57 protein-coding genes, 1 pseudogene, 1 riboswitch and 1 other annotated feature (1 of these 60 only partly in view) are annotated in these 56,799 nt (G+C 51.2%); of the genes and pseudogenes, 43 read left to right on the forward strand and 15 right to left on the reverse strand.

The genetic code is table 11. The features are described from left to right. Together ACL02P_RS06125 and ACL02P_RS06130 are read left to right on the forward strand one after the other, a co-directional pair. On the forward strand, window positions 1-194 hold the 3' portion of the coding sequence (locus ACL02P_RS06125; RefSeq protein ID WP_412836955.1) for a glutamate synthase subunit beta. It extends 1,294 nt beyond the left edge of the window; only the last 194 of its 1,488 coding nucleotides appear in the window; its start codon lies beyond the left edge, outside the window; the stop codon is at window positions 192-194. Window positions 195-329: 135 nt separating this feature from the next. Then, window positions 330-2,606, forward strand: coding sequence for a DNA topoisomerase 3 (locus ACL02P_RS06130; RefSeq protein WP_412836956.1), 2,277 nt, complete (start codon window positions 330-332; stop codon window positions 2,604-2,606). 22 nt (window positions 2,607-2,628) lie between these two features. Here ACL02P_RS06130 and ACL02P_RS06135 read toward each other — a convergent pair whose 3' ends face one another. Together ACL02P_RS06135 and ACL02P_RS06140 are read right to left on the reverse strand one after the other, a co-directional pair. Continuing rightward, window positions 2,629-3,396: an HAD family hydrolase gene (locus ACL02P_RS06135; RefSeq protein WP_412836957.1), complete on the reverse strand. Its 768-nt coding sequence runs from the start codon at window positions 3,394-3,396 to the stop codon at window positions 2,629-2,631. Window positions 3,397-3,505: 109 nt separating this feature from the next. After that, window positions 3,506-4,423: an ArsR family transcriptional regulator gene (locus tag ACL02P_RS06140; protein ID WP_412836958.1), complete on the reverse strand. Its 918-nt coding sequence runs from the start codon at window positions 4,421-4,423 to the stop codon at window positions 3,506-3,508. A 74-nt stretch (window positions 4,424-4,497) separates the two neighbouring features. On the opposite strand from ACL02P_RS06140, the gene ACL02P_RS06145 reads away from it, so the two are divergent. The 6 genes from ACL02P_RS06145 (at window position 4,498) to ACL02P_RS06170 (ending at window position 10,675) form a co-directional block, all read left to right on the forward strand. Beyond that, entirely contained in the window at window positions 4,498-5,787 is a 1,290-nt protein-coding gene (locus ACL02P_RS06145) for an MFS transporter (protein ID WP_009226169.1), read from the forward strand. 124 nt (window positions 5,788-5,911) lie between these two features. Next, on the forward strand, window positions 5,912-6,646 hold the full coding sequence (locus ACL02P_RS06150; protein ID WP_009226168.1) for a phosphonate ABC transporter ATP-binding protein: 735 nt from the start codon (window positions 5,912-5,914) through the stop codon (window positions 6,644-6,646). A 14-nt stretch (window positions 6,647-6,660) separates the two neighbouring features. Continuing rightward, entirely contained in the window at window positions 6,661-7,917 is a 1,257-nt protein-coding gene (locus tag ACL02P_RS06155; protein WP_260070299.1) for a hypothetical protein, read from the forward strand. 29 nt (window positions 7,918-7,946) lie between these two features. Continuing rightward, the gene (locus ACL02P_RS06160) at window positions 7,947-8,645 is read left to right on the forward strand and encodes a response regulator transcription factor (RefSeq protein WP_009226166.1); all 699 of its coding nucleotides are present in this window, start codon (window positions 7,947-7,949) and stop codon (window positions 8,643-8,645) included. Continuing rightward, entirely contained in the window at window positions 8,642-10,090 is a 1,449-nt protein-coding gene (locus tag ACL02P_RS06165; RefSeq protein ID WP_323076574.1) for a HAMP domain-containing sensor histidine kinase, read from the forward strand. The genes ACL02P_RS06160 and ACL02P_RS06165 overlap by 4 nt, the downstream gene beginning before the upstream one ends. 42 nt (window positions 10,091-10,132) lie before the next feature. Beyond that, window positions 10,133-10,675: a GNAT family N-acetyltransferase gene (locus tag ACL02P_RS06170; protein ID WP_412836959.1), complete on the forward strand. Its 543-nt coding sequence runs from the start codon at window positions 10,133-10,135 to the stop codon at window positions 10,673-10,675. 83 nt (window positions 10,676-10,758) lie between these two features. Here ACL02P_RS06170 and ACL02P_RS06175 read toward each other — a convergent pair whose 3' ends face one another. Continuing rightward, window positions 10,759-11,979 carry a glucose-1-phosphate adenylyltransferase gene (locus tag ACL02P_RS06175; protein ID WP_412836960.1) on the reverse strand — a complete coding sequence of 407 codons (1,221 nt, stop codon included), beginning with the start codon at window positions 11,977-11,979 and terminating at the stop codon, window positions 10,759-10,761. 179 nt (window positions 11,980-12,158) lie between these two features. On the opposite strand from ACL02P_RS06175, the gene glgB reads away from it, so the two are divergent. Then, window positions 12,159-14,087 carry a 1,4-alpha-glucan branching protein GlgB gene (glgB, locus tag ACL02P_RS06180; RefSeq protein ID WP_412836961.1) on the forward strand — a complete coding sequence of 643 codons (1,929 nt, stop codon included), beginning with the start codon at window positions 12,159-12,161 and terminating at the stop codon, window positions 14,085-14,087. A gap of 152 nt (window positions 14,088-14,239) precedes the next feature. Here glgB and ACL02P_RS06185 read toward each other — a convergent pair whose 3' ends face one another. Then, window positions 14,240-15,484 (reverse strand): IS110 family transposase, encoded by a 1,245-nt coding sequence (locus ACL02P_RS06185; RefSeq protein WP_090728280.1) that lies wholly within the window; start codon window positions 15,482-15,484, stop codon window positions 14,240-14,242. Window positions 15,485-15,895: 411 nt separating this feature from the next. Here ACL02P_RS06185 and glgA point away from each other — a divergent pair, with 411 nt between their 5' ends. Then, entirely contained in the window at window positions 15,896-17,326 is a 1,431-nt protein-coding gene (gene glgA / locus ACL02P_RS06190) for a glycogen synthase GlgA (protein WP_412836962.1), read from the forward strand. A 30-nt stretch (window positions 17,327-17,356) separates the two neighbouring features. Here the strand turns inward: glgA and ACL02P_RS06195 are convergent, their stop codons facing one another. After that, window positions 17,357-19,105, reverse strand: coding sequence for an alpha-glycosidase (locus tag ACL02P_RS06195; protein WP_412836963.1), 1,749 nt, complete (start codon window positions 19,103-19,105; stop codon window positions 17,357-17,359). 273 nt (window positions 19,106-19,378) lie between these two features. On the opposite strand from ACL02P_RS06195, the gene ACL02P_RS06200 reads away from it, so the two are divergent. From ACL02P_RS06200 to ACL02P_RS06215, 4 genes are all read left to right on the forward strand, one after another. After that, window positions 19,379-20,230 (forward strand): transporter substrate-binding domain-containing protein, encoded by an 852-nt coding sequence (locus tag ACL02P_RS06200; protein WP_009226159.1) that lies wholly within the window; start codon window positions 19,379-19,381, stop codon window positions 20,228-20,230. Between the two features lie 94 nt (window positions 20,231-20,324). Beyond that, window positions 20,325-20,987 carry an amino acid ABC transporter permease gene (locus tag ACL02P_RS06205; RefSeq protein ID WP_009226158.1) on the forward strand — a complete coding sequence of 221 codons (663 nt, stop codon included), beginning with the start codon at window positions 20,325-20,327 and terminating at the stop codon, window positions 20,985-20,987. Next, a complete protein-coding gene (locus ACL02P_RS06210; RefSeq protein ID WP_009226157.1) occupies window positions 20,974-21,696 on the forward strand; it encodes an amino acid ABC transporter ATP-binding protein in 723 nt (240 codons plus the stop codon). The genes ACL02P_RS06205 and ACL02P_RS06210 overlap by 14 nt, the downstream gene beginning before the upstream one ends. 174 nt (window positions 21,697-21,870) lie before the next feature. Beyond that, a riboswitch (cyclic di-AMP (ydaO/yuaA leader) is annotated at window positions 21,871-22,039 on the forward strand. A gap of 8 nt (window positions 22,040-22,047) precedes the next feature. Next, complete coding sequence (locus tag ACL02P_RS06215) at window positions 22,048-22,740, forward strand: 3D domain-containing protein (RefSeq protein WP_412836964.1); 693 nt, start codon at window positions 22,048-22,050, stop codon at window positions 22,738-22,740. A gap of 93 nt (window positions 22,741-22,833) precedes the next feature. Here ACL02P_RS06215 and ACL02P_RS06220 read toward each other — a convergent pair whose 3' ends face one another. Then, on the reverse strand, window positions 22,834-23,700 hold the full coding sequence (locus tag ACL02P_RS06220; protein WP_412836965.1) for a polysaccharide deacetylase family protein: 867 nt from the start codon (window positions 23,698-23,700) through the stop codon (window positions 22,834-22,836). Window positions 23,701-23,855: 155 nt separating this feature from the next. On the opposite strand from ACL02P_RS06220, the gene ACL02P_RS06225 reads away from it, so the two are divergent. The 5 genes from ACL02P_RS06225 to mobB are packed head-to-tail and all read left to right on the forward strand — an operon-like array spanning window position 23,856 to window position 27,655. After that, a complete protein-coding gene (locus ACL02P_RS06225) occupies window positions 23,856-24,551 on the forward strand; it encodes a dihydroorotate dehydrogenase electron transfer subunit (protein ID WP_260070291.1) in 696 nt (231 codons plus the stop codon). Further along, window positions 24,548-25,480 (forward strand): dihydroorotate dehydrogenase, encoded by a 933-nt coding sequence (locus ACL02P_RS06230; protein ID WP_009226153.1) that lies wholly within the window; start codon window positions 24,548-24,550, stop codon window positions 25,478-25,480. Before ACL02P_RS06225 ends, ACL02P_RS06230 begins: the two co-directional genes overlap by 4 nt. Window positions 25,481-25,517: 37 nt before the next feature. Further along, a complete protein-coding gene (locus ACL02P_RS06235) occupies window positions 25,518-25,862 on the forward strand; it encodes a hypothetical protein (protein WP_009226152.1) in 345 nt (114 codons plus the stop codon). After that, window positions 25,859-27,127, forward strand: a complete 1,269-nt coding sequence (glp, locus tag ACL02P_RS06240) for a gephyrin-like molybdotransferase Glp (protein WP_412836966.1) — start codon at window positions 25,859-25,861, stop codon at window positions 27,125-27,127. Before ACL02P_RS06235 ends, glp begins: the two co-directional genes overlap by 4 nt. Window positions 27,128-27,166: 39 nt before the next feature. Beyond that, entirely contained in the window at window positions 27,167-27,655 is a 489-nt protein-coding gene (gene mobB, locus ACL02P_RS06245) for a molybdopterin-guanine dinucleotide biosynthesis protein B (RefSeq protein ID WP_260070289.1), read from the forward strand. A 61-nt stretch (window positions 27,656-27,716) separates the two neighbouring features. Here the strand turns inward: mobB and xerS are convergent, their stop codons facing one another. The 3 genes from xerS to ACL02P_RS06260 all read right to left on the reverse strand — a co-directional run bounded on the left by xerS (window position 27,717) and on the right by ACL02P_RS06260 (window position 29,787). Then, window positions 27,717-28,799, reverse strand: a complete 1,083-nt coding sequence (gene xerS / locus ACL02P_RS06250; RefSeq protein ID WP_412836967.1) for a tyrosine recombinase XerS — start codon at window positions 28,797-28,799, stop codon at window positions 27,717-27,719. Between the two features lie 23 nt (window positions 28,800-28,822). Next, window positions 28,823-29,491: a spermine/spermidine synthase gene (locus tag ACL02P_RS06255; RefSeq protein WP_036646029.1), complete on the reverse strand. Its 669-nt coding sequence runs from the start codon at window positions 29,489-29,491 to the stop codon at window positions 28,823-28,825. 86 nt (window positions 29,492-29,577) lie between these two features. Continuing rightward, window positions 29,578-29,787, reverse strand: coding sequence for a hypothetical protein (locus ACL02P_RS06260; RefSeq protein WP_009226147.1), 210 nt, complete (start codon window positions 29,785-29,787; stop codon window positions 29,578-29,580). A 153-nt stretch (window positions 29,788-29,940) separates the two neighbouring features. Between ACL02P_RS06260 and ACL02P_RS06265 the strand changes: the two genes are divergently transcribed. Then, a complete protein-coding gene (locus ACL02P_RS06265; protein ID WP_009226146.1) occupies window positions 29,941-30,396 on the forward strand; it encodes a CBS domain-containing protein in 456 nt (151 codons plus the stop codon). A gap of 279 nt (window positions 30,397-30,675) precedes the next feature. On the opposite strand, the gene ACL02P_RS06270 is transcribed toward ACL02P_RS06265, so the two are convergent. Further along, on the reverse strand, window positions 30,676-31,602 hold the full coding sequence (locus tag ACL02P_RS06270) for an L-lactate dehydrogenase (protein WP_260070287.1): 927 nt from the start codon (window positions 31,600-31,602) through the stop codon (window positions 30,676-30,678). Window positions 31,603-32,032: 430 nt separating this feature from the next. Between ACL02P_RS06270 and ACL02P_RS06275 the strand changes: the two genes are divergently transcribed. From ACL02P_RS06275 to ACL02P_RS06290, 4 genes are all read left to right on the forward strand, one after another. After that, window positions 32,033-33,118, forward strand: coding sequence for a polysaccharide deacetylase family protein (locus tag ACL02P_RS06275; RefSeq protein WP_412837323.1), 1,086 nt, complete (start codon window positions 32,033-32,035; stop codon window positions 33,116-33,118). Between the two features lie 64 nt (window positions 33,119-33,182). Then, the gene (locus ACL02P_RS06280; protein WP_412836968.1) at window positions 33,183-34,469 is read left to right on the forward strand and encodes a WD40/YVTN/BNR-like repeat-containing protein; all 1,287 of its coding nucleotides are present in this window, start codon (window positions 33,183-33,185) and stop codon (window positions 34,467-34,469) included. Window positions 34,470-34,668: 199 nt separating this feature from the next. Then, entirely contained in the window at window positions 34,669-34,863 is a 195-nt protein-coding gene (locus ACL02P_RS06285; RefSeq protein WP_009226142.1) for a hypothetical protein, read from the forward strand. A gap of 203 nt (window positions 34,864-35,066) precedes the next feature. Continuing rightward, entirely contained in the window at window positions 35,067-35,486 is a 420-nt protein-coding gene (locus tag ACL02P_RS06290) for a DUF2500 domain-containing protein (RefSeq protein ID WP_009226141.1), read from the forward strand. Window positions 35,487-35,628: 142 nt separating this feature from the next. Here ACL02P_RS06290 and ACL02P_RS06295 read toward each other — a convergent pair whose 3' ends face one another. After that, window positions 35,629-36,951 (reverse strand): phytoene desaturase family protein, encoded by a 1,323-nt coding sequence (locus ACL02P_RS06295; protein WP_009226140.1) that lies wholly within the window; start codon window positions 36,949-36,951, stop codon window positions 35,629-35,631. A 266-nt stretch (window positions 36,952-37,217) separates the two neighbouring features. Here ACL02P_RS06295 and ACL02P_RS06300 point away from each other — a divergent pair, with 266 nt between their 5' ends. The 3 genes from ACL02P_RS06300 (at window position 37,218) to ACL02P_RS06310 (ending at window position 39,730) form a co-directional block, all read left to right on the forward strand. Beyond that, window positions 37,218-37,640 (forward strand): cell wall hydrolase, encoded by a 423-nt coding sequence (locus ACL02P_RS06300; RefSeq protein WP_009226139.1) that lies wholly within the window; start codon window positions 37,218-37,220, stop codon window positions 37,638-37,640. Window positions 37,641-37,682: 42 nt separating this feature from the next. Then, on the forward strand, window positions 37,683-38,126 hold the full coding sequence (gerQ, locus tag ACL02P_RS06305; protein ID WP_009226138.1) for a spore coat protein GerQ: 444 nt from the start codon (window positions 37,683-37,685) through the stop codon (window positions 38,124-38,126). 323 nt (window positions 38,127-38,449) lie between these two features. Continuing rightward, window positions 38,450-39,730 carry a hemolysin family protein gene (locus ACL02P_RS06310; RefSeq protein ID WP_198136229.1) on the forward strand — a complete coding sequence of 427 codons (1,281 nt, stop codon included), beginning with the start codon at window positions 38,450-38,452 and terminating at the stop codon, window positions 39,728-39,730. Between the two features lie 56 nt (window positions 39,731-39,786). Here the strand turns inward: ACL02P_RS06310 and ACL02P_RS06315 are convergent, their stop codons facing one another. Continuing rightward, window positions 39,787-41,019, reverse strand: coding sequence for an aminopeptidase (locus tag ACL02P_RS06315; RefSeq protein WP_260070285.1), 1,233 nt, complete (start codon window positions 41,017-41,019; stop codon window positions 39,787-39,789). Window positions 41,020-41,188: 169 nt separating this feature from the next. Between ACL02P_RS06315 and ACL02P_RS06320 the strand changes: the two genes are divergently transcribed. The 8 genes and pseudogenes from ACL02P_RS06320 (at window position 41,189) to ACL02P_RS06355 (ending at window position 46,467) form a co-directional block, all read left to right on the forward strand. Then, window positions 41,189-41,464, forward strand: coding sequence for a hypothetical protein (locus ACL02P_RS06320; protein ID WP_009226135.1), 276 nt, complete (start codon window positions 41,189-41,191; stop codon window positions 41,462-41,464). A gap of 49 nt (window positions 41,465-41,513) precedes the next feature. Next, window positions 41,514-42,608, forward strand: a complete 1,095-nt coding sequence (locus ACL02P_RS06325; RefSeq protein ID WP_009226134.1) for an AI-2E family transporter — start codon at window positions 41,514-41,516, stop codon at window positions 42,606-42,608. A 95-nt stretch (window positions 42,609-42,703) separates the two neighbouring features. Next, on the forward strand, window positions 42,704-43,171 hold the full coding sequence (locus ACL02P_RS06330) for a hypothetical protein (protein WP_036646024.1): 468 nt from the start codon (window positions 42,704-42,706) through the stop codon (window positions 43,169-43,171). Between the two features lie 177 nt (window positions 43,172-43,348). Continuing rightward, complete coding sequence (locus ACL02P_RS06335) at window positions 43,349-43,837, forward strand: cysteine hydrolase family protein (protein ID WP_412836969.1); 489 nt, start codon at window positions 43,349-43,351, stop codon at window positions 43,835-43,837. Window positions 43,838-43,866: 29 nt separating this feature from the next. Further along, a pseudogene (locus ACL02P_RS06340) lies at window positions 43,867-44,168 on the forward strand (AIM24 family protein); the annotation flags it as partial. Window positions 44,169-44,303: 135 nt separating this feature from the next. Then, window positions 44,304-44,738, forward strand: coding sequence for an Rrf2 family transcriptional regulator (locus ACL02P_RS06345; protein WP_260070282.1), 435 nt, complete (start codon window positions 44,304-44,306; stop codon window positions 44,736-44,738). Window positions 44,739-44,925: 187 nt separating this feature from the next. Further along, entirely contained in the window at window positions 44,926-45,792 is an 867-nt protein-coding gene (locus ACL02P_RS06350; protein WP_260070281.1) for a VOC family protein, read from the forward strand. A gap of 105 nt (window positions 45,793-45,897) precedes the next feature. Then, the gene (locus tag ACL02P_RS06355; protein WP_016312123.1) at window positions 45,898-46,467 is read left to right on the forward strand and encodes a GNAT family N-acetyltransferase; all 570 of its coding nucleotides are present in this window, start codon (window positions 45,898-45,900) and stop codon (window positions 46,465-46,467) included. 130 nt (window positions 46,468-46,597) lie between these two features. On the opposite strand, the gene ACL02P_RS06360 is transcribed toward ACL02P_RS06355, so the two are convergent. After that, entirely contained in the window at window positions 46,598-46,798 is a 201-nt protein-coding gene (locus ACL02P_RS06360) for a hypothetical protein (protein WP_412836970.1), read from the reverse strand. A gap of 124 nt (window positions 46,799-46,922) precedes the next feature. Here ACL02P_RS06360 and ACL02P_RS06365 point away from each other — a divergent pair, with 124 nt between their 5' ends. The 6 genes from ACL02P_RS06365 to ACL02P_RS06390 all read left to right on the forward strand — a co-directional run bounded on the left by ACL02P_RS06365 (window position 46,923) and on the right by ACL02P_RS06390 (window position 53,317). Continuing rightward, window positions 46,923-47,075 carry a hypothetical protein gene (locus ACL02P_RS06365; RefSeq protein WP_412836971.1) on the forward strand — a complete coding sequence of 51 codons (153 nt, stop codon included), beginning with the start codon at window positions 46,923-46,925 and terminating at the stop codon, window positions 47,073-47,075. 86 nt (window positions 47,076-47,161) lie between these two features. Then, window positions 47,162-47,431, forward strand: coding sequence for an ACT domain-containing protein (locus ACL02P_RS06370; RefSeq protein ID WP_260070279.1), 270 nt, complete (start codon window positions 47,162-47,164; stop codon window positions 47,429-47,431). A gap of 17 nt (window positions 47,432-47,448) precedes the next feature. Then, window positions 47,449-48,807, forward strand: coding sequence for a PFL family protein (locus ACL02P_RS06375; protein WP_397376591.1), 1,359 nt, complete (start codon window positions 47,449-47,451; stop codon window positions 48,805-48,807). Window positions 48,808-48,825: 18 nt separating this feature from the next. Continuing rightward, a complete protein-coding gene (locus tag ACL02P_RS06380) occupies window positions 48,826-50,784 on the forward strand; it encodes a GTP-binding protein (protein WP_412836972.1) in 1,959 nt (652 codons plus the stop codon). A 108-nt stretch (window positions 50,785-50,892) separates the two neighbouring features. After that, the gene (locus tag ACL02P_RS06385; protein ID WP_412836973.1) at window positions 50,893-51,360 is read left to right on the forward strand and encodes a hypothetical protein; all 468 of its coding nucleotides are present in this window, start codon (window positions 50,893-50,895) and stop codon (window positions 51,358-51,360) included. Window positions 51,361-51,427: 67 nt separating this feature from the next. Further along, window positions 51,428-51,659: a binding site (T-box leader), on the forward strand. Between the two features lie 98 nt (window positions 51,660-51,757). After that, on the forward strand, window positions 51,758-53,317 hold the full coding sequence (locus ACL02P_RS06390) for a 2-isopropylmalate synthase (protein ID WP_412836974.1): 1,560 nt from the start codon (window positions 51,758-51,760) through the stop codon (window positions 53,315-53,317). Window positions 53,318-53,384: 67 nt separating this feature from the next. On the opposite strand, the gene ACL02P_RS06395 is transcribed toward ACL02P_RS06390, so the two are convergent. Then, window positions 53,385-53,564, reverse strand: a complete 180-nt coding sequence (locus ACL02P_RS06395; RefSeq protein ID WP_036646017.1) for a small acid-soluble spore protein H — start codon at window positions 53,562-53,564, stop codon at window positions 53,385-53,387. Between the two features lie 208 nt (window positions 53,565-53,772). On the opposite strand from ACL02P_RS06395, the gene ACL02P_RS06400 reads away from it, so the two are divergent. Continuing rightward, window positions 53,773-55,935, forward strand: a complete 2,163-nt coding sequence (locus tag ACL02P_RS06400) for a 5'-nucleotidase C-terminal domain-containing protein (protein ID WP_412836975.1) — start codon at window positions 53,773-53,775, stop codon at window positions 55,933-55,935. A 74-nt stretch (window positions 55,936-56,009) separates the two neighbouring features. On the opposite strand, the gene ACL02P_RS06405 is transcribed toward ACL02P_RS06400, so the two are convergent. Beyond that, window positions 56,010-56,141 carry a DUF6254 family protein gene (locus tag ACL02P_RS06405; RefSeq protein ID WP_232282204.1) on the reverse strand — a complete coding sequence of 44 codons (132 nt, stop codon included), beginning with the start codon at window positions 56,139-56,141 and terminating at the stop codon, window positions 56,010-56,012. Window positions 56,142-56,325: 184 nt separating this feature from the next. Between ACL02P_RS06405 and ACL02P_RS06410 the strand changes: the two genes are divergently transcribed. Continuing rightward, on the forward strand, window positions 56,326-56,781 hold the full coding sequence (locus tag ACL02P_RS06410) for a class I SAM-dependent methyltransferase (RefSeq protein WP_050769667.1): 456 nt from the start codon (window positions 56,326-56,328) through the stop codon (window positions 56,779-56,781). Window positions 56,782-56,799: the final 18 nt, after the last annotated feature.

Below are 56,799 nucleotides of genomic sequence, written 5' to 3' on the forward strand. Positions count from 1 at the left end.
AGCTGGGACTCGAGAGAGATCGCCGTACGAACGTGAAGGCGAAATACGGTCAATTCAAAACCAATGTCGAGAAAGTGTTTGCGGCTGGCGATATGCGCCGAGGCCAAAGCTTGGTCGTTTGGGCGATCAACGAAGGCAGAGCGGCGGCACGTGAAGTGGATAAATATCTGATGGGTTCGACGGTGCTGGTATAATTCCGCTTACGAACCACAACATTTTGACAGGACGATCCTGGGTCAATATGCTATAATAGGTACTAGCTTACTAGAGCTGCGCGTAGCGCGGCTCTTTTTTAGATTTAAGAGACAGAGGAAGAGGGGCCCTTAAGCATGAAAACGCTCGTAATAGCCGAAAAACCGGATATGGGACGGACGATCGCCGCCGTGATTGAGCCGAAGGCGAAAAACAACCGATCCTACCTGGAGGGAGAGCGATACATCATTACTTGGGCGATAGGCCATTTGTTAGGATTGGCCGAACCGGATGCCTATGATGAAAAATACAAACGCTGGAATTTCAACGACCTGCCGATTCTGCCGGATCGGTTCAAGATTGTGCCGAATCCGCGCACGAAGGATCAGTTGAAAACCATCGGCGAGCTCGCGAAACGCTGCAATATGATCGTTAATGCGTGCGATGCCGCCCGCGAAGGACAGTACATATTTGCGTTGATCCAGCAGCAGTTAAAGTTAACCCAGCCCGTCAAGCGGTTATGGATTTCTGACTTGACCAATGAGAGTATCGCCAAAGGGTTTGCCGAGCTGCATGATGCGTCCGAGTTCGAGAACCTAACGCAGGCCGCGCGGGCGCGCAGCGAAGCAGATTGGCTGATCGGGATGAACGCGACGCGTGCGTTTACGACCAAACATCGGGAGCTGCTGTCCGTTGGACGGGTACAAACTCCGGTGCTGGCGCTGATTTACGACCGGCAGAAGGAAATCGAGAACTTTGATTCCCTGACCTACTATGAAATCAAAGCGGAATTTGAGCAGGATACCCGGAAGTATACCGGCAGCTGGCAGGGGGACCGGTTGACGGATAAGGAGAAGGCTGAGGCCATTGCCACGAAGGTTCGCGGGAAGGAAGGGCGGATCACCGAATACGAAGTGAAAGAAACGAAGGAGTATCCGTATAAGCTGTACGATTTGACGTTGCTGCAGCGGGAAGCGAATGCCAAGTTCGGCTATTCCGCCAAGAAGACGCTGGATATCGCCCAGGCGCTTTATGAACGCCATAAGGTGATCTCCTATCCGCGGACAAGCTCCAACTATGTGACCGAGCAAAATATCGACGGGATGCATAAGGTGCTGCACATGCTGAAATCGTCGAGCTACAAGGAACTGGCGGAAGGCGGTCGTCCGAATCTGGTGCATGTCGGCAACAAGGCCGTGTGCAATCCGTCTCGGGTGGAGGACCACCATGCAATCCTGCCGACGCTTCGGCGTCCAGGCACGTTAAGCAAAGAGGAGCAGAACATCTACGATCTCGTGATCCGTCGCTTCCTGTCCCATTTCTATCCGGCGGCGGAGTATAAGCAACATACCGTGTTGACTGAAGTGGAAGGCGAAACGTTTAAAACCAACGTGAAGGAGCTGCTGTCGCTGGGGTGGAAGGTATGTCTTCCTGGCGATGACGGAGCCAAAGCCGGAAAAGGACGCGGCAAGAAGAAGGACGAGGAGGACGAAACCGAAGAGCTGATCAGCGAGCCGTTCGAGATCGACCGTAACCGTCCGGTGCAATGCACAGGCGCTGAAGCGAAGGAGAAGGCAACCCAGCCGCCAAAGCATTATACCGAAGGTACGCTGCTTAAAGCGATGGAAAGCGCCGGGAAGAACCTGGAGAACGAGGAGCTGCGCGAAGCGATGAAGGATGCCGGACTCGGCACTCCAGCCACCCGGGCGGCGACAATTGAGCGGTTAAAGAACGTCGGATACATTACGATGCAAGGGAAAAAGATTACGGTGACGCAAAAAGGCCGGACCGCCGTAGAGCTGATCCGCCGCGCCGGCGTCGAGCTGCTGACCTCGCCGGAGATGACGGGGCAATGGGAGCGCCGATTATATCAGATTTCCAAGGGGGAAGCGGCGCGGGAGCAGTTTATGGAGAACGTGCGCCGATTCACCATATCGATAATCGAGAAGGTGCGAACGCAGCAAAAAGCGGACGCCTCCATGTTCGCGACGGCCGAGACGGAGAAGGGCAACCGGCGGGGAAGCCGAAGCAGCAGCGGCGGTAAAACGGGACGATCCGCCGCCGCTTCGGGGGCGAGTGAGCGCCGCACAGTCCAAGCCGCCGCGAAGCAGTTGCCGGCAGGCAGCCTGCAACCGCTGGCGCCCTGCCCGCGCGAAGGCTGCGGCGGTCAAATCATCGAAGGCCGCAAGGGCTATGGCTGCACGCATTACAAGCAGGGCTGCGGCTTCGTCATCTGGAAGGAGTTCGGCGGCAAGAAAATCTCGCCGGCCATGTTAAACGCGCTCTTGACGAAAGGCCAAACCCAGCTGTTATCCTTCAAACGCGAGGGGGGCGAGGTAAAAGCCCGCATCTCCTTGGTCGATCGCACGACCGGCAAGCTGGAGCTGATGGAGGCGGAGCCTTCCCGAACTTAAGTGAAACGAACAAAACGGACCTCTATAGGGTCCGTTTTTGCCGTTGGGTTTGATGAATATGGTTAAAGATTACACGGGGAACTTCTACCAACGAAGTGACGGTGTGCATTTCCGAATCCCCGTCATGCTGGAGCTCCACGATATTGTACAGCCACTCATTAGGGATTTTGATGTAAATCGCCTTAATCCCGGCGGAAAGGGCCGGCATGACATCCGTCCGCAGGCTGTTGCCGATCATCCAGGTTCGGGAACGATCAAACCGCCGCGACTTGAGAATCTCCTCTAAAGCTTTCGCATTTTTGTGCTGACGAATGTAGATCCGATCCTGAAAATACTCGGCGAGCCGCATCTGCTCGATTTTACGTTGTTGGATCACAGTGTCGCCGCCGGTGTACAAGTGCAGCTCATGGCCTTGACTGCGAAGCAGATTTAAGGTTTCGACCATACCGGGATACGGTTCGATGGGCTGCTCATAGACGCTGAGCCCCAGCTTCATCAGACGCTCCTCTTCTTCTGGAAGATCCTTCCGTCCCGTAACTCTAGCGTAATATCGGTAGGTGTCCACCAACGATTCGGGAAAATGCGAGCTGGCAAACCCGATTTGATGAACCCCGGCAACATCGATTTCCGTTTGTTTCTCCCGGATCTCTTTCGTCGAGATGCCATACGTCTTAAACCAATCGGTCATCAGGTCAGCGAATTGATCCAAGATCAGATCAAAATATTTATTGCAATGGATCAAGGTATCATCTAAATCAAAAATAACTTGTTGAGTCAAGGGTGTTTTCATTTCTCACGGGTCACTCCTTCTCCAAGACACGCTTGTCTCTACGTATAGCTCTATCCTAACACAAGCGGAAGCGTCCCGCCAAAGCAGACTGCCCTACGATAAAATCAAACTACAGCCGAATATAGGATTCCAGGAACATTTGGAGCTCCGCCGCCCCGTCCGGACGGATACTGAACTTCTCCGTATCCTGGGCGAGCAGATGGATGCGCAACAAGCCAGCGACCCGCAGACGCATCAAGTCGTGCATCAACTGATCTTTAGGTTCCCCTAGATCCTTCAGCATATCTTGCATCGATTTAGGCTCATCGGCAACGTAGCGGAGGAGGCGCAACCGCTGCGGTTCGGCCAGGGCCCGGGTCAGACGTTTTAATACCATCGGCGGCTCATCCTCATCGAGCTCTGGAATATCGAGCGGGTATTGGATGAACAGCACGTTTTCGTAGAAGACGTATGTATTAATCGGCCGAAAATGGATCGATGGGGTTAACACGACCAAGGAGATTGGCTTCAAAGGCTCCAACACCAACCCGCCGGAGGCGTATTCGATCAGCGCGTCGGTGTCCATCTTTTGCAGCAGCGTATGCTTCTCGGCTGCATCTTCCTCCAGCAACGGGAGGAATTGATTCTTGATGGAAACCATATAAAGCCGGTGCCAGCATTTCAGCAACGGGATATAGCTGCTTTGAATCCGTTCGATTGTCTCACTACTCACAGTGGGAATGTAGGATTTAGTACGGTCGTAAAGGGACACGACAGAGCTTTCCGCGATGTCGTTCAGAAATTGCGGGATATCCACCGCACCGTTTCGCTCCAAGGCCCAAACGTACAAGACGTCATAGTCTGTGAACGGGTACTTGGCCGCTTCGGCAAATTGTTGCCGCTCCTCCGGCGCGAGGCGGGCGTCAACCTCGGCAATCCATTCCAGGCCGACATCGAGATTATTCACCCATTTTTGTGTCGTATATATCATAAAGCTGCTGATCAGTTCGTAGACCAAAGAATGGTCCACTTTCACGTCATAGGCCATGATTGAACTAACCTCCCAAAGAACTTTGCATTCAGATTCATTATGGCTTGTTCGGTAGTGGATTGTCTACTATAATGTTAAAGGATTATTCGGAAAATATCATTTGGGGAAAAGTCGTCAACATATTGACGATTTTTCTTTGTTTTTTAAGGAGTGTTTTCATTTTGGAAAGCTCGATCAGAAGGACCCATCGTGTATTTACCCCAACCTTTATTCTGATCTCTGTCATTATTATCGCGGGGCTCAGTCAAGGGCTGCTGCTGCCGGTGTTGTCCATATTTATGGAAGAAAGGGGGATCTCCTCCTCCGTAAATGGGCTGCATGCTGCAGCCCTTTATGTCGGATCGTTTGCCATGTCGCTGGTGGCGGAGAAGCTGCTGCGTCGCACCGGGTTTAAGCTCTTGCTGCTGAGCGGCGTCGTCCTCGTTATGCTCGCTTTGCCGGTGTTTCCGCTGGTATCGGATTTACGGCTGTGGTTCATCCTGAGATTGCTTGTCGGGATCGGGGATAGTGCGATTCATTTTACCTCGCAGCTCTGGATCATTCTTGTATCGCCGCAGGACAAAAGAGGCCGGAACATCTCCTTGTACGGGATGTCATACGGGCTTGGCTTCAGCATTGGACCGCTGGGCATCCGGCTGCTGGAATACGGGCAGGCTGTTCCGTTCGTTTTGCTGGCGATCCTGTTCCTCACCATCGTAATCCTAGCCGCCTTGTATTTGCCGGATCGTGCGCCGGAACCAGTTCGTCAGGAGGAAGCCGGTGCTCCGCGCAAGGTTCCGCAAATCTACCGGCTGGCATGGTTCGCACTGCTGCCTGCCTTGCTTTACGGATATATGGAAGCCTCCATGAACAGCAACTTTCCGATTTACGGCTTACGTTCGGGGCTTAGCGCTGCGGATATCGCGGCATTGCTGCCGTTCTTTGGCATCGGCGGCCTGATTCTTCAGCTCCCGCTTGGCATCCTAAGCGACCGGTTCGGCCGCAAAAAAGTGCTGATGACCGCAGGACTCACCGGTGGACTCCTGTTTCTGGCTGTTCCATTGGCTGGGAGTCATTTTATGGCGTTGCTTCTATTGTTCATGGGCGCAGGCGGCTTGGTGGGTTCGTTCTTCTCGCTGGGCCTGGCGTATGCCGCGGATTTGCTTCCGCGTCATTTGCTTCCGGTCGCTAATGTGATTGCTTCCTTTCATTTTAACTTTGGCAGCATCATCGGCCCGAACCTCGGTGGAGCGGCCATGCAGCTAGGCGCGGCTCCGATGTTATTCATCCTTCTGGGCTCGGCTTATCTGTTGTTTTCCGCATCCGGGCTGGTATTCCGGCCGGAGCTTTACAAAAAAAGCGTAAATATGAACAGGCTGTAATGGATTTTCGTTGATTTTTCCAATACACTAAAGGGTAAGAAAGGGTATTGCAAATTTCATGTTAGTTCAAAAAAGGTGAACAACAACTTTGAGTACCTCTTAATCGTAAAAGGAGAAATCGGACATGATCAGAGTCAACCACTTGCAGAAATCGGTGGATGGAAATAAGAAGAAGGTGCTTCGCGATATTACCGTCCAGTTTGGTGCAGGGGAAATGATTGGCGTTGTCGGGGCAAGCGGCAGCGGCAAAAGCATGCTCCTTCGTTGCTTGGCGCTGCGTGAACGCTGGAATCGGGGCGATTATACATGGAACGGGGACAAAGTGATTGAAGGCGGCGGACGCGGCTCACAGAAATATCGCTCCCAATGCGCTTATCTCGAACAGAACCCCTCCTTGTATCCGGAGAAAACCGCGCTAAAAAATGTCCTGATCGGACAAGTGGGACAAACTCCGCTTCTTCGCCGGCTGACCGGGATGGTACGGTCGGACGATTACATGGGCGCGATGGACGAGCTGGAGAAATACGGCCTGCTGGACAAAGCCCACGTCAAAGCCGGTAAGCTGAGCGGCGGTGAGCGCCAACGTGTGGCCATCTGCCGGGCGCTGGTTCACGGAGCTAGCTTCCTGGCTGCGGACGAGCCGGTAATCGGGCTGGACCCTAAGTCGGCGGAACGCGTGCTGGAAACGTTAAAGGAGCTTTGCACGCAACAAAATAAGATCGTCATTACGGCGTTGCCGCTGGAATTGGCGGAGCGTTACTGCACCCGGATCTGGGGACTTTCTGAAGGAAAGATCAAGCTTGACGTGTCCGGACGGCGGCTCTCGATGGAAGAGAAACGCCTGATTGATCTGGTATGAAACGAGTGATGAGCATGTTGACTAAGAGGGGATTATCCGCTTGGGCTGGAGCTTGCCTGCTTCTGATCCTAAGCGGCTGCAGCGTGATCAGCGATCCGAAATCCTTGATGCAAACACCGCAGCTCTCCACCGACCGCGCATCGCTAATCAGCGTCATTAAGGCCGAGCTGAAAGGCGGAGAGATCGTCTCGCCGCGGGACGTCCGCAATATCAGCTCTATTCGCACGCCTGACCTGAACAACGACGGGATCAAGGAGGCGGTGGTCTTCTATGAGACGCCGGATGAAGCGGTGCGGATCCACGGGATGATTTTAGAGCATCAGGGGAACTCCTGGGTGCTGAAGGTACGTTTTGATGGCGAAGGTCAGGTCCTTGAAACGTTTGATCTGCTGGACTTAAACGGCGACGGCAATCTGGAGATTATCGCTGGCTTCTCCAGCGGCTCCGATGAGCTGCAAAAAGGATTAACCGTATATACTTATAACGGCAGCGAAGTCGAGAAGGCGATCGCGTTGCCGTACAATTATTTTATGGTGGACGATCTGAATCAGGATAACATTCCGGATATCACGGTTGTGAACTTAAAACGCGAGCAGTATACAACGGTTACAACGTATCAATATGACGGATCTTTTAAGGAATTAAGCCATCTGGAACTCGACGATCCGATCAGCGAGTATTATAATGCGGTCAGCGGTAACATTACGCCCAACCTAAAAGGGATTATTCTTGACGCAACGGTGGGAACCCATTCCGCCTTCTCGACGGTGATCGTGATGAAGGATGGGGAGCTCGTCAACCTGCTGCCTTCGCAGGATATGACGCTCAAAGGGTATCCGATTCTCAGCGGTGACGTCAATAATGATGGGTTGCTGGAAATCGGTATGCTGGAGAAGCCCAAAGGCTGGGAGTATATTTCATTTGATGAAATTCCATGGCTGTTCTCCTATTACCAGTGGGATGAGAACGAAGGCCTCAAATTCGTCATGCAGCAATATATGGATATGGCTGGACGTTTCTACTTCAACTTCCCGAAAGAATGGCAAGGCAATGTGACGATCGATACGAAATCCGACAAAAATGAGCACCTAATCTTCGTCAAGATCGATACGAATGAGCCTGTGGCGGAAATCCGCTTCTTTACGCTGTCGGAATGGGAGCGCAATAAAGGGGATTGGGAGCTGCTTGCACGGGATGCCGATAAGGTCATCGGGTTCCTCAGCCATACAGATTTAAAAGTCAATAAAGGCGAGACGGAAATTAAACGTTAAGCCGTTTTTTGAAAGAGGGGGCAACCAAATTGAGCAAAGTGCTGATTTTGGAGGACGAAGAGTCCATCCGGAGTTTTATCGTCATTAACTTGAAACGAAACGGCTTCGATGTGCTTGAAGCGGCGGACGGCAACGAAGCGTTAAGCAAGCTGCAAAGCGTTCCGGACATTGACATCGCGCTCCTCGACGTGATGGTGCCGGGGATTGACGGCTTTGAGGTGTGCCGGCGGATCCGCGAAACGAATGAACGGATCGGGATTATTTTCCTCACGGCCAAAGTGCAGGAGCAGGATAAGGTCTATGCGTTGTCCGTTGGGGCGGATGATCATGTCAGCAAGCCGTTTAGCCCAACCGAGCTGATCGCCCGCATTCAGTCTCTGCTGCGCCGGGTCAATGTCTACCGCGAGAGCAGTGCGAAGGTGACGTTTACGTCCGGACCGTTTACGCTGGATTTGATCTCCAAGCAATTTAAGAAGAACGGGCGGCTGATTGAGCTGACCCCAACAGAGTTTTCGTTGATTCAGTTCTTCCTGGAGAAGGAGAATACCCCGCTGAGCCGTGATGTACTTTTGGATCACGTCTGGGGTAAGGAATATATGGGCGATCCAAAGATCGTGGATGTGAATATTCGCCGTTTGCGGCAGAAGATTGAAACGAACCCGTCCGAACCGGCTTTCCTGCAAACCGTGTGGGGGCACGGTTATAAGTGGAAAGGCGAGGGACAATGATCAAGAAAGGGATTGGACGGCAAATCGTCTTACACTATTTCATCGTTGTATTCGTAACCTTGTTTATGGTCGAGGTTATTTTCACGTTGGCCATTCGCATGTATTATTACGATACGATCTATAATCACATGTCCAATCACTCGATGTGGGCTTCGGACTACTTCCAGAAATTCGTCCGGTTGAATACGGAGGGGGATCCGGATTATTTTACGGAAATGCTCCGCACCTTTGAGCTGGATAATACCGAGCTGATGATTCTGGATCGCAACGGCGAGGTCAAGGCAAGCACCAATCCGTTTCAAGCCGACAAAGCGATTCAGACCAGCGATGTTCCGCAAGCGTTAGCCGGGAACGTCGGCAAATGGATCGGGCGGCAGCCGGCGACCGGCGAGCTGGTGATGGCCGTTTCAAGGCCGCTTCAGATCCAAGGACATACGCAATACATCGTCCGCTACGTCACCTCGATGGAGTCAGTAAATTCCAAGCTGCTGAACTTGACCTTTATGTCGATTGCGGTTTCGGTGGCCGTATTGGCCATCGTTACGCTGTTTAGCATCGGATTGGCGAACTCGATCGTTAAGCCCATTAATAATATTCGTGACGTATCGGCGCAAATGGCCAGAGGGAAATTCGATGCGCGAATCAAAGGCAATTACCGTTATGAGCTCGGTGAGCTGGCGGCTACCTTAAACTATATGGCCGAAGAGATCGTCCGCAGCAATCAGATCAAGGATGATTTTATCTCATCGATTTCACACGAGCTGCGCACGCCGCTGACCGGGATTAAGGGCTGGAGCGAGACGTTAACCTCCGGCGGCTTCGATCCTGAGGAGACGAAGATTGGGATAGGGATTATCGCGAAAGAAACCGATCGCTTGATTGGACTTGTCGAGGAAATCCTTGATTTCTCGAAGCTGCAATCCAACGAGATGAAGCTGGTGATCGGAGAGGTGAACCTCAAAGAACTGCTTCAGGAGACGATGCTCAACGTCTGGGCAAAGGCGGAACAGAAGCATATTCAGTTGAAGCTCGAGGATAAAACCGACGGCACCGCCATTGTCAGCGGGGACGGCAACCGTCTGAAGCAAGTGTTCTTGAACGTGGTGGACAATGCGATCAAGTTTTCCCATGAACAAAGCTGGATTCATCTGGTCATCGACCGTCTGGATGCGGAACGTGTGAAAGTGGATGTCATCGATTCGGGGATTGGCATTAGCGAGGAGTATTTAAACAAAGTGAAAGATCGTTTCTTCCAGGTGAATCACCAGGGCGGCGGTACCGGGCTGGGACTCGCAATCAGTCAGCAGTTGGTTGAGCTGCATCATGGGGAAATGGAAATTCAGAGCGAGCTTGGCGTTGGGACGACCGTCTCTGTGATCTTGCCGCTGTTAAGCGACACCCAAAGGGAAGAAGCTGCAGCCGAAACGGAGACAAAGCCTCAATAGAGAGAGAATAAATAGAGATTCATGGAGAGAAGGGAACCTACTTTGGAGCAGCTCATCGATAAACTTGAAACGGCTCAGGAAACGCTTGACGTCTTACTGGCAGGCGAAGATGATTTGGAGACGGTGCGGCAGGTCCTGGTAGAAGCCGCGACTTGGATGCAAGAAAATGGCGTGAATCAGTGGAATCCGCAGCAATTTACACCGGAGCTGATTCGGTCATATTTTGAAGATCGTGAAATTTACCTGCTGCAGGAGTCAGGCGAACCGGTGGCCTTGTTTACGCTGCAGGATTCAGATCCCGATTATTGGGGCGAGCTGAACGTTCCCGGTTACAGTTACCTGCACCGGCTCACGATCCGTTTGGCTTACCGCGGTCGCGGGCTGAGCAGTGAAATTCTACGTTATGCTGCTAAACGTTCCAAGGCGCTGGGACGTCCCGGCATACGGCTTGACTGCTGGAACCAGAACCAGAAGCTTACTCAGTTATACGAGGGCTTAGGGTATCAGCTCCAAGGAACGGCCAGCAATAACGGACGCGAATTCAATTTATATCAGCTGGACGCTGATTTATATGCTCAAGTTTAACACCGATTAAAAGCACATACAGAACCGAAAGGGACCGCCTCGAAAGATCATCCATGGATTCTTTCGAAGCGGCCCCTTTTTGGTTAGGAGAGCAAGCCTTCGGCCCGAAGCCGAGGGGCGTTATCGTACACTTCCTGAAGCAAGCGGGAGGGCTGAGGTCGGCTTACCGGTTTGGCATACACGGTTTCGTAAGGGGCCACAACGCTGATATCTCCAGGCTCCGCTTTGATGACAGTACCGTCTTTGATGATGGCGCCTTCACCGATAATCGCCCGCTCGATCACGACGTTACGACCGATTTTCGCGCCCGGCATAATGACGCTGTCATTGATTCGGGAGTACCGGCCAATTTCCGTGCCGGCGAAAATAACCGAACGTTCTACATATCCTTCGAGTGAACAGTGATCATGGATGAGGGAGGAAGGGAAGTGGGTGTGACGTTTTTTAACCCATCCTTGCATGAGCGGCCGTTCTCGGGTAAACATCGGCCAATCCTCACGATGAAGCTTCCATTCGGAGGACTCAACCAGCAAATCCATATGTGCTTCCCATAGACTTTGAACCGTTCCTACGTCCCGCCAATACCCTTCAAATTCATACGCGTGCAGCGGCTCGCTGCCTGCCAACATTTTCGGGATTAAGTCCTTGCCAAAATCATGGCTGGAGTTCGGATTGGCTGCATCTTCCTCGAGCTGTCGCTTTAAGAACTCCCAATCAAACAAATAGATACCCATCGAGGCGAGATTACTAGTGGGCTGCGCCGGCTTCTCCTCGAACTCGGTAATGCGGTTGTGCTCATCCTTCGTCATGATGCCAAAGCGATGGGCTTCTTCCCAGGGTACCGGCATGACCGAAATCGTTGCTTTCGCCTGGTGACTGAGATGGAAATCCAACATGTGACGGTAGTCCATATGGTAAATATGGTCTCCCGAAAGGATCAGGACGTATTTGGGCGAATGACCATCGACAAATGCCATGTTCTTGTATATGGCGTCCGCCGTTCCCGTATATTCCTCAACGCCTTCCCGATACGCTGGCAGCAAAGTGATCCCGCCATTCTCGGAGTGCTTCAGCTTCCATGGTTCTCCTTCGCCAATATGCTCATGGAGCGAAGCCGCTTCATATTGCGTCAAAACCCCAATCGTATCAATTCCGGAGTTGACGCAGTTGCTGAGAGGAAAATCGATGATCCGGTAATGTCCGCCAAAATGCACGGCCGGTTTCGCCAGCTTGGTGGTCAGCGGAGATAATCGTCGCCCCTCTCCGCCGGCAAGAAGCATTGCAATACAGTCCTTTTTCCTCATTTCATTTCCCTCCCGCATGTTTTGGTCTGTGAGGCACATACATTAGGATATAATGTAGATGGAATAAATTATGGAAAATATCCGAAAGTATTACATATTTTTGATGTAAATACTGAAATTTTTTTGAATTTCTTAAAACAGTTGACGTTCTTTCATCCGTTGTAAAGGTGGTGACAGATTTGTTTGATGCCAGGTTCGAATCAGCATGGGCTTCCGCCGTATCCCCCACGGATATTTACTTGTTCCGCGAGGGGACATTGTATCAAAGCTACCGCACGTTTGGCGCCCATCCCGTAACCGAAGGGGGAAGACGTGGAGTTCGCTTTACCGTTTGGGCCCCGAATGCATGCCAAGTCGCCGTTGTCGCCGACTGGAACGGTTGGAAGGGGACACGTGATGTACTATATAAGATACCCGATTCGGGAATTTGGACTCGTTTTTTTCCGGATGTTCCGGTTGGAAGTTTTTACAAGTATGCTTTGACCGGGCCGGATGGGGAGACCCGCTTGAAGGCAGATCCATATGCTTTTTATGCAGAAGTGCGGCCAAAAACAGCTTCCATCATCACTGAATTGGACAACTACGTTTGGGGAGATGAGAAGTGGATCCAGAACCGCAGCGCACCTTACGCACGGCCAATCAACATTTATGAGCTTCACTTCGGGACCTGGCGGCAACGGCCCGACGGTTCTTTTTACACATACCGAGAGATGGCGGATTTGTTAATCCCCTACGTGAAAGAGATGGGCTACACCCATATCGAAATCATGCCTCTATGTGAGCATCCGTATGATTTATCATGGGGATATCAAGCGACGGGTTATTTTGCCCCTACCAGCCGGTATGGGGAGCCGCAGGACTTAATGTATTTCGTGGATTGCTGTCATCAGGCCGGGATTGGTGTGTTGCTCGACTGGGTGCCGGGCCATTTTACGAAGGATGATCACGGGCTGCGTCTTTTTGACGGAACGCCCCTGTTCGAGTACGCCGATCCGGCCAAAGCGGAGAAACCGGGATGGGGGACGCTCAGCTTTGATTTCAGTAAACCCGAGGTACGTTCTTTTTTGATCTCCAGCGCGATATATTGGCTTGAAAAGTATCATTTCGACGGGCTGAGAGTCGACGCCGTGACCAGCATGATTCGTTACGATTTCGAGAAACCGTCCTGGGCGGCAGCGCGTAACGAAAAGGGCGGCAGCGAAAATCTGGAGGCGATAGAATTCCTGCGGCAGCTCAATACTGCGGTGTTCCGCTACTTCCCGCATGCTTTGATGATGGCGGAAGAGTCCAGCGCATGGCCGTTAGTGACCGCCCCTGCGCATCAGGGTGGACTTGGCTTTAATTACAAGTGGAATATGGGGTGGATGAACGATACGTTGGATTATTTTGAAACTCCGTTCAGCGAAAGACCTCACCGTCATCACTTGCTTACGTTCCCGATTTGGTACGCCTATTCGGAGAATTTTACGCTGCCGCTCTCCCATGACGAGGTCGTGCACGGCAAAAAATCGCTGCTGGACAAAATGCCTGGCAGCTACGAGCAAAAATTCGCCGGACTTCGTCTGTTACTTGGGTATCAGCTGACAACTCCAGGGAAAAAACTGTTATTTATGGGCGGAGAATTTGGCCAATTTATCGAGTGGCGTGATCAAGGGGAGCTGGATTGGTTCCTGCTTGATTACGAGTCACATCGGCAGATTCATGGGTATTGCCAGGCGCTAAATCGCTTTTATCTGCAAGAGCCGGCGCTGTGGGAGCAGGATCATGCGCCTGAGGGGTTTCAGTGGATGATCCCGGACGATGACAAACAAAGTGTGATTGCGTATGTGCGAAAAGGAAAGCAGCCGCAGGAGCTGTTGCTGGTGCTGCTGAATTTTCTGCCTGAGGAGCGAAGGGAGTATCGTGTTGGCGTTCCATTGCCTGGACGGTACGAGCTTGTATTTAACAGTGATGATGTTCATTTCGGCGGGTTCGGGCACCAGCAGCCCAAGCTGCATTTGAGCGAAAAAACAGCTTGGAACGGTAGGCCCCAAAGCCTGACCGTTACGCTTCCTCCGCTGAGCATGACGGTGTGGAAGCGTCAAGCGCCAAGAAGTCCAGCGGTATGATGTCAAGTCCTAGATTCGAGTAAATTGGAAATTTTCTATGTGAAAAGTGCTTTGAGTCTAGAAAAATGACAATATCAAACTAATCCCAGCCCAAATCAAGGATAATTCCAGATTTTTACTGGGAATGAGTAAGGACTTTGGCAAAGGGGGCGTCAATCCTTCGCAGTCGTTACCTTCTTCCGTGGCGTATAGAGTTGGCCGTTGCGTAGCAGCACATCGACCAGACGCACAAGTTTTCTTGCCGTTAAGACGAGGGCGCGTTTGTGTTGGTGCTTAGGAACTTCTTTGTACTTCTTCCGGTAATACTCACCGAATTCCTCATCGCGGTTTTTCACCGAGTTGGCAGCTTCAACCAGGTAATAGCGAAGGAATCGGTTGCCGGATTTAATGCGTTTGGTATCTTCGGCTTCAAAAGGGCCAGACTGATGTTTACGCCAGGAAAGGCCGGCATACTTGGCCACAGCCGCTTGATCACTGAAGCGATCGATGTCTCCAATCTCCGCGAGGATACCGGCGGCATACACCCGGTCAATCCCAGGGATGGAGCGCAAGCATTTGGATTCAGGCAGGCCTTCGAGAATGCGCTCTATGGCTTTGTCCAAATCTTTGAGCTGTGCCTGGATGCTTCGAATCACTTGAATGGATGTGCCAAGCACCAGGTCGATGGAGTCCTCAACCACTTTGGAAAGTCGATAAGAGGCTCTGGCAGCCTTCTGAATGCAGCGTGCGACGTTCTCCGGATCAGGGAAGCGATTGCGTCCCTTGTCCCTTAAATAGTCGGCCAATTCGGCGACATCCATCGTGGCAATGTCGTCAAGGCTGTACTTCTCGGAGAGCATCTCCATGAGCGCGTGACCGAATACCGAGCTGTCTACTTCGGTCGTAAAGGCGTTGCACTTGTAGAACAGGTTCTGCAAAAAATATTGCTTCTCACGCGCCAGGTTGTGGATCAGGTGGAATCGCATGCGCGTGAGGCGCTGGAGCGCAACATATTGCTCTTGCATGACGATGGTGGTGGTCAATCGTCCAAAGCGCAAGCGATCCGCAATCACCCAGGCATCAAGACGGTCGGTCTTGTCCATATCCGGGTAGGCTTCTCTGAATTTGCTGACCAGCTTCGGGTTGATGGTGAACACTTTGGCTTTACGGGCTTTGAGCGCCGGATCCTCATGCATGAACATGGCAGGATGCCAGCTGTAGACCGAAGTCGCTTCAAGGCCAATGTGAATCTCGGAAGACGAATGCTTGTCCGCTACAGCGACGATGCGATCTCTCAGATGAGAAGCGCCGTCGAGATTATTCTTGACGGTGAGCGTTTCCAGCTTGTCTCCGTCGGGATTCATAAAGCACGCTTCCAGTTCTTGTGAGCTGACGTCAATACCGACAAATAACTTCAAATGGAGTTCCTCCTTTCTGTTGAGGGATTCAGGGAATGGACGCTCCGGGATGCCTCCGGCGCACACGCAGATCAATCACCCTCGCCTATGAGAACACACTTCAGTCCATGAGCTGCCCCGGCACTGCTATAGCCGGGCATGGGTTGCCGAAGGGAACAGCCAGCGGGTAAGAAGTTCAGACGTGTACCGGAGAAACAGACTTTTAATGTAGACGTGGCTACAGGAGGGATACGAATTTCCCCGAATGGACCCTAAGTTCCATTGTCCAGAGACATTCCAGAAAGTCCAGTCCCCATTCAATTTTCAAAGAACGATTTGCTGGAAAATTTCAAGGAATCTCTCCAGCCCCTACGGGGCTGGAAGCTGAAAGAAAAGAGCTTTCAAAAGATACTATACGAGGAGGGCGAAACGATGAAGATTTTGTTTGCTGCGGCCGAAGTCGCGCCGTTTATTAAGACCGGAGGCCTGGCTGACGTGATTGGGGCACTGCCCAAGGCGTTGATCGAAGCCGGCCATGATGTACGGGTGATCATGCCAAGATATCGCGAGCTGCCGCAAATTTACCGTGAACGTCTGCATCATCTCGGCACCGGCATGGTGCCAGTCGGATGGCGGAACAAGTACGGCGGAATATCCCGGCTGGATTGGGAAGGAATCCCCGTGTATATGATCGATAACGAGGACTATTTTGGCAGAGTAGGGATCTATGGCCATTGGGATGACGGCGAGCGGTTTGCGTTTTTGGATCGGGCGGTGCTGGAGCTGCTTCCCCTTACCGGGTTTATGCCAGACATTATCCATTGCCATGATTGGCATACGGCGATGATCCCGCTGCTGCTGCGGGAGCATTACCGCGATCGGCCCGATTACCGGAACATTCAGACCGTTTATACGATACATAACCTGTTATATCAGGGGATTTTTCCGAAAGAGATTCTGGGAGATCTGTTGGGGCTCCCTTGGGACTACTTCACGCCGGAAGGGGTAGAGTATTACGATCAAGTCAGCTTTATGAAAGCCGGCTTGGTCTACGCCGATCATGTAACGACGGTCAGCCCAACTTATGCTGAGGAGATCAAGACCGAGCATTACGGTTATGGGCTGGACGGTCTGCTTCGCTCAATCAGCGGCCGGTTGTCGGGAATCGTGAACGGAATTGACACCCGGGCTTACGATCCGGAGACCGATCTGGAGCTCTTTGCCCGTTATGGACGCAACCTAGAGCAGAAGCGGGCTAATAAACCAGTGCTTCAGCGGGAGCTCGGGCTGCCGGAGACACCAAATACACCGCTGATCTCGATGGTTACCCGTCTAGTTGAACCAAAGGGGCTGGATTTGGTGATTCGGGTAATGGATGAATGGCTTAGTACGGATGACGTGCAGTTTGTGCTTCTAGGCACAGGGGACCGAGCTTATGAAGATTGGTTCCGGGAAGCGGCATGGCGTCACCCCGGGAAGCTGTCGGTCCAAATCAAGTTCAGCGACGCGTTATCCCGGCGCATCTATGCCGGCAGCGATATCTTCCTGATGCCTTCGCGGTTTGAGCCATGCGGCATCAGCCAGCTTCTGGCGCTGCGGTACGGCACGATCCCCGTCGTACGAGAAACCGGCGGCTTAAACGATACAGTGCGCTCCTACAACGAATTTACGGGGGAGGGCAACGGCTTCACCTTCCGCAACTATAACGCGCACGATATGTTGTATACGCTCCGCCGGGCGGTGTCCTTCTACCGCCAGCCCGAGCATTGGCACCGGATTACAGCAAATGCGTTCGCCGGCGATTACGGTTGGGATGCATTGGCAAGACAATACCTCCACATATACGAAAGCCTGAAGAAATAGCGGACGATCGTTCGTCCGCTTTTTTCTTCGTTATTTTTGAATGTGCCGGTACAGAATTCGGAAGCCATAGGGATCCAGGGAAATGCTCATTACCCCGTTCGTCGGCACCACCGCTTCCTCGGTGAGGGCATCTCGCCAATCGCTCGTTTGCATCGGATGGGTGAGGGTGACTGGCTTCGGGGTATTGTTCATCCACACGGTAAAATGCATTTTCTCATCCATTCGTTCGTATACGATGCACGGATCCCCCGGTTCCGCATGCAAAAATCGAAAATGACCGTGACGAAGCGCCGGGTGCTGCTTGCGCAACCTGATCATCAGCTTGTAGAAATCGTAAAGCTCACGGTCCTGTTTGCTGCGATCCCACTCCATGCATTTTCGGCAATCGGGATCCCCGTCGCCGGTAAGTCCGATCTCGTCACCGTAAAACAAACAAGGCGTCCCGATATACGTAAACAGAAACACCACGCAGAGCTTGAGCTTGCGCTTGTCGCCGCCGACGCGGGTCAGCAGGCGCGGGGTATCATGACTTCCCAGCATGTTGAAGATCACTTCATTCGTTTGATGCGGATATCGCATGATCAGCGCACCCATCTCATCGGAGAAGGCAGCCCCGTCTACACCGCCGTTAAAAAACTCCAGCACTTTATCCGCAAAGGGATAATTCATCACCGAATCAAATTGATCGCCCAGCAGCCAGTTTAGTGAGTCACTCCATACCTCTCCGATCAAATAGGCTTCCGGGTTTGCCTGTTTCACCACCTGCCGGAACTCCCGCCAGAACGAATGATCGATTTCATTGGCGACGTCAAGCCGCCAGCCGTCCAATTTGATTTCCTTAATCCAATATTCGGCGACTTCCAGCAAATACTTCTTAAGTTCCGGGTTCGCTGTATTAAATTTAGGCATGTTGGGGAAGAACCCAAACGTATCATAAGTCGGAATCCCGTTCTCTACTCTGGCAGGGAACTGGTTGACATGAAACCAACCGGCATAAGGGGAGGCTTCTCCATGTTTGAGGACGTCCTGGAACGGAGGGAAATGCTCCCCGCAATGATTAAAGACTGCGTCCAACACCACCCGGATCCCTCGGTTATGACATTGCTCAACCAACTCCCGCAGCAAGTCGTTGTTCCCAAAGTGAGGGTCAACCTGCTTATAATCGACGGTGTCGTATTTATGGTTGGACGGAGCCAAAAATAGAGGCGTGAGATAAATCGCCGTGATACCCAGGTCCGTCAAATCGTCCAGGTGGTCAATGATTCCCTGCAAATCGCCGCCGAAGTAATTTTCACGGGTCGGCTTGCCTCCCCAGGCTTCGACCGGCTTGGGGTCATTGGAAGGGTCTCCATTGGCGAACCGCTCCGGCATAATCTGATAAAAGACCGCTTGCTTCGCCCATTCCGGCACCCGGACTACTTCGTTTTCATGGATATACGGGAATTCAAAGCATTCCCCCGGCGGTTGAGGGGACTCCGATTGAATCCCCGTGTCCAGCAGGTAAACCGTTTCCGTTCCCGCCGTAAGCTTAAAGGCATAGGAAAGGCGCTTGAACTTGGGACGCACAGCGACCTCCCAATAGTCGAACATGCGGTCATGGGCCGTTTTTTCCATCGGCAGCTCCTGGTAGGTTCCCGTCCAATCGTATTTGTCCCCGGTCATCGCAACAACCTGTTCCACATCATCCCGTTTGGTCCGGATGCGAAGATGGATCGTGGTTGAATCATAGGCATACGCCCATTTATCCCGGGGCACATGGTAGAGCGCTTCAAGCAGCACGGATTGGCGCCTCCTCTCGTAAATTCGCTAGGGATGGTGATGATGTTCATTATTCCCCAAGGCAGCAAGGAGCATGAACCCAATGTGAAACATAATTCAGGATTGAATTGACCAAAGTATGATAAATAGGGATTTGCGAGGTTCAATAGGGCAGATCTGTGAAAACTTTTGTATATCATGAAAATTGTTTTGCATATATATGCATTCTGATTTATAATTAGCCCAGTAATCATCATCGAGTGTAATAAGTAAAGCAGAATAGGAGAGAAAAGCATGAAAAAATGGGGCATGTTATTCATAGCGGTCTTGATGGTAACCATGGTGCTGGCCGCTTGTGGTCAGGAAAAAAATAACAGCGGCAACGCGGCAAACAACGCCGGCCAAGCCGCGAACCAAAATGAGACTCAAGCGGGCGGAGACCAAACCGAACCGGCTAAGAAACTGATCGTAGGGATGAGTGCGGACTTCCCGCCGTATGAATTCCACATTAAGAACGACAAAGGCGAAGACGAAATCGTTGGTTTCGACGTAGAAATCGCTAAGGAAATCGCTAAGGATCTGGGCGCTGAGCTGGAGATTAAAGACTTGAAATTCGATACGTTGCTGAACGAGCTGTCGAGCGGACGTGTGGATCTCGTCATTTCTGGACTCAGCCCAACTCCAGAACGTGCTGAACAAATCGACATGTCGCAAATTTACTACAAAGCGGAGCAAGCTGTGGTGACTCGTGAAGCGGACAAAGACAAGTTCAGCACAATGGAATCGCTGGAGGGCGCGAAAATCGGCGTTCAACAAGGTTCCATTCAAGAAGAAATGGCGAAGGAAATTCCGAATGCCAAACTAACCTCGCTGGCTAAAATCAATGACATCATTATGCAGTTGAACTCCAACCGTGTAGATGCTGCTATTTTGGAAGGTCCTGTCGCAGAATCGTTCGTTAAGAACGTTAAAGGCCTGGTCATCACCGATGCCAAGCCGGTAACTGAGGATGAAGGCTACGTGATTGGCATTAAGAAAGGCAACCAAGAACTGTTGGATCAAGTGAATAAGACGCTCGATCGCTTGATTAGCGCAGGCAGCATCGATCAATTCGTTGCCGAAGCTAGCGAACTGGCCGAAAAATAATCACGATATCCATCCACAGAAAATAGCGAAGCTTTCGCTATTTTCTGTTTTTTTGCTTAAGGGTTTAAGGTAAAGGAGGAGGAAGGAAGGCGTTATGGACTTAATTTCAATGTTTATGGAATACCGCAGTTACTTCTTGGCCGGTGTTCAGTATACCCTACTCTTGGCAGCGATCAGCGTGATATGCGGCTTCTTTCTTGGTTTGTTGATCGCACTATTGCGCATGTCGCCATGGGGGATCCTACGGTTTCTGGGGCATGTGTGGGTTGAATTTCTGCGTGGCACCCCAATGATGGTACAGCTGTTGATTATTCACTACGGGTTCGCATTTATGTTTGATATTAATTTCACCCCGATTCAGTCAGGTGCGATTACATTGTCCATTAACAGTTCGGCTTATTTGGCGGAAATTTTCCGTGCCGGCATTCAAGGTGTCGATCGGGGACAAGGGGAAGCGGCCCGTTCCTTGGGGATGACCAAAGGGATGGCTATGCGCCATATCATCATTCCGCAGGCGATCAAATCGGTGCTTCCCGCGATTGGCAACGAGTTTATTACGATCATTAAAGAATCGTCGATCGTATCGATCATCGGTACGGCCGAGCTGATTTATCAAGCACAGTCCGTCGTGACGATTACGTACGATGGGATGACGCCTTATTTGATCATCGCCATTATGTACTTTATTCTGACATTCACGCTGTCTCGGATTTTGGGCGTGTTCGAAAGGAAGTTGAAGACCAGTGATCACCGTTAAAGGTTTGCATAAAAAATTCGGCCAACTCCATATTTTGCGCGGGATCGATCTGGAAATCTCCAAAGGCGAAGTTGTCGTCGTCATCGGTCCTAGCGGGTCGGGGAAAAGTACGTTTCTCCGCTGCCTGAACCTGTTAGAGGTTCCGACCGAAGGGGAGATCACCTTTGAAGGCGCTTCGATCACCGCCAAGGGACATGACATCAATAAAACCCGCGAGAAAATGGGGATGGTGTTCCAGCACTTTAATCTATTCCCGCACAAGACCGTGATCGACAACATTACGCTCGCGCCGATTCGCGTGAAGAAGCTCGATAAAGGCAAAGCGGAAGCGATCGCCATGGACCTGCTTCGCACGGTTGGACTGGAGGATAAGCGGGACGCCTATCCGGCGCAGCTCTCCGGCGGACAGAAGCAGCGGATTGCGATTGCCCGCGCATTGGCTATGGAGCCGCATGTGATGCTGTTTGATGAACCGACGTCGGCCCTGGACCCGGAAATGGTCGGAGAGGTGCTTGACGTTATGAAGAACCTGGCTGAACGGGGAATGACGATGGTTATCGTTACGCATGAGATGGGATTTGCCCGTGAGGTTGGCGACCGCATCCTGTTTATGGATCAAGGTGTCATTCTGGAGCAAGGTACGCCGCAAGAGGTGTTTGGGGCGCCGAAGCATCAGCGTACGCAGGATTTTTTAAGCAAAGTATTATAAATCTTAAGGACCGTCCGAGCTTCCATTCGGGCGGTTTTTTGTCCTCCGATGGATCGAACGTACGATCTAAATTTACACTCTTTTTACCTTTGAACACAAAAATGTAACCAGTCCAATCAAGCAATTCCGCCGTTTGGTGGGATTTACCTGACCTATTGGTTACAAAATTGTGATATATTAAGTAGGCCGAAACCTGAACTTGAGGTGCGGGGGACGAAAGATGAAAACAGGGGCTGCCTAGCTGACTGTTTTCTTGGAGTGAAGCGTATCGAAGCGATGCGCCGGGAATGATCCTTTTTCCCGAATCCGACAACTAACTCCGCAGGCGCAGTAAAAAGGAGGGCAATTCATTTGAATACTCGTATTTGGTCTAAAATTGCAGCAACGGCGCTGATCGCCGTAAGCCTTACGATTCCGATGCAGACGATATCCGTCCATGCAGACGCGGTACATAAAGCCGTGGAAGGAGATACATTTTATCTTCTTGCCAAAAAATATGGCGTAGACATGAATAAACTCATGGCTGCCAACCCATCCATCAATCCAAAAAATATTTACGCTGGTTTAAAAATCACCATTCCGGGAGTTCAAACCCAAACGACGGGAGTTGCTTCCGCTGCTCCGGCGAAGAAGGAGAGCGCAGCTACGACAACTGCTTCCGCTTCCAAGCTCAAGGTCATGTCTACCGGGAACGTGGTTGAAGCATGGGGGAAAACCTTTACTTACTCGAAAACGATCAATGTGAAAGCATCGGCGTACTCGGCATCAGCTAGTGAGAATGGAAAATGGGGCGCGGTTGACTACTTCGGCAACCCGCTGAAGCTTGGTACCATCGCTGTTGATCCGAATGTCATTCCGATGGGCACAAAGGTGCTGGTGACCGGCCACAACCATGACGGTCTGCCGGATCAGGCTTTTGTAGCTACGGCCACCGATCAGGGGGGCGCAATCAAGGGTAACCGGATTGATATCTTTATTCCCGGCAGCGCAGCAAATGCGAAATCGTTTGGTTTCCAAGATGTGACGCTTTACGTATTAAATTAAACACCTTGTTTAAAAAAGTCGGTCAGAATGTATCCTGGCCGACTTTTTGTGCTTGCTGGCGAAGTGCCTGATTTTCAGATGATTCCCAATACATCAGCGGTATTTGGTCGTATGCAGCAGCTCGGAAAGATCAACGAATTGATACCCCTGTGCCTGCAAGGCGTCGATGATCTTCGGCAAAGCCTGGATGGTGCCGGTTAAGTCGGAGCCAACGCCGCCGCCTGAGTGCTGAAGGATGATCGAGCCGGGCCCCGCCGTGCGCATCACGTTGGAGATCACTTTGTTCTTGTCGATCCCTTTCCAATCCTGTGAATCCACATTCCAATTGACGAGGGCGTAGCCGTTCTTTTTCGCCCATTGAACCTGTTCTTCCTTGATTTCTCCATAAGGCGGCCGAATCAGCTGGGGACGGTATCCAACAACGTTCTGGATAATTTTCTCCGTGCGTAAAATCTCGCTCTGGAACTGCTTAATGGAGCGGTTGCGGAAGTTCGGATGATTAAAGGAGTGATTGCCGATGAGATGGCCTTCGTGATGTATCCGCCGTAACAGGCCGGGAAACTTCTTAGCCCGTGCACCAACAACAAAGAAGGTGGCTTTGACCCCTTTCCGGTGAAGCACGTCCAAAATTTGCGGCGTAAACCGCGGATCCGGACCATCATCGAAGGTCAGTGCAATCTGCTTCACCTCCGGCCCCCGGAAGATGAAGGTTTCTGAATATTTGCGCCGCAGCTCACCAAGATCTGCCGGCTTGGCACCTGCGGGCACGAGTGCCGCCTTCTTGTCCGCCTGGTCCCCCTGAGATTCTGGCCCTCTGTTTTCGAGATCCAGTGCGGCGGCTTTGACGGGATAAAATTCCGTCCCGCCCACCATGATCAGAGAAGCGGTCATGCAGCAGACCAGAGCTTTCTTAAGCTGAATAAGCAATTTGAAGTCCCCCTTCATCCCAAAACTGTACATGTTCTCTAGTATCCCCTAACTTTTTCAGATCATGATGGATTGTGAAAAATTGCGCTGATTTCCTCTCATGATTCGCTGTGAGAGATGTCACAGACGATCCCGCTAAAAAATTGCATCCTTTGATGAAGTGTAATCAAATGGGGTGGGGTGAACATATGGCAATCGTAGTGGCTAACGAGGAAATATCACCAGGGGTGTTCAAACTGTCCGTACAAGGGCGATTTACGGGAAAAATGGGGCAATTCTACATGTTGCGTGCAGGAGAACGCTATCCGTTACTGTCCCGACCGATCAGTATCTTTGATCTCGAAGAGGATCGGCTGGATTTCTTGATCCGGGTTGCGGGGGTAGGTACGACCCGGTTATCTGAACTGAAGCAAGGCGACCGATTGACCTTGGACGGGCCGTTTGGTAACGGGTTTCCGCCGCTGGAGGGAAGAACCGCCTTTGTAGGCGGTGGCATCGGCATCGCTCCGTTTTATTATGCGCTTAGGGAAGCACCGCAGGCAGACGTATATCTCGGTTACAGCCGCGAGCCTTATTTGGTAGAGGAGTTCCGTGCGATGTCCCGCGGCAACGTGACGGTGGATGTAGGCGGCTCGATTCTAGAGAAAGTGGATTTTCGGGCGTACGATACGGTAATTGCTTGCGGGCCTCATCCGATGTTGCATGCCGTCCAGCGCAAACAGGCGGAAAGCGGCGGCCAGGCCAAGGTATACGTCTCCTTGGAGAATCGGATGGCATGCGGAATCGGTGCTTGCCTTGTCTGCAGCGTGAAATGCAGAGACGTCCGGAAGAAGGCTTGCGCTGACGGGCCGGTATTTTTGGCGGAAGAGGTGATGTTTGTATGACGGATTTATCGTGTCGCCTCGCTGGAGTCTTTTTTAAAAATCCGATCGTGATGGCCTCTGGAACGTTTGGCTTTGGTCAGGAATATGGTGCGATTTATGATATCAATCAACTAGGCGGGTTGTCCGGAAAAGGGTTGACGCTGCATCCAAAGGCAGGGAACGAAGGCGTTCGCGTAGCTGAGACAGCGTCGGGGATGTTAAACAGCGTTGGATTGGAGAATCCGGGCATCTACGCCTTCCTGCGTGAGGAATGTCCGAGATGGGAGCAGCTGGATCTGGTACGGATCGTGAATTTGGGTGGGAATACGATTGAAGAGTACGTGGAAGGTGCGAGGCTGATCGATGAGGATGCGGCTTGGCGAAGACGGGAAGGCAGAACCGCTGTTGACATGATCGAGCTGAATATTTCCTGCCCGAACGTCAAAGCCGGGGGCATGGCGTACGGGATCAAAACGGAGATCGCCCGGCAGGTCGTTCGCGAGGTTCGGGCTGCGACGACGCTGCCGCTGATCGTCAAGCTGTCGCCCAACGCCGAGGATATCGTGGGCATGGCGGTGATGTGCCAGGAGGAACAAGCGGATGGCGTTTCGCTGATCAATACGTTTTCGGCGATGAAAATCGACATTACCAAGCGTAGGAGCGTGTTCGACAATCTGTATGCCGGTCTGTCCGGTCCGGCAATTAAGCCAATCGCTTTGCGGATGGTGCATCAAGTCTGTCAAGCCGTAACCCTGCCGGTAATGGGGATGGGCGGCATCAGCTGCGCAGAGGACGTCGTTGAGTTTATTATGGCCGGCGCTGCCGTCGTTCAGGTGGGGACGCATAACTTCGTTCATCTTCGAGCGGGAGAGCAACTGGTCGCTGACCTTACGGCCTGGATGGAGGCTGAAGGGGTTCAAACCTTGGACGAAATTCGCGGAATCCTATAAAATAAAGGGCATACTGTTGTGGAAGGAGCTGCGGAAATTGTCATTTGAGGATATTAAGCTGGAAGCGATCCCGGTTGGCCGCGATTTACTGCTGCTGATAACCGGTGGCGTATCACATATCGGAGCGGCGTCCACCGCTTATCAAGCAGGGGGAGACATTGAAGTATTGACCTCCGCCGTACCGGGACATAAAGAACACACCTTAACCGAGGAATATGCCCGTCGCGCATCGGAGGCACTCGGCCGAACCGTCACTGTGGTCATGGGGATTCATTACGACAATTTAAGCAAAGAAGAAATTATGGAGATTGCAAAGAAAACCTCCGAGATGCTGGATCAATATTTACAGGAGCAGCAAGGGAATGGAGTTGACCGGCAATGAAGTCAGCGGACCAGGCGAAGTTTCGTCGCAAAGCGTTGCCGGTACCTGAAGCCCAGGCAATCGTTCTGCCCTACGCTAAGGAGACAGAATCGGAGACCGTTCCGCTGCCGGAAGCGCTAGGTCGAATCTTGGCGGAGCGGGTAACTGCACCGCATGCATACCCGCATTTTCGCCGTTCAGGGATGGATGGGTTCGCCATTCTGAGCCGAGATACGGTGGGCTGTCATTCCGAACATCCGGTCTTCTTGGAAGTCGTAGACGAGATTCCTGCCGGCTCCGTTCCAACCGTGAAATTGAAGCCAGGGCAAGCAGCCCGGATCATGACCGGGGCGAAAGTTCCCGATGAAGCGGACGCTGTGGTGATGTTTGAGATGACCGAGTTCATTATCCGAGAGGGTAAGCCTTATATCCAATTGATTCGTGAAATTGAGTCGGGGAAGAACATCACGCCAGTTGGCCTCGAATTGTCGGAGGGAGACGTGATCCTCGAGCCTGGCCGCAGGCTGTCAGCCGGTGAACTCTCCGTGCTGGCGACGTTTGGCATTCACCGCGTTCCGGTGAAGAAACGGCCGCGAGTTGCCGTCTTCTCCACAGGCTCAGAGCTGCTGCGGATCGATGAACCGCTCCAGGACGGACGTATCCGTAACAGCAATACCTATATGCTGTACAGTCAAATCTTCGAAGCGGGCGGCGAACCGATCCTGTTGGAGGCGATCGAGGACGACTTGACCCAAGCCAAAGCGCAGGTGGAAGCAGCCATCGCCAATTACGATCTGGTTGTAACCACAGGTGGAGTGTCTGTGGGCAACTACGATATCATGGCCGACCTGTTGTCGAGCGACAGCGTTGAGATGTTGTTTAACAAAGTCACGATGCGGCCAGGCAGCGTCACGTCTGCGGCAGTGAAGGACGGCAAGCTGTTGTTCGCGTTGTCCGGCAATCCCGGGGCTTGCTTTGTTGGCTTCGAGCTGTTTGTCCGCCCGGCAATCGGCCGGATGATGGGGGTTCCGAAGCCGTTCTTGCCTGAGTTAACAGCCGAACTGGCCCGTCCTTACAGAAAAATCAACAATTTTACCCGGTTCGTACGCGGCCGGTTGGAGGTTCGGAAAGGCAAGCTTTACGCGATTCCGGCGGAGCTGGATGAATCGGGCGTGATGATCACCATCAAGGATAGCGATGCATTAATCGTGATTCCTCCTTCTAACACGGGGATGCAAGCGGGCGAACAGGTGACGGTACTGAAGCTGCCAGGCAGCGATTTCTGATGCGGTTTGTTGATAGGCAGGACGAGGGAGGAAACGGGCGTGGTACCGGTAGTACAGATCGTCGGTTATAAAAACAGCGGGAAAACAACGCTCATTACCCGGCTGGTGAAGATATTTAATGGCATGAATCTTCGCGTGGCCGTTATCAAACATGACCTGCACGGATTTGAAGCCGATCGAGAGGGGACCGATTCGTTTCGCTTTCGAGAGGCGGGAGCGGCGGCGGCTGCGATTACTTCGCCATGGCGAACGGCCGTTTTTGAGGAGCAGGAAACATCGCTTGCGAAGCTGATTGAGCATTTTACTGAATATGATTTGATCTTGGTTGAAGGCTTCAAACATGAAACGTATCCGAAAATGGTCCTGCTGCGCTCCGCAGAGGACGAGCCGTTGATCCAGGAACTGCAGCAAGTCATCGCCATTGTCCAGAAGGAGGCGGACTTCCCCGCCAACGAGTCGGGGCCACGCCGGTTTCAACGGGATGAGGTCGAGCATATGGCGGAGTACATACGACAAAACTGGATGTAGGCTAATGCAAAGAGGACTTCCTGCCGTTGAGACGGGAAGTCCTCTTGTTGTATGCAACCTGCTAACCGCTGACCCGGCGCTCAATCGCTTCGGACATCGTCTTGTCCGTAAGATGCGCATACACCTCGGTCGTTTCGGTTGAGGCGTGACCGAGCTGCTCTTTGGTCTTGTAAATATCGTTCTGCAAATAATAGTCGGTGGCGAAGGAATGCCGTAGCTTATGAACCGTCAGGTACGGCTTGCCGAAACGTTTGGCGTACTTGATGATCATCGCTTGGATCGCGCGTTTGGTCATCCGTTTTCCTTCTTTTTGTCCGTTGGGTATGGCCACAAACAGGGCCTTCTCCCGCTTGGGCGTACGGTATCGCGCCTGCCGAAGCGTCAGATAGGCGGCCAAATCGTCCCTGCACTGCTCTCGGAAGTACACCGGCGTTTTGAACGACTCGTCGTTGTTGCCTTTCCGATAAACATAAATCAGCTTATTCGCCAGGTCCAAATCATCGATATTCAGGTTGACGACCTCGGAGACGCGTAATCCGGAATTCAGAATCAAGCTGGCGATGCAGGCATCGCGCTCCTTGTTCAGCTCATACGCATAAAGCGCCTGTTTATTGTCTGCAATATCCCGGCCATATCCTTCGGCGATGTAGGCGATAAATTCGGTTAACTCGTCTTCTTCCAAAATTTTGCCCTTGAGTTTAGCCGCTGTATCCTTCGGTTTATGGATCCGTTTGATTTCCACCTTCGCCAGAATGTTTCGTTTTAACAGCGGGTAAAAGTTCTCGTCCTCGGCAATTTGGCTGAGATAGTGGAACAACGAGCGCAAGGAGGACATTTTTCGCGAGACCGTAATTTTGGAGTTGGTGCTTTCGGTTCGTGTGGTTAAGTGAAGCCGATACCCCACAATGCTCTCCATATGCAGAGTCTCCAGATCGTGGAGTGTGACTTGGGCGTTCGTCTGCGCTGCAGTTAAGCCTTCCGCCCGCAGCCAGCTGAAGAACTGTTCGTAATCCCGTACATACTCTAAAAGTGTAGAAGGGGAGAGATCCGGCAGCTTATAATCGATAAACTGCTGCACGAACCAGGGCATATGTACAACCTTCTCATCCAGTTTCTTGCGGTCGATCGCTTTTTGAATTTGCATGGGAGTACCTCCTGAATGGCTGATTATCGATGAGAGCCACGAACGTAGAAAATATAATCTGGTTCCCCGTGCGTTTGCGGTACCTCGCGGATCTCCACGTCTCCGAACGCCTCCCTGAGCCGACGCGCGAAATCCGGAGAAGGAGTAGCGCTCCAGAAGGAGAGGCAGCCGCCGGGCCGCAACCGGCGTTGCAGCGCCGCCAGACCGGCTTCATCGTATAACGAAGCATTGTCGTCAAACACTTTCCAGTCCGGTCCGTTATCGATGTCGAGACAGATTAGATCAAAGGTCTCTGCCGTCTCACGAATCCAGGCGACAAGATCCGCATGAATCAACCTCGTTCTCGCATGCGCTAAGGCATGATCGTTCACATGCGCCAAAACGGTCCGGTTCCATTCAATGACCTTGGCTTCAATCTCCACGACGGTCGCTTCCTTTACGCGGGGATCGAGAAGTGCTTCCTGCAGAGAAAAGCCAACCCCTAAGCCTCCGATCAGAACCTTCTCGGGGGAGGGGACCCGTTCCAGTGCGCGGCGGACCAGCAAGCGTTCAGACTCGCCGTTATACGTCGCCATCAGAAAGGTGCCGTTGCTGATGATTTCGAACTCCTCGCCGCGCCGTTGTAGTTGGATTTCCCCACGGGGTGTTTCGGCGCGTTCGATGATTTCAACAGGCAAATCGATATGATTCATCAGAGTAACCTCCTGTAAGTTGACGAAAGAAAAATTATGTAAACTAACCGACATGCTATTTCGATTTCAATTTCAGCAGGGCGTGATTAAATTTCTGCAGTAAGGCGGCAAACGCTTCCGTGTCTTCCTTCGGCCAATGCTTTGACACCTACCGCGCCATGGGCATTGATCCGATGCAGCAGCAGGTAAGCGGCACGGTCTAAATTCCCGTTTTTTCGGGAAGCAGTTACAGTGGTCATCCGCCGATAAAGGACGGCCATCTCCAGCTCAATCGTTTCTAGCGATTTGTCATCCATAATTACGAATACCTCACAGCCAAATAGGATAAGTTTATCGTATCATAGAATGGAGAGGAAATTAAATGAATGCGGGCTTTCACAAGGAGAAAGCGTTTTTACGCATTCCAAGCAATTGACAACAATTTATATAGTTGCATGAGGGGGATAACCATGCAAGCGCATGAGATCATGATCAAACACGTGTACAAAGTCAAAGAGACCGATACGGTACGTTCTGTGATTGAAAGATTCATGGAATACCGGATCAGTGGACTTCCGGTGGTGAATGAACGCAATGAGATCGTGTCCTATATCAGTGACGGCGATATTATGCGTTACATCGGTAAACATCGCGACGTTGTGGTGGATTCGATTTATTACGTTGCTGTGTTTAAAGGGGACCAGGAGGACTTTGAACAGCGTATACGGCGCCTGCTTGACCTCAACGTCATGGAAATCGGGAAGAAGAAAGTATACACCGTGTCGTGGGATGAGGAAATTGAGAACATTGCGGCGATCTTAGGGAAGAAGCAGATTAAGAAACTCCCGGTCGAACGCAACGGGGTGCTGGTCGGAATTATCAGCCGGGGAGATGTGATCAGGCATTCCTTTAAATCATTTTTATAACTCGGGAAAGGTGTCTTTATGTCCCAATGGGTGATTATCGCGGCAGTCATCGCCGCCGGGGCGGTGCTGGGGAACAACAATAGCATGTAAAGCATGTCGATGAAGTGAAGGCAGGCCATTGATCCATCGATAGAATGCAGCGAAGAAGTGTGGAGTAGAGGCATAAAAGCAAACATTTAACCAAGTGAATTATAATGATTAATAGGATAAAATAAACATAAAAACGTCCGGTACTGCAGATTCGCATTCCGGACGTTTTTTTGCGCATCTTGGGAGTGATTACAGATCAAGTTTGGCGATTTCCGCTTTTAACTTATTCGCTGAAGCATGGAACCGAGTCAGCTCCTCATTGTCCAGCTTCAAATCCAGCACTTCGCGGACGCCAGAGCGGTCAACGATACTCGGTACGCCAAGATAAACATCAGAGACGCCGTTATAATCCGTCAGCAACGTCGAGACGTTCAGAACGGAGCCTTCGTTTTGCAAGATCGAGACGATGATGCGGTCCAACGCCAGCGCGATCGCGTAGTAAGTAGCTCCTTTGGCGTTGATGATCTCGTATGCAGCGTTTTTCGTATTGTTGAAGATCTCTTCACGGTCCTCATCAGAGAACTCCAAGCCGATGCCGGCGACGTTTGCCAAGCTCCAAAGTGGAACCTCGGAATCCCCGTGTTCGCCGATGATATGAGCATGAATGCTACGCGGGTTAATTTTCTTGTTCTGTCCAATTAGGTAACGGAAACGTGCGCTGTCAAGCAGGGTACCGGAACCGATAACGCGATTGGACGGGAATCCGCTTTTCTTCAATGTAACGTAGGACAGGATATCGACCGGGTTCGTTGCTACGAGAATGATGCCGTGATTATTGTATTTCACGATATTTTGAATGATACTGTCGAAGATGACGGCATTCCGTTTGAGCAAATCGATCCGGGTCTCGCCGGGACGTTGAGAAGCGCCTGCCGCGATCACAATGACGTCAGCATCAGCGCAATCGCTGTAATCTCCAGCCCACAGCTTCACACCTCCCGTGAAGGGAAGACCATGGTTCATGTCAAGGGCTTCGCCCAGCGCCTTCTCCTTATTGACGTCAATCAAGACCAGCTCGGACACCCGTTCTCTTAAGAGCAGCGTATAAGCGGTAGTCGCACCAACCGCCCCTGTGCCGATGATTACAACCCGGCTGGAACTCATCTTGTTTTTCATTTTTTTCATCTCCTTGTCGTGTTCTCCATGCTTTAGCTTGCACCGTTGGTTGGGTTCTTAACCTTAAGTGATACAAGCACTCTTGGGCGCTTCGCTGCGTTTAAGAATGAAGCGCGTATGTATTGGGTTACACCCATTGTACCTGAAGAAAGCTCTAAATTTAAAGTAAAATCTGGAATGTTCGTATTTTAAATAATAATGAATAGGCAAACGGGATCTATCAGCACGATAACCGTCTTCTTAGGGAGGCGGTTTATTTTTATCCTCTTTGAAATAATTAAAACATAATATATGTTATGTTAACAAAATGTCGCTTTTTAAAAGTTGTTATCACTTTGTAACCAGCGATTAACGATTCTGTAAGGACGAAACTCTCGCTTTATATTATTCTATTAAATAGAAAAAGAGAGAGAGGAATCCGGTGAATGAGATGTCGCCTTACGGTAAACGAAGTGAAAAGCATGGAGAGCGTAACACACAATCCAAAATAATTCGGCGTACGAGATGGATCATCACAGCTGCGCTCGTACTGACGGCATCTTCCCTGGCATTGACTGCGGTGGCAGTCGCCCCACTGATCAACAAATCCCTTACGCACAAGTCGTCAACCCGGGTGGTTATCCCGGCAAAATTGGCATCCGCAGGGGAAACGGAGAAGGGGCAGAGCGTTAATCTTGCAAATTCACAGCAAACGACGGAGCCCACCGTTACACCGGCGGATTCAAACAGTACCCCGGCAGAATCAAGTAACACCCAGGCGGAGCCGAAGGGGACTCCGAGCAAGGAAGATGGTGCTTCCCAGACAGCTGAATCCGACCCGGCACCTGCTACACCTGCCGCACAACCTGCGGTCGAAACGAAATCCCCAGCGCAGCAGGATAAAAAAACGAAATCGACTGTGAAGCCAAAAGTAATTTATCTGACCTTTGATGACGGACCTAGCAAATATACGGAGCAGTTGCTTGATATTTTGGAGCATTATCAGATACATGGCACTTTCTTTATGATTGGGAATCAGCTCAGCAAAAATGAGAAAATCGTGAATCAGGCGTTGCAGGAAGGTCATTACATAGGTCTGCACAGTATGACGCACAACAAGAAGATTTTATATGACGGCAAAGGATCGGCTCACTTCATCGAAGAATTTACGAAGGAACAGAAGCTGATGGAGAAGCTTACCGGCACTTCCCCGACCTTGATTCGTGCGCCGTACGGCAGCAAACCGGAAATCGGTGAGAAGTTCCGCGGTGATATTGCGAAAGCGGGATTTAAGATGTGGGACTGGACGGTGGACTCCATGGACTGGAAATACCCGAACAGCCCGAGCACAATCCTTAAAGAAGTAAAGCGTCAAACGCACCGGGATACTGAGGTGATTCTGTTACATGAGAAAGCGCAGACGGTAAAGATTTTGCCTCAAATTATCGAATATTTGCAAAGCAAAGGATACGCCTTTGCCGTTTATAAACCCAATCAGCATTTCACGGTGAACTTTGGGAACGATCCCCGTTTATAACGGCGAGAAAAACATCTATGTTATAATGATTCATATCTAACTGCAGAAAGCGAGGTGGTTCAGGTTGAGCCTGTGGCTTAAGATTGCCGGAACCGCCCTGGGTATGGTGCTGCTTCTGACGGCTTGCAATTCCGAGCCGCCTCCGGCTGCCACTCCGGTACTAGACGAGCCTTCTGAGGATGGACAAACGATCACAGTGATTAATCCTGCAGCTTCCGAGAACCAGGGAAATCCTGCCGCCGCTCCGGCGGAGAACACGAATAACCGCTACCAGATTCAAACCCGTCTCACCGATTTTCAATTGCTCAGTGAAACGACGGGACTAGCGTGGGGGATTACGCGTAACGAGCTGCGGCTTTATATTACAGCAGACAACGGCAAAACGTGGACGAATATCTCACCTGCCGCCTCCGTACCGTTTGCTACCACGCCGGAGTATGCCAAGGATATCTTTTTTCTAGATCCGAATCATGGCTTTATCGTACGAAATTCTGCCGGTTCCGGAGATACGATTGTCCTGCGTACAACCGACGGCGGAACCACTTGGAAGGTAACTTCATTCCCTGGAGAAGGGGAAGTGAAGGCCATGGTATTTGCCGATCCGGATCATGGATGGTTGCTCTCCGAGGTTAATATGCGGGAGAATGGAGCACGGTCTTTATATGAGACGGATGACGGAGCCCAAACCTTTGAAGTTCTGCTTGGGGGGACGGATCCGATGCGTCTCCTGTCAGAGGACAGCCCTTCATTGATACCTGGCACGCAAACATCGATGGCCTTTACGAGCCCGCTGCACGGTTTTGTAACCGAAATCAATCAAGGACTTCCAACGTTATATACGACCCAAAACGGCGGGTTAACCTGGAATCAAAATCTTCATTTCTTTAATCCGAACAAGTATAAAACCTGCGACAGCTTTACGGTTGGGCCTGTGTCCTTCTTCTCCGGCAGCGTGAAAGAGGGCTGGATTCCTGTCGGCTGCACCCGGGGGGATTCCACCAAATTCAACGGTTACTTTACGGAAGATGCCGGCAGCACTTGGACGTTAGCGCCGTTTCAGTTGTCCTGGCAAACCGGTCTAAACGAGAAGCTGGCTCCGACTTTCTTAACGCCTAACGAAGGTTGGACGATTTTGGATTCAACGGTCTATCATACGTTAAACCAAGGCGCGAGCTGGGAGCCGTTGCCGGAAAACAAAAAATTGGTCGAAACGCTGGAGGACTACCCTGAAATTGTGAAGCTTCAGTTCTTTAATTCCCGAGTGGGGTGGCTGTTAGTTGCCCAAGAGAATCAGAAGCGTTCGCTCCTGATGCAAACGAAGGATGGGGGACGAACCTGGCAGGTGCTATAAACGGATAATAAAAGCAAGCATGGCGTGGGATCCATGCTTCTTTTGTGTAGAAACGGGCAGAATGATAATGTTCATTATATTGTGAAAATTATCACGTACTATTCTCGGACTTTGTGATATATTTAACTTGTAAGGAAGATCAATCACAGGCAAGCCAAAATCGGAGCGAACGCTCCCATAATGATAGGAGTGGAGCCTTATGAAAACTGTTCAAGAAGAATTTGTAACCCGCAATTACCTGCAGTTCTGCTACACCTGTGAAGATGCACATCTGTGCACGACAGAAGAAGCTTGCAAAGCTTGTTGGGCAGAGAAAGGACTTGACGAGGCGTTCGAAATGGAAGCCGATGGCGCTGAAGAGACCCGTCAACTGTTGTTTGAGTACTATGCTTAATATAGATCGTTCTTGCTTCACACCATAGTAACCTCCATTCGTAACCACGAATCGGAGGTTTTTCTTTTTCTCTAAGATATCTTGGACAAGAGTGGCATATTTTCCGGACACGATGAATAACAAGTTTTTTTCAGGTCCGCATATACTTAGGGGGAAAGGAGAGAACAGCGGTACGGAGCAACCTCTCGAAGGAGGGATAAGCGATGCAGTCGTGGACGGAAATGTTTGGGGTAGTGGAAACGGCGCTGCCAATCTTGTTTGTTGTCATCCTCGGAATCCTGGCTGCGACAGCAGCAGGAGGGCTTCTTCGCGCGATCGGAAACCACCGGCAGCCTGTACTTAGCGTCCATTCCGTAATCGTCGGAAAACGGACCGAAGTCAGCCACCGCCATGACACCGACACCTCGGTGAACCGTTCTGACACGAAGTATTATATGACCTTCGAGGTCGAAAGCGGTGACCGTTTGGAGTTTGCCGTGTCGGGAGTGGAATACGGGCAATGTGCGGAAGGAGACGAAGGCAAGCTGACATTCCAGGGCCGTCGTTATCATGGGTTCGAGCGGTCTGTTCGCACCTATCGGACTGAGCTGCAGGAATACCGAAAATTTCATAGCTCCGGGTAAGCGAGAAAATCGATAGACCCACGATAATCACAGGAAAGGCAGGCAGAGTAAGGTTGATAAAGGCTGGACAGCACAAAAACAGAAGCGTCTCAATTCGTCGGACGATCCCGACTCTTGTGTACGCTTCTGTTTTTTGTTTGGATTAAATGGATAAGGCCTTGGTTTCCGCTTGTTCCAGGATCATCTGAGCAACAGCCCGGCCGCTGGAGAAAGCGCGTTCAGCTAACTCACCTTTCCCTTGACAGCCGTCGCCGCAGAAGAAGAACGGAACACCTGCCAAACGGTTGGGCAGCAGTTGATTGGTGTAAATATTTTTGACGCTGGCGACCATCGCTTTCTTCGACACGCGTTTGACCTCAACAAACTCGCGCCAATTCGGATAGTACGTATCAAACAGGGCTTCCATCTGCTGGGTTTTCTGTTCCAGGTATTGCTTCTTCTGCTCCTCATCAGGGAAGTCGTCGTTCAAGTAGGCGATGCCTTGCAATAACTGACCATGAACGGGAGCCACCGTAAAATCCGTGGCAGAGACATCGCTGATAAAGATCTTATGATCGATGTCGCTAATATAGTGGAACGGACGGGCAACGACTTTGGAAAAGCCCACATCATAAACCAGCACTTCGGTCGAGGTGTTGTTCTTGTACGGTTCCAGTGCATTTGCCCAAGGCGTTTCCTCCAGCAGTTTGGTCACCTGTTGTACTGGCATGGCGAAGATCACTTGATCGTACACAAGCTGCTGTCTTGTTTTCGTGTTCAACACGAATTTCCCGTCTTCCATCGTAATCGATTCGACCGGCTCCTTAACCGTGATCTCCCAGGACTCATTGTCTTGGATTTTATGGATCAATTGGTCGGTAATTGTCGCCCAACTGCCAAGAATGTAGCTGACCGGCCGGCTGGAGAGGAAGAGGTTATGGTAATATTCAGAGATGACCGAACCCGGCACCTTGCGCGCTTCCTCCGGTGTAATGAAGAAGTTGGAACAAACCAGATGCTCCCACAGTTCTTTCACGTCTGCCGATGCGTGTGAATGCTCCAAATATTCGCCAAGCGTGCGATACTGCTTCAAATGATGGATGTTACCGATCACGGCCGCGATTTCGGCGACAAACCGGACTTTCTCCATAGGAGTCAACACATTCGTCTTCATAATGTTCATGAAATCGAGCGGGGCAGGGGTTAACCGTCCGTGCTTTGCGTACATCACTTTACGCTTATCGACCTGCTTGCTCTGGAATTTCAAATGCAGCTCTTCTTCCATAGCATGGAGCGTATGTCTGTCGATGCCGTATACTGCGTGTGCTCCATAGTTCAGAGTAAATCCCGATTTCTCATAGGTGAAAGCACGTCCGCCGAGCTGGGGGCTCCGTTCAAACACGGTACCAGACGTATTGCCGTTGTCCGACAGGTATGCAGCAGCCGTAAGCCCGGCCAGGCCGCCGCCAATAATCGCGATTTTCATGAGGTAACCTCCTAAAAGGTAAAATGAAGCAACCGTTTTATAAACAAACAAGCAAAACCGTATAAAAAAACATTATTTATCTACAGTATATGCTATTCATGTAAGCGCGTCCATAGAAACAGACACGAAATGTTCAATATTGTAATCGCATTCACGTAAAAACCTTGCATTCACGACTTGACACCGAATTTTTACCAGATGCTAGCACCAAAATAGGCAGATGCACATAAAATATACCGTTCAGCAAAGAGGGAGGAGGAGCCAACTTGGCCGTCATTAAAGCGAACTCCGAAGACGTAAGGCTGCTGGCGCGCCTGATGCGCGCGGAAGCGGAAGGAGAAGGCGAACAGGGCATGTTAATGGTCGGCAATGTCGGCGTAAACCGAATCCTGGCGAATTGCCTGGATTTTCGGGATATTCGTGACATGAATCGGATGGTGTTTCAGAGACCCGGCGGGTTCGAAGCCACGGTGAGGGGGTATTTCTACCAACGCGCACGCGACCGGGATATCCGCTTGGCGCAGCGCGCGATCAACGGGGAACGCATTTGGCCGGCAACCAATGCGTTATGGTTTTTCCGGCCGACAGAAGATTGTCCTGCCACCTGGTACAACCAACAAAATACCGGCCGCTTTAAGGCGCATTGCTTCTTTGCTCCATCCGCGGAAGATTGCCCAGCCGTCTATTAACTCTGTCATTTGCTTGATTAATCATAAGGAGGAATGGATTAGATGTTTACTCAACAATTCCGGCAAGCCGCATATCCCGCAGGCCATAGTACTTATCCGATGATGCCGATAGGAGGAGGATATCCACAAACAACCGGAACCGGCATGCCGCCGCAAGTAGCCAGCGGGAGCCCGATTACGCCCAGTGGAACGGTGATGCCGTTGCCGCAGCAGGCTTTTGAGCAATCTTACATTGAAAATATTTTTCGTCTGAATTTAGGCAAAGTCGGCACGTTCTACATGACCTACGAGAACAACAGCGAATGGAACGCGAAAGTCTTTAAAGGCGTACTGGAAGCCGCCGGACGCGATCATATCATTATCAGCGATCCGGTTACTGGCGTGCGGACCGTGATGCTGATGGTCAATTTCGACTACGCTACGTTCGACGAGCCGCTGATATATCAATACCCTGGCGTGATTGGTTCCCCGCCGCCAACTCGTTAAATTCATTCAGGTTCCCTTGCACTTCCAAGGGGGCCTTTTTGTTTATTTTTCCAGCCTGCCACGCCTGTTCGCTAGGAATACCGCAGCGTTTGACTGTGTAGTGTATAATAATATAATTAAGATGAATTTATATATGGCATGTAACTGTTTGGAAATAAAGGAGATGAATCCCTTGGGAAATTAAAGCTGTCGTTCTTATATGGAATGCAATGGAATACTGATGATTTTAATCCACGAAGGAGGTGCACCTATTCGCCGCCGGATCGGCGGGAATAGGAAACGTATTGAGTGACCCTTTACCGAGTCTTTATTCCGTAGGATTCATGGTGTTATTGGTGTTGCTTAACGGACTTTTTGTGTCGGCTGAATTTGCCATTGTGAAGGTGAAGAGCTCCCGCATCGAGGCGTTAGCCGAGGAGGGGCGAAGGAACGCGATAATCGCGAAAGAGCTGTTAAGCAAGCTGGACGGTTATTTGTCAGCCTGCCAGGTTGGGATAACCCTCAGTTCGCTTGGGCTCGGCTGGCTCGGCGAACCCGTTGTTGCCCGAATTCTAGGGCCGATGTTCGAAATGATGGGCTTTGGCGAAAGGCCGGGATTTATCATTTCGTTAGCCGTTTCGTTTCTCCTGATCGCCATCTTGCATATCGTGCTGGGAGAGCTGGCCCCCAAGACGATCGCTGTCCGTAAAGCCGAGACCATCACGTTATGGCTCGCTTGGCCGATGCGCATCTTTTACCGGCTAATGTACCCGTTCATCTGGCTGTTAAACGGGCTCTCCGCCGGTCTCTTGCGACTGTTTCGCATTGCGCCAGTAACGGAGCAGGACTCGCTTCACACGGAAGAAGAAATCCGTGTCATGATGAAGGAGAGCAGCGAAAGCGGTTTGATCGACAGCACGGAAATGTCGCTGGTGGACAATATTTTTGAGTTTGCCGATACAACCGCTCGGGAGATTATGATCCCCCGAACTGAAATGATCTGTTTGTATACTCAGCATTCGCTGGAAGAGAACCTGGAAATCGCCTTGGAAGGCACAAGAACGCGTTATCCTGTTTGCAATCATGATAAAGATCATATTATCGGATTTATTCATATTAAGGATTTGATCCGCTCCCAAAACCGGAATATCCGTGACTTAATTCGTCCGATTATGGCCGTCCCGGAATCGATCCCGATCAGTGATTTGATGAAGCGTATGCAGCGGGGACGAACGCAAATCGCGATCTTGATCGATGAATACGGCGGGACCTCTGGAATGGTTACGTTGGAGGACATCGTCGAGGAGATTGTCGGCGAGATTCAGGATGAGTTCGATGAGGAACGTCCTGGGATCGAGCAGCTGGACACGAATGTGTATTCGATCGACGGGCTTATGCTGATCGAGTCCATCAATGACCGATTTGGCCTGGAGCTGGATTCCGACGATTATGACACCATTGGCGGTTGGTTATATTCACGGATCGATATCCTGCCTCCGCAGGTCGGGCAAACCGTAGAATACGGCGGAATCACGTACGTGGTGGAGGAAACCGACAACAAACGCATCTCTCGCGTCAAGCTCATTCGCCAGCAGCTCTTGCCGTTGGAAGAAGCGGGCGCTTAAAAATAAAACCGGATGACTCTCATTGATAGAGAGCATCCGGTTTTATTGTTTTTCGATTAGAATGCCCAGTTGCCTTTAATGAAGATCGGTTCTTCCTTGCCGTCTGCAGTGATGCCGAAAATATCCATCTCAGCGGACCCCACCATAAAGTCTTCATGCGCCAAGCTGGAGTTCAAACCGCGTTGTGCCAGTTCTTCCTGGGACATCGATTTGCCGCCTTCCAGGTTAAAGGCGTAGGCATTGCCGATGGCCAGGTGGTTGGAGGCGTTCTCGTCAAACAGCGTATTGTAGAACAAAATACCGGATTGCGAGATTGGGGAGTTATGCGGAACTAACGCCACCTCTCCCAAGTAATGCGAACCTTCGTCCAGGTCCACGAGCTGTTTAAGGACATCGGCGCCTACTTCGGCTTTGTAATCCACGATGCGGCCGTTTTCGAACGTCAACGAGAAACGGTCGATGATCGTGCCGCGGTAGCTCAGCGGTTTCGTTGCGGAGACCGTGCCGTTTACCCCAGTTTTGAGCGGAGCGGTGAAGACTTCCTCGGTTGGCAGGTTGGCCAGGAAGGTGTTGCCTTGGGCGTTGATGCTTTCCGCAGCGACCCACAGATGGCCTTCCGGCAGCTCGATGGTGAGGTCGGTCCCAGGCGCTTTGTAATGCAGCTTCTTGTATCGTTTCGCATTTAAGTAATCGGATTTTTGCGTCAGGTTCTGGATATGTTGCTGCCAAGCGGCGATCGGGTCTGGTTGATCCAGGCGAACCGTACGGAAGATTGCTTCCCACAACGCTTGTACGCGTTCTTCTTCAGGAAGGTTAGGGAATACTTTATCCGCCCAAGCCTTGGAAGGAACGGCCACGATCGACCAGCTGAATTTATCGGACATCTGCATTTCGCGGTATTTGCTCATCGCTTTGCCGTACGCTTTCTGATGATTGGTGAGCCGCTGGGTGGACACGCCTTTCAGCAGATCAGGGTCGGAGGAAATGACATGCAGCACCGCTGCACCGTTCTCTACGTATTCCAGCATTTCGCCGGCATACCATTTTGGTTCATCCAGGAAAGATTCTTCGGCAGCCATATCATAGCGAAGACGGGTGACCACATCGTCGCTCCAGTTGACTTTAACAAAGCGAGCGCCGGCTTCATAGGCTTGTTTCACAATAAGCCGGACGAGCTCCGCGCTATCGATGGTCGTGTTGATAATCAAATTTTGTCCGGGTTGAACGTTAACGCCAATTTTTACAGCGAGTTCAGCATATTTTTCCAGTTTCTTTCGAAAATCGGACATCTACGGTTTCCTCCAAACTTTAGGAATTAATTACATGCTTAATCATACACCATTTGCCAGCGAAATTGGAATGCCGTGCGAAGGCGATCCTTAGTTTCTACATTTGATATTCCCCCAAAACATGGTACGATATTGCAAAGAGACTGTCCCATAAAAAGGAGTTACGTAAATGATGAACGAATTGACCATTGTTCACGCAGAAATGCGCCGGGAGGAGGATGGCTCCTATATCGGCAAAACCATTTTCGAAGTGAGCTCGCATAAGGCAGCTTATGAAATTACCTTCTACAGTGAGAAGGGAACCGATTGGGATTACAGCCTTCATTATGCCAACGAACCTGGCATTGAGGAGCAATTCCTTCAAGTTGACGCACGGATCGAAGAAGACGACGAGTGGTTTGATACCCTGTTGGATGCTGCGTTGGATACGCTGCCGGAGGCTTAAACCGTAAACTTCCGTTGGATACGGAAGAGTGGGGGAGGAGGAACAAACCGTGTGGCAACATCCGTTTTATCGCACATCGCTTGGGATTATTATGGTGCTGACCATTATCTATTTGTTGTCCAAGGTCAGCTTTATCTTTAATCCGCTGGTGACGCTGGTGTCCATTCTAATTGTCCCGCTCACGATCTCCGGATTTCTATATTATCTGCTGCGGCCGATCGTACAGTTCTTGGAACGGAAGAAACTGAACCGGGTGCTGTCGATCCTGCTGATCTACTTGTTATTCGCCGGAGTCATTACGATCTTCTTAATCGTTGTATGGCCGCCGCTCCGGAGGCAGATCATCGAATTTATGAACAATGTGCCGAAGATGATCAACGGACTGCAGACCCAATTCAACGACATCCGCGACAATCGTTATCTCTCCATGGTGACGAATGAAACCAGTCCGGAACTGATGAGCAAAGTCACGGAATATTTGAACTCGGCCATGGAAGCCATCTCCGGTTACTTGTCCCATGTGGTGACTTTCCTGAACGATTTCGTCATTGTCGTCGGTACCGTCCCGATCCTGCTCTATTACATGCTGAAGGAAGACGAGCGGGTCACGCCATTGCTGGTGCGGATGCTGCCCAGTCGTTACCGCCGCGATGGAGCCAGCGTCATCCATGAAATTGACAACATGCTCAAAGGATTTATCGCCGGCCGCATGATTAGTGCGATGCTGCTGGCGTTTATGAGCTTTATCGGTTTTTGGCTGATAGGTTTGCCCTACCCATTGCTTCTTGCGGTGGTGGGCGCGTTGTTTAACTTCATCCCCTATTTCGGGGCGCTGCTGGGGGCAATTCCTTGTGTCATCGTGGCGTTCACCGTGTCTCCGTCGATGGTATTCTGGGTTATCGTTATCGTGGTGGTTGCGCAGCAAATCGAAGGCAACTTGATCTCCCCATACATCTATGGCAAAACGATCAATATTCATCCGTTGACCACGATCGTCTTGTTGCTGGTGGCCGGAGATTTTGGCGGCATCCTGGGGATGATCTTGGCGATTCCGGTTTATATGATGCTGAAGATTATCGTACTCAAAGCACATAAACTTTATTTTGCTGAAAAAATTGAGGAGCTCACCGAATCGAATCCATAAAATTCCATATGACCTGCAAGGTGACAAAAATCATATCTCCCATCCCCGCGATTAGGCGATGATTATTCTATCAATTTGCTCGGGGGATGATGTACATGGCAGTGCAAGCCAAAGGCGGGAAGTACTTTTACGCATGGAGCAAGATTCTTCCCGACGGATCGTTTTACCTTCCGGATCAAGCCCTGCAAGAGTACCAGATTCGACCGGATTCCAACATTATTCTGATGACCGGCCGGAATACGGCCAAAGGCTTTAGCGTCCTGTGCAAAGAACTGATTGCCAACTCGCCGCTGGCCCCGATCTTCGCCAGCATTCCTCAGCTTCAGCAATTCGCCATCCCGGAAGGGGAACCGGTTATCGTTAAAGAACGCACGTTTTGCTGGGTTTACTTGAACAGCAAAGGGTATTTTACGCTGCCGCTGTCAACCTGGCAGCAATTTGGCCTCCAGCCGGGCGACCGGCTGCTCAGCTTGCGTGCCACCCATCTAGCGTTTAACAATTTGGCGGAGGGACCCTATATTGAGCAAGCGAAGCAACTCCGCGATATTCTCGTCTATGAATGAAAAGATGCTTACAAAGAAACCAGCCAGTCGTCTGAACTTTCAGCGGCTGGCTGGTTGTATGTTATACTCGTTCAACTGCAAAAATTATTCCACAGCAACTACGGCGGCCGGTTCAGGGATCGTGTATAATGTAAGAAATTGGTCGTCTGCCTTGCAGGCGGCAAAGGGGGAGCAGGCATGAAACCGGCTTTATTAATCATCGATATGCAGCAATTCTTTTTGAACCATCCTCGCATCCAAAGTGAAATCCCGGGAGTTTGCGAGTACATTAATGCCGTCGCTGACTTGTTCAGGGAAGCGGGCCGGCCGGTTGTGGTAGTTCAGGATCAGGATGGGGGCGTTGGAACTCCGGGATACGAGGTCATCCCAGAAGTCAAAATACTCGAATCGGACCTGCGGATCTCCAAAGCATGGAGCAACTCGTTCTGGAAGACGAACCTGGAGGAGCTTCTGCGTGAACATGACACCGATTTCGTCGTGGTCTGCGGATTTGCCGCCGAATACTGCGTCACTTTTACGTTTAACGGCGCGGTGGAGCGCGGATTTGGTGCGGCTATTTTGCAAAAAGGCATCCTCGGCGAGCACCCCGATTCAGTGGCCGCCGTCTATCGGGATCGCAGTCTGATCAGTTATTCTGTCATCCGAGCGCTTTTGAAGCAAAATTAATTTATGGCATTAATCTCAGCAATGTGATCATGAGGGCGGGTAAGCGGCTGCTGACCGGCGAGGGCCTGTTTACGACGGTCTTCACCAACGCCGGGTATCAACGGCAGGCCGTTACTTTTGCTTCACCTTATCCCGGAAAAATCGTCCCGCTGGACCTGCAAATGCTCGGCGGGAAGGTGATCTGTCAGAAAGACGCTCCCTATGTGCGGCCAAAGGCGTGTTCGTCGGCATAGAATTCCAGCGTAAGCTCGGCACCGGCTTCTTTGGGGGAGAAGGCTTCATCATGCAGAAAATCGAAGGTGACGGGCTGGCTTTCGTGCATTCCGGGGGCTTGGGCAACCTGCTCGATGGAAGATAACAGAAGTGCTCGATGTCCGCGGTCTGCTTCGTGAGAAAGGCGGTTGACATTCCGCTCCTCAAGTAACTAATATGGTTACATGATGATGAAAAGGGGGAGCGGCTTATCATGACGATCAGCTCCAGATTTTCTGTGGCGATTCACATCTTGTCCCTGCTTGAAATCAGCAAGGACGAGATTTGCACTTCGGAATATATTGCTGGCAGCGTCAACACGAATCCGGTTGTCATCCGCCGCATTATGGGCATGCTAAGCAAAGCGGGCTTGGTGGAAGTCCGTACGGGGGTAGCCGGAGCCAAGCTGTCACGGAAGCTGGATCACATTACGCTGCTTGATGTATACCGTGCCGTGCATGTCGTGGAGGAAGACGGATTGTTTGCCGTCCATGATCAGACCAACCCCGATTGCTTGGTCGGTAAGAATATTCAATCGGCCATTGAACCGATCTTCTCCAAGGCGCAAAAGGCGATGGAAAATACGCTTGCGGCGGTAACGCTGCAGGACGTTGTGAACGAAATTACGGTCAACAACCCATCCGTGTAACGCAAGTGCATCTAGACGGTATGCGGAGTGAAGCCCCCGATAGCAGGGGGCTTTTTTTGTACCGAAATTGACAACTGGAATCCCTGTAACTATACTGATTACAACGACTAAATGTAACATCCTCTGTTACAGCTGCTATTTCATCTGGGGTTGTAATTTGTTCTTATTTTGAAGGAGGAAATCCATCATGGCTCATCCCTTGCCGATTCATCCCGCCACGCAGCTTGGCGTTGTTCAACTTAAAGTTCGCGATCTGGAGCGCTCGCTCACCTTTTATCAAGAGGTGATCGGCCTTCGGCTGCTACGCCAAAACAGCAATGTTGCCGAGTTAACCGTTGACGGCCAACATCCCTTGCTGATTCTGGAGGCAGATCCCCGTTATCGCATTCTGCCTGAGCGTTCCGTGTCCGGTTTATACCACTTTGCCATCTTAGTTCCGGGTCAAGTGACATTGGGCCTTGTACTTCGCAATTTGATCCGGCATCAAATCCCGGTGGGGCAGGGCGATCACCTGGTCAGCGAGGCGCTGTACTTGAGCGATCCGGATCAGAACGGCATTGAGATCTATGCCGATCGCCCCCGCGACACCTGGCAGAAAACCGCGTCCGGCGAAATTCACATGACGACCGATCCGGTGGATATCGAAAACCTGTTACATCTCTCCGAGCGTGCGCAGTGGAACGGTTTGCCGGAAGGTACTCGCATGGGCCACGTGCATTTTCATGTAGGGGATTTACAGCAGGCTGAACAGTTCTATTGCGGAATATTGGGGTTTGAGGTCACTCTCCACTTTGGGGTTTCGGCTTTATTTATCTCCGCTGGCGGTTACCACCACCATATCGGCCTGAACCTGTGGGCTGGCAAAGATGCGCCGCCAGCGCCGGAGGATGCGGTGGGCATTCATTATTTCACGGTGGAACTGCCGGACGTTCCGGCCTTGGAAGCCGTCGTAAGCCGGTTGGACGAAGCCAAGGTGGCCTATGTGCGAGAGGGGAATGAGCTGCGGCTAAGTGATCCTTTTGGCATCGGAATTAGACTAACGGTTGCTGCCTAAAGAGTGAACATTCAGTGGAAGATCCTTCGGATTTTAACTCTTCCTTTTGGCGCGGTCCTTCACCTATAATAGATTTACGTATATTTTAGGAAAGGACCGGTCGTTATGAAAATGTTCCCTCAATTGGAAACGGAACGTTTTGTACTCAGAAGGCTGACGACGAAGGACGCCGCCGATTTGTTCCATTATTTCTCCAACGACGAAGTGACCAAATATTACGATCTGGATCGTTTCGTGGAACTCCGAGAAGCCGAGGAACTCATCCAGAAGTGGAACAGCCGCTATTTGGAGAAGCGGGGCTTTCGCTGGGCGATTACGGTTAAGGCCGAAAGCGACCGGGTGATCGGCACTTGCGGTTTTCATAACTGGTCGAAGGAGCATTACAAAGCAGAGGTTGGATACGAGCTCAACCCGGACTATTGGCGCCAAGGTGTCATGACGGAAGTGCTGCAGGAGATTCTGCGCTTCGGATTTGAGGATCTGGGGCTAAATCGGATCGAGGCCTATATCGACCCCGATAATATTCGATCCAGGTACTTGTTGGAGAAAACGGGCTTTCATGAGGAAGGGTATTTAAAGGAAACGTTCTTCGAGAAAAATCAATTTGTGGATGCCGTTGTCTTCGCGTTGCTGAAGAAGCAATATGAAGCGAAACGGAACCGGCAGTTCCGGTAGAGCAACCTCCAAATTGATTTTCCATCGGAAGTTTCGGCTGGTTTTAGTTAATGACCACGCTGGGACTTCTTGTTTTTTTGTTAGGTGAAATTAACGTATTACCGTAATTAGGCTGGGGAACACCGCAAATTTAGCGGCGCTCCCGAAGATACTCCGTTTGATGAAGGGTGTGAACCTGGCGAAGCACCGTCTGAGCATGTTCCCTGAATTTCACATCCACGATCTGATCCTTGATCAAAAAGACACCGGTTTGCCCGCGATGCTGCCCCCGTGCAGCGGCATATAGCAACCCGGCTCCATGGGGCGGCGGGGAGAAGAACAGTTTCATCACCGGTTTCAGCCAGATCGGAAGACCCGAGCGTCTTCCTTTACGTAACGTGTTGTTGCTCCCTGGATCAACACTCCGAATCTCGATGCCCTCCGCGGCAAGTTGCGGAGCTTACCGGGATATCCGAGTGAAGCAAGGGAGCTACCGTCCGGAGGATTGTGAGACGGAGGGTATGAACGGCACCCGTGCTGACGGCGCGAAGGATGCAATGCCGGGCAAGCCCATGTCGACGGCAGAGCGGCGTTATTTTTCCGCGTCACCGAGTAAAAGCCGTTATTGAAGAATCGCCGTTCTTTTGCCATAATAAATCGAAGCAGATGACTCGTCCGCGCTGGCGGGAGTCTTACATTAAAGGGGGAGCTTGGGTTGAAGGGGATTATCACCGTACTGGGTAAAGACAAAGTGGGCATTATCGCCAAGGTTTGCACGTATTTGGCCGATCATAATGTGAACATTCTTGATATTTCGCAGACGATTATTCAAGGGTATTTCAATATGATGATGATCGTTGATATTTCTGCACCCACCAAAAACTTCGAGACGCTGGTTGAAGAACTGCAGGAGCTGGGACTCTCCATCGGCGTAGAAATCAAGCTGCAGCACGAAGATATTTTTAATACGATGCACCGGATCTAAGGAAGGGAGGGGACACCATGATCTCACGCGTTGAAGTACAAGAAACCAATTCGATGATCCGCGAGATGAACCTCGACGTGCGCACGATTACGATGGGCATCAGCCTGATGGATTGCGCTCACGAGGATATGAACGTATTTAACCGGAACATCTACGATAAAATCACCCGCACTGCCGAGAACCTGGTCAAAACCGGGGAGGACCTGGAGAAGCAGTTTGGCGTGCCAATCGTCAACAAGCGGATCTCGGTTACTCCGATTTCGATCGCTGCCGGCGGGCTGAAGACCGATACTTTCGTACCGGTGGCCGAAGCGCTGGACCGGGCGGCCAAAGAGGTTGGCGTCAACTTTATCGGCGGCTTCTCGGCCCTTGTGCAGAAGGGCTTTACGAACGGCGACCGGGTGCTGATCGACAGCATTCCTGAAGCGCTGGCTGTCACCGAACGGGTCTGCTCCTCGGTGAACGTGGGCTCCTCGCGCAGCGGAATTAATATGGACGCGGTTAAAAAGATGGGCGACATCATCCTCCGTACCGCGGAACGAACGGCGGACCGGGCTTCGATCGGCTGCGCCAAGCTGGTTGTGTTCTGCAATGCGGTCGAGGATAACCCGTTTATGGCGGGAGCGTTCCACGGCGTTGGAGAGCAGGAGTGCGTCATCAACGTGGGCGTCAGCGGCCCCGGAGTTGTGAAACGCGCGCTGGAGGAAGTCAAAGGCAAGGATTTTGAGACGTTGTGCGAAACGATTAAACGGACGGCGTTTAAGGTCACTCGGGTCGGTCAGTTGGTTGCGCAGGAAGCGTCGAAGCGCCTTGGCGTCCCGTTTGGCATTATCGACTTGTCACTGGCTCCAACACCGGAAATCGGCGACTCGATCGCAGAGATCTTCCAGGTGATGGGCTTGGAGGAAGCGGGAGCGCCGGGAACGACCGCTGCGCTGGCGATTTTGAACGACAACGTGAAAAAAGGCGGCGTCATGGCCTCCTCCTACGTTGGCGGCTTGAGCGGTGCGTTCATCCCGGTCAGTGAGGACCATGGGATGATCGAAGCGGTGCAGCGCGGCGCGCTGACGCTGGAGAAGCTGGAAGCGATGACGTGCGTGTGCTCCGTTGGCCTCGATATGATCGCGATTCCCGGCAACACGAGCGCCGCGACGATTTCCGGTATCATCGCTGACGAATCGGCAATCGGCATGGTCAACAACAAGACGACCGCGGTTCGGATTATCCCGGTAATCGGCAAGGACGTTGGCGAGATCGTGGAGTTTGGCGGGTTGCTGGGCTACGCGCCAATTATGCCGGTCAACGCCTTTAACTGCGCTCCGTTCATCGAGCGGGGTGGCCGGATTCCGGCTCCGATCCACAGCTTTAAGAACTAAGTGGCGGGGGACGCAGCTATGTTCAAAACGATCGGACTCCTGGCGCATGTCGATGCTGGGAAAACCACCTTTGCCGAAGCGTTGCTCTACCATACGCAAACGATTCGCAGCCGCGGTCGGGTTGATCATCGCGACGCCTTCCTGGACAGCCACGAGATCGAGAAGGCGCGGGGCATTACCGTATTCGCCGACCAGGCGGAAATGAAGGTTGGGGATTCCACCTACTTTTTGTTGGATACGCCGGGGCACGTCGATTTTTCCGCAGAAATGGAACGGGCGCTGCAAGTGCTCGACTATGCGGTGATCATCGTCAGCGCGGTGGAAGGCGTGGAGGGCCACACGGAAACGGTCTGGCAGCTGCTGCGGACATATGGGATTCCTACGTTTTTCTTTATCAATAAGACGGATCGCACCGGAGCTGACCCGGATCGAGTTCTGGAAGATATCCGCCGCGAGCTGAGCGCGAATGTACTGGATCTGACTACCTGGGCAGCCGTCGAGCAACTAGACGAAACGGAAAAGGCTTGGATTGCGGAACGGGATGAGGCGCTGCTTGAGCCATTTTTGGAAGGGACATTATCCGACGCAGCGTGGAACGAACATCTCATTCAGATGGTTCAAAACGGCCAGGTGTTTCCTTGCCTGCGCGGATCCGCGCTCTTGGATATCGGGATCGACGTGTTTATGAAGGCGTTGGATCGTTTAACGGTTACTCGGTATGATCCAGAGCTTCCGTTTGCGGGGCGGGTGTACAAAATTCGGCATGATGAGCAAGCGACACGGGTCACCTTCATCAAAGCCTTGCAAGGCACGTTAAGAGTCAGGGATGAACTAACCTATGGCCCGGAAGGGGGGCAACGGACGGAGAAAATTACCGCTATCCGCAAATACAACGGTCAACGATTTGTGCAGACGGATTTCGTTCAAGCGGGGGAACTGTTCGCGGTAACCGGATTGACCTCGGTATCGTCCGGTGAAGGCCTCGGGGCATTGGTAGACCCGATTCGCCGTGAGCTCGCTCCCACGTTGCAGTCGAAGGTGCAATTTGAACCGCCGCTTCATCTGAAGGAAGTCCTGCGGGTATTTCAGCTGCTGGACGCCGAGGACCCGACTTTAGGAACCCGTTGGGATGAAGCGCTGCAGGAGTTGCATATCCATGTCATGGGCAAAATCCAATTGGAAATTTTGCAACAGGTGGTGCAGGAACGTTTTGGGATGAAGATTACGTTTGGACCACCGGAAATTTTATATAAGGAGACGATATCTACACCGGTGACGGGCTGCGGTCACTTCGAGCCACTAGGGCATTATGCCGAAGTCCATTTGCGGCTTGAGCCTGCGGAACGGGGCAGCGGGGTGACGTTTGTAAATGCTTGCCATGCGGATGATTTGTCCGTAGGATATCAAAACCTGATCGGTCAACATGTGTTGGAACGTGAGCACCACGGCCTGTTGACCGGCTCGCCGCTGACGGATGTTCGCGTTACGTTGCTCACCGGACGCTCACACAATAAACATACCAGCGGAGGCGATTTCCGCGAGGCGACTTACCGCGCGATCCGGCAGGCGTTGGAGCAGGCGGAGAATGTGCTTCTGGAGCCGGTGTACCATTTTAAAATCAAGGTGCCATTAGATCAGCTCGGTAAGGTGTTAACCGACATCCAGCAAGCGCACGGCCGATTTGATCCACCGGAGACGGGAGAAGAGACGGCGGTGATTTCAGGTGTCGTTCCAGTCGCCACGTTTATGGACTATCCGACAGAGCTTGCATCGATGACGCACGGGAAAGGTTCGATCATGCTGAAATTCGGCGGTTATGAGCCTTGCCATCAAGCCGAGACGACCATCGCTCGGAAAAACTATAACAAAAATGCCGATCCGGCATATACCTCGTCTTCAATCTTTTGTGCAAAGGGGCAAGCGTATTCTGTACCGTGGGACGAGGCGCCCAAACATATGCACGCTTCGGTACTATGAGGTGATCCTATGTTTCGCAAATTCATGATCGCCTTCGTTTTATCGATCATTCTCACCTCATGTACAAGTCAGCCTATGAAGGATGATCCTAATTCGGAGGCGTACACCTTGTACAATAATATTTTTTATCACCAATATTCGAATCAACTTCACTTTCTCACAGAAATTTTTAGGAGTTTAACGAACAAGCCAAGTGAAGCTGATTTGGCTTATATTCAAGGGAAAATTGACGGGTACTCCAAAAATAGTTGGTTTGTTTTCTACTCGATGAATCGCACGGATAGTCCGTCTCTGGATCAGGCAGTACCTCCCAAACTTCGTTCTATCATGTATGAACTCATCGACGAGACAAATCAGTTATTAAGTTCCTTGAACGAAAAATTGGATGCGCATAATAAACTTACCGTTGTACAAGATAATCAGGAGCTTATTCAAGAACTGATTCAGCAGTGTGATGAGCTGAACGTCACCTCAAGTTATATCAAAGACGAGAAAAATTGGAGCTCCTACAAAGAACAGCTACAGTTGGCTCTGCTGAAGTTTCAAGAGTTTCGAGACAAACTCCAGTCGGAATAATGGATTTCTTCTCTTTATGTTGACAATCCGTTATTAGGTGCATATAATATCCAATAATTCCATATTGCCAAATGTGTTGATTAGAAATAGTAAACGTGATTTGACCTTTCAGAGAGCCGTTGGGTGGTGCGAAACGGCAGCGTCCGTCATGTTGAACTCGTCTATGAACAGCTGCCTGATATGTAGGGTAAGCCGGGATTCCGCCGTTACAAGGATAGATGGTGTTCGCCATCGAAAGAGATCATTTCATCATGTGAAATGAATTAGAGTGGTACCGCGGGTTCAACCTCGTCTCTATAGCAGAGACGGGGTTTTTTTGTTGATTAAAGTCCGGGTTTAATCAACCCCGCTTCACATAGATTCAATCCAAATTCCAAAATCAAGGAGGAACTTTCAGATGGAACGTTACCGCAACATTATCGTACTGGATACAACGTTACGCGATGGGGAGCAAGTCCCTGGTGCCAAGTTAAACGTACGGCAAAAGCTGGAGTTTGCTCAGCAGCTGAAGCGCCTCCGTGTAGATATTATTGAGGCCGGCTTCCCTGCGTCCTCACAAGGTGATTTTCAGGCGGTGCAGCAAATTGCCCGAACCGTAGGAGACAGTGTAGGCATTACCGCGTTGGCACGGGCGGTAAAATCCGACATTGATGCCGTGTACGAAAGCATCCGTGAGGCCGAACAGCCGTTAATCCATATCGTGCTTGGCGCCTCTAACGTCCATGTGGAGAAGAAATTTAACCGCTCCAAAGATGCCGTTCTGCAAATGGGTGTCGATGCGGTGAAATATGCGAAAACACTACTGCCGCAGGTTCAATATTCAACCGAGGACGCTTCGCGGGCGGATTTTGAGTATTTGTGGAAGACGATCGAGGCGGTCGTCAAAGCCGGAGCCACGATGATTAACATCCCCGACACCGTGGGCTACGCGGAGCCGGAGGAATTTGGACACCTGATCCGACGCATTCACGAGCGGCTGAAAAATCTCGACGATTCTGTAATCCTCAGCGTCCATTGTCATAACGATCTTGGTTTAGCCACCGCCAATACCTTAAGCGCCATCAAGAACGGGGCCGAGAAAATCGAGTGCACGATTAACGGTCTTGGTGAACGGGCCGGAAACGCCTCGTTGGAGGAAGCGGTGATGGCCTTGAAGGTACGCGAGGCGCTGTACGGATGTCGCACGAACATCGATACGAAGGAGCTGATTCGCACGTCACGGCTGCTGACCCATTTGACGGGACTCGATGTGCAGGTGAACAAAGCGATCACCGGCGACAATGCGTTTGCCCATTCCTCCGGAATTCACCAAGACGGTCTGTTGAAGGATAAGCAGGTGTATGAAATTATGTCCCCTGAAGAGGTGGGGGCTGAAAGTATGGAGCTGATTTTGACGGCCCGTTCCGGTCGGCATGCGGTGAAGCTTGCGGTGGAGAAGTTGGGGTTCGATACGTCGGATGCCGTGGGGTTTGAACGGTTATTCCAACGGTTTTTGACATTGGCCGATGCGAAAAAAGAAGTGTACGACCATGACCTATATTACCTGATTAGTGAACATCAAGAACAAAGCGATTCCGGTCATCCGCTGTTCGAGCTGACTTCGTTCCAAGTCGTGACGAATGACATTTGCCCAACGGCCACCGTTACCTTAAAGATCAACGGACAAGAGCGGAAGGGCAGCGCGATTGGAGATGGCCCGATCGACGCGCTTTACAGTGCAATCAAGTCGTTAACCGGCATCGACGCCAAACTGACTTCCTATAAGATCAACAGCATTTCCCATGGGAAAGAAGCGATTGGTCGGGTAAATATTCAGCTGGAAGCAGGAGGAAAAACCTACACAGGACGCGCCATGGACACTGACATCATCAAAGCGAGCGGTCAGGCCTTCGTGAACGGCATCAATGCGATGGTATTAGCTGGTGCGCCCATAAGCGACATAACAAATGTTATGTAAACTAAATGAGCGGTGCGTAAAAAATGAGGCAGAAGGAGCTCTCATAAAGAGCCTTCTGCCTTTATTTTCATTGTTCATTCAGTTGGGATAAGGGTACTTCTTTTTCGTTCTCCGGTTGACCTAACGGATAGATCCGTGCGGTTTCTTTCTTTTCGTCCACGTGTTGAATGTAAACCGGTTCGCCATCGTAGGTTACGTTGACCATGGTAGGGGAAGCGACAATCTCTTTAGCGCGTTGACTGTCCATCGGATAACCTCCTATTGTCATGTAGTTCAGTCTTCCTGCCGATCATAAAATACCCGGTTCCCCATGGTTTTATTCTCTTCATGACGTGAAACGCATTAAATTGTAAATTTTAATCGCTAATTTGGTTTAAATGATTTACTTTAAAAACTCTTCTACTTATATTTAATAGAGTAGTATATCAAAAAATGGTAGAGGAGGAATCGGATTAATGGTTTGGAGAAACAAAGCTTTCGGCAAGTTTCTGGCGATCAGTACCCTCGTTGTCGGGCTTGCTTCTGGAGCAGTCGGGCTGCCCGTAAATGCGGCCGAATCCGGAAGCACAGGGGCCAAGGACTTCGAGCTGCGCGTCCTACATACCAATGACACGCACGCGCACCTGGATAACATCGCTCGCAGGGTGACGGCCATTCACACAGCAAGAAATGATCACACGTTGTTGCTGGATGCGGGGGATGTATTTTCGGGAACGTTATATTTCAATCAATTCAACGGATTGGCCGATCTGTTCTTTATGAACGAGCTGAAGTATGATGCCATGACGTTTGGGAATCACGAGTTTGACAAAGGACCAGGTACCTTAGCCGAGTTCATTAAGCAGGCGAAGTTCCCGTTTGTCAGCGCTAATCTGGACTTTAGTGCGGATGCAGACCTGAAGGGGTTAAGCCATTCCGAGCTAGGCAAGGGAGAGCCTGCTCAAATTTACCCGGCTGTGATTAAGGAAATTGCCGGGGAGAAAGTGGGGATCATTGGCTTAACTACGCCGGAAACCTCCGTGTTATCCTCGCCGGGTCCTGACATCAAATTCGCTGACGAAGTCGAAAGCGCGCAGAAGCAAGTCGACGCTTTGGAAGCCGAAGGGATCAACAAGATCATTGTGTTGTCCCATTTAGGATATACCGTTGACCAACAACTGGCTGAAGCCGTCGATGGGATCGATATTATAGTTGGGGGGCACTCCCATACCGTTCTGAATGCCCCGGAAGTCCATCATGCCGATGAAGAACCAACGTTGATCGTGCAGACAGGCGAATATAACCAAAATTTAGGCCAACTGGATGTCACCTTTGATCACGACGGAAAACTAACCACCTGGAAAGGCGAGTTAATTGCCCTGGATGCCAAAGATGATGCCGGCAACTTTTTGATTAAGAGCGATGCCGCAGCGGAAGCCAAGCTGAAGGAATATGCTGCTCCGCTAGAAGATCTGAAGAAAACGGTGATCGGGAAGACCGAAACGGATTTGGATGGCGAACGCGGCAGCGTACGTAAGCAAGAGACGAATCTTGGTGACTTGATCGCTGATGGCATGCGCTCGAAGGTCATGAGCATCGTAAAAGTGCCTGATGTTAAAGGGTATGTAACCATCCAAAACGGGGGCGGGATTCGTGCTTCGATTAAAGCTGGGGATATTACCCTGGGTGATCTGCTCACCACAATGCCGTTCGGGAACAATTTAACGGCACTGAAGATGACAGGCGCTGAAATTGTGGCTGCACTGGAGAACGGTGTGAGCGGTGTCGAAAATGGGGAAGGGCGGTTCCCGCAAGTTTCGGGCTTGCGCTTCTACTACGATTCGACGAAGCCGGGTGAAGTGATCGACGATGTGACCGGTGAGAAGACGCAATCCGGACAACGCATCGTGAAAGTCCAAATCCAAAACGAAGGTGGAACCTACTCCGATATCGATCCGAAAGCATACTACATTGTGGCGACGAACTCGTTTATGGCGAGCGGCGGGGATTTTTACGCTTCGATGAAGCAAGCGAAGGACGACGGTCGGTTCTATGAGCTGAACCTCGTGGATTATGAAGTGTTCCATGAGTATCTCGACAAAGTGGGTACGGTTAAAGCCACCACTCAAGGACGGATTACCGATCTGAAAGGTGCTCCATTGCCAGCTGAAGCTGGAGGTACGCCAGCAGGCCAAAGCACAAACCCTGAAGCGCCTGCATTTACGGATATTTCCGGAGATCCCAATGCTTCGCTTATCAATGAAGCTGCAGCTGCCGGCATTGTTGAAGGATATGGGGATGGAACCTTCCGACCGCAAGCCGAGGTAACTCGTGCTGAATTTGCGGTCATGATCGGCCGTGCCTTCCAGGTATCGGAATCTTCTGAAGACACGGGATATACCGACATCTCGGAAGTGCCAAGCTGGGCTCTGCCTGCGGTAAGTTCCCTCAAGAAAGCAGGGGCGCTCGAAGTGCTTGGTAAAGAAACGTTCCAACCAAAAAGCACGCTTACCGCAAAACAAGCTGCCGAAGCGATTGCTGTTCTCTCCGGCAAAAAAGCCAATCTGGCTGGACTTGCCGCCGAGGCCAAGGTGACGCGCAGCAGCCTGGTATTGCTGATTCAATCCGCGCTGAAATAATCTTGCACAAATGTTTACCACCGTCTAGCCCAGTTACTTGGTTAGGCGGTGGTATTTTTTAACCGTATAACCGTTTATGATTTGCGTGGTGGATTTTGATCGTATTCTTCCGCCAGTTCTTCCAATGATTTGATAGGACCATGTGGATTTTGCGCTTGCTTTCGACTTTTCATGGCATTAATTTTTGATCGTTTGGATTTGGTCATAAATCAACATCCCCCTTTCATTCGTGCGGTGAAGAACATGAACGTTTCTCCGCGATAGTTTGGGACGCGTCCAGACGAAATATTCACCCCTGCGAAGAGGCGATTCTTGCGATATTTGCTGTGGTGTTTGCGGGGAATAGGGATTATAATCTTTTCAATATTCTCAGGTTTGGGGGCATCGGAAATGGAAGAAATCGAGCGATGGTACGATACGGAATATGACGAATGGGAACGGTTAGTTCGACATCGAATCGAGTATGACATAACAAGGCGTTATTTTGACGAATACATTACCGGCAAGCGATTACGCGTATTGGATATCGGGGGAGGGCCTGGCAGATATTCGATTTATTTGGCTGAGCAAGGGCATGAGGTCACGTTGCTGGATTTGTCCAAGCGACATCTCGAGGTGGCTCGGACGAAAGCGGAGGAACGAGGAGTTACTTTGAAGGACTATATTCATGGGAACGCCGGCAAGCTTCGCATTTTCAGCAGGGCTCGCTTTGGGTCCTTTCACATTGGCGGTCATGTCCGTGTCCATAAACGCCACATGCAGGCCGGCCACTCTGATATTTTCTCCGCCAAAACCAACCGCAGCGTATCGGTCATATTCCATTCCGCCGCTTTTGCTGCTGGATAGGCAGTTCCACCGACACTA

The organism is Paenibacillus sp. MB22_1 (genome assembly GCF_047200555.1).
GTDB classification, from domain to species: domain Bacteria; phylum Bacillota; class Bacilli; order Paenibacillales; family Paenibacillaceae; genus Fontibacillus; species Fontibacillus phoenicis.

What these genes read in the sequence shown, in the direction of transcription:
- ACL02P_RS06130 (WP_412836956.1), top strand. Translation starts at nt 330, where the DNA reads ATGAAAACGCTCGTAATAGCCGAAAAACCGGATATGGGACGGACGATC.
- ACL02P_RS06135 (WP_412836957.1), bottom strand. Translation starts at nt 3,396, where the DNA reads ATGAAAACACCCTTGACTCAACAAGTTATTTTTGATTTAGATGATACC.
- ACL02P_RS06140 (WP_412836958.1), bottom strand. Translation starts at nt 4,423, where the DNA reads ATGGCCTATGACGTGAAAGTGGACCATTCTTTGGTCTACGAACTGATC.
- ACL02P_RS06145 (WP_009226169.1), top strand. Translation starts at nt 4,498, where the DNA reads ATGTTAAAGGATTATTCGGAAAATATCATTTGGGGAAAAGTCGTCAAC.
- ACL02P_RS06150 (WP_009226168.1), top strand. Translation starts at nt 5,912, where the DNA reads ATGATCAGAGTCAACCACTTGCAGAAATCGGTGGATGGAAATAAGAAG.
- ACL02P_RS06155 (WP_260070299.1), top strand. Translation starts at nt 6,661, where the DNA reads ATGTTGACTAAGAGGGGATTATCCGCTTGGGCTGGAGCTTGCCTGCTT.
- ACL02P_RS06165 (WP_323076574.1), top strand. Translation starts at nt 8,642, where the DNA reads ATGATCAAGAAAGGGATTGGACGGCAAATCGTCTTACACTATTTCATC.
- ACL02P_RS06175 (WP_412836960.1), bottom strand. Translation starts at nt 11,979, where the DNA reads ATGAGGAAAAAGGACTGTATTGCAATGCTTCTTGCCGGCGGAGAGGGG.
- glgA (WP_412836962.1), top strand. Translation starts at nt 15,896, where the DNA reads ATGAAGATTTTGTTTGCTGCGGCCGAAGTCGCGCCGTTTATTAAGACC.
- ACL02P_RS06200 (WP_009226159.1), top strand. Translation starts at nt 19,379, where the DNA reads ATGAAAAAATGGGGCATGTTATTCATAGCGGTCTTGATGGTAACCATG.
- ACL02P_RS06205 (WP_009226158.1), top strand. Translation starts at nt 20,325, where the DNA reads ATGGACTTAATTTCAATGTTTATGGAATACCGCAGTTACTTCTTGGCC.
- ACL02P_RS06220 (WP_412836965.1), bottom strand. Translation starts at nt 23,700, where the DNA reads ATGTACAGTTTTGGGATGAAGGGGGACTTCAAATTGCTTATTCAGCTT.
- ACL02P_RS06225 (WP_260070291.1), top strand. Translation starts at nt 23,856, where the DNA reads ATGGCAATCGTAGTGGCTAACGAGGAAATATCACCAGGGGTGTTCAAA.
- ACL02P_RS06230 (WP_009226153.1), top strand. Translation starts at nt 24,548, where the DNA reads ATGACGGATTTATCGTGTCGCCTCGCTGGAGTCTTTTTTAAAAATCCG.
- glp (WP_412836966.1), top strand. Translation starts at nt 25,859, where the DNA reads ATGAAGTCAGCGGACCAGGCGAAGTTTCGTCGCAAAGCGTTGCCGGTA.
- xerS (WP_412836967.1), bottom strand. Translation starts at nt 28,799, where the DNA reads ATGCAAATTCAAAAAGCGATCGACCGCAAGAAACTGGATGAGAAGGTT.
- ACL02P_RS06255 (WP_036646029.1), bottom strand. Translation starts at nt 29,491, where the DNA reads ATGAATCATATCGATTTGCCTGTTGAAATCATCGAACGCGCCGAAACA.
- ACL02P_RS06260 (WP_009226147.1), bottom strand. Translation starts at nt 29,787, where the DNA reads ATGGATGACAAATCGCTAGAAACGATTGAGCTGGAGATGGCCGTCCTT.
- ACL02P_RS06265 (WP_009226146.1), top strand. Translation starts at nt 29,941, where the DNA reads ATGCAAGCGCATGAGATCATGATCAAACACGTGTACAAAGTCAAAGAG.
- ACL02P_RS06270 (WP_260070287.1), bottom strand. Translation starts at nt 31,602, where the DNA reads ATGAAAAACAAGATGAGTTCCAGCCGGGTTGTAATCATCGGCACAGGG.
- ACL02P_RS06275 (WP_412837323.1), top strand. Translation starts at nt 32,033, where the DNA reads ATGTCGCCTTACGGTAAACGAAGTGAAAAGCATGGAGAGCGTAACACA.
- ACL02P_RS06285 (WP_009226142.1), top strand. Translation starts at nt 34,669, where the DNA reads ATGAAAACTGTTCAAGAAGAATTTGTAACCCGCAATTACCTGCAGTTC.
- ACL02P_RS06290 (WP_009226141.1), top strand. Translation starts at nt 35,067, where the DNA reads ATGCAGTCGTGGACGGAAATGTTTGGGGTAGTGGAAACGGCGCTGCCA.
- ACL02P_RS06295 (WP_009226140.1), bottom strand. Translation starts at nt 36,951, where the DNA reads ATGAAAATCGCGATTATTGGCGGCGGCCTGGCCGGGCTTACGGCTGCT.
- gerQ (WP_009226138.1), top strand. Translation starts at nt 37,683, where the DNA reads ATGTTTACTCAACAATTCCGGCAAGCCGCATATCCCGCAGGCCATAGT.
- ACL02P_RS06310 (WP_198136229.1), top strand. Translation starts at nt 38,450, where the DNA reads ATGGTGTTATTGGTGTTGCTTAACGGACTTTTTGTGTCGGCTGAATTT.
- ACL02P_RS06315 (WP_260070285.1), bottom strand. Translation starts at nt 41,019, where the DNA reads ATGTCCGATTTTCGAAAGAAACTGGAAAAATATGCTGAACTCGCTGTA.
- ACL02P_RS06320 (WP_009226135.1), top strand. Translation starts at nt 41,189, where the DNA reads ATGATGAACGAATTGACCATTGTTCACGCAGAAATGCGCCGGGAGGAG.
- ACL02P_RS06330 (WP_036646024.1), top strand. Translation starts at nt 42,704, where the DNA reads ATGGCAGTGCAAGCCAAAGGCGGGAAGTACTTTTACGCATGGAGCAAG.
- ACL02P_RS06335 (WP_412836969.1), top strand. Translation starts at nt 43,349, where the DNA reads ATGAAACCGGCTTTATTAATCATCGATATGCAGCAATTCTTTTTGAAC.
- ACL02P_RS06345 (WP_260070282.1), top strand. Translation starts at nt 44,304, where the DNA reads ATGACGATCAGCTCCAGATTTTCTGTGGCGATTCACATCTTGTCCCTG.
- ACL02P_RS06350 (WP_260070281.1), top strand. Translation starts at nt 44,926, where the DNA reads ATGGCTCATCCCTTGCCGATTCATCCCGCCACGCAGCTTGGCGTTGTT.
- ACL02P_RS06355 (WP_016312123.1), top strand. Translation starts at nt 45,898, where the DNA reads ATGAAAATGTTCCCTCAATTGGAAACGGAACGTTTTGTACTCAGAAGG.
- ACL02P_RS06375 (WP_397376591.1), top strand. Translation starts at nt 47,449, where the DNA reads ATGATCTCACGCGTTGAAGTACAAGAAACCAATTCGATGATCCGCGAG.
- ACL02P_RS06380 (WP_412836972.1), top strand. Translation starts at nt 48,826, where the DNA reads ATGTTCAAAACGATCGGACTCCTGGCGCATGTCGATGCTGGGAAAACC.
- ACL02P_RS06390 (WP_412836974.1), top strand. Translation starts at nt 51,758, where the DNA reads ATGGAACGTTACCGCAACATTATCGTACTGGATACAACGTTACGCGAT.
- ACL02P_RS06395 (WP_036646017.1), bottom strand. Translation starts at nt 53,564, where the DNA reads ATGGACAGTCAACGCGCTAAAGAGATTGTCGCTTCCCCTACCATGGTC.
- ACL02P_RS06400 (WP_412836975.1), top strand. Translation starts at nt 53,773, where the DNA reads ATGGTTTGGAGAAACAAAGCTTTCGGCAAGTTTCTGGCGATCAGTACC.
- ACL02P_RS06405 (WP_232282204.1), bottom strand. Translation starts at nt 56,141, where the DNA reads ATGACCAAATCCAAACGATCAAAAATTAATGCCATGAAAAGTCGAAAG.
- ACL02P_RS06410 (WP_050769667.1), top strand. Translation starts at nt 56,326, where the DNA reads ATGGAAGAAATCGAGCGATGGTACGATACGGAATATGACGAATGGGAA.